Below are 55812 nucleotides of genomic sequence, written 5' to 3' on the forward strand. Positions count from 1 at the left end.
CAAGCCCTCCGTAACGCAACGGGTCCGTCCGGTTCTACGGCGCCTGTTCCTGCTTCGCGGCGTCGGGATTGGCCCTGGACTTGATGAACGCGATGATCGCTTCCAGTTCAGGGTCGCTCGGGGTGAAGGCCGGCATCACCGGCGGATACCCCTTGACCACGGCCACCGCGGGCTGGAGCACCGACGCCTTGAGGTAGGCCTCATCCACTTTTACCTGGCTACCATCGGCCAGGGTTTCGGTCTTGCCGTAGAGCCCTTGCCATCCGGGTCCCACGCCCTGGCTGCCATCGATGGTATGGCAGGCCAGGCAACCGAGGGACTCGGCCAGTTGCCGGCCCTGCTCTGTTGCATCGCTTGCTGCTCCCGGAGCGTTCTGCTGCTGTTGACCGGCGGCGCTCAGCGACTGGATGAACGCGATCAGGGCGGCCAGCTCATCCTGGTTGAAAGTATAGGGCACCATCACTGGCGGATAGCCTTGCACCAGGCGGGCCTTGGGATCGAGGATGGACTCCTTCAGGTAGGCGTCGTCCACCTTCGCGCTGCTGCCGTCCACCAGTTTTTCGTCGCGGCCGTACAGATCCTTCCAACCCGGTCCGAGACTGGCACTGCCGTCCTGGCTGTGGCAGGCGCGGCAACCGTGGGATTCCGCCAACTGGCGGCCCTTCTCGATCAGGCTGCCTGGGCTTGGCTTGCTGGCAGTGGCCAGGGTCTGGGCGAAGGTGGGCTGGGCGGCCAGCCACTGGTCGAAGGCCGCGACCGGCTCGACGAACATCATCCCGCGCATGTTGAAGTGCCCTACCCCACAGAACTCCGCGCAGAGGATCTCGTACTTGCCGGCCACCGTAGGGGTGAACCAGAAGTGCGACACCATGCCGGGGACCATGTCCATCTTTCCGCGTATCTGCGGGATATAGAAATTGTGCAGCACGTCCTTCGAGCGCAGCAGGACCTTCACCGGACGGTCCAGTGGCAGGCGCACCTCGTTGTTCTTGATCAGCACGTCGTCCTGGCCAAGCGGGTCCTGCGGGTCCAGCCCCAGCGGGTTGCCGGCATTGACCCATTTCACGTCAGCGCGGCCGAGCTGGCCATCCTGGCCGGGAAAACGGAAAGCCCACTGCCATTGCTGGGCGATCACCTCGAGCGGGTAGGCATCCTTGGGCACCTGGACGAAGTCGCTGTACACCACCAGCCCCGGCGCGAGCATGCCCATGATGCCGATGGACGTGACGATGGTGAGCCACCACTCCAGCTTGCGGCTCTCTGGCTCGTACTTCGCACGCCGGCCTTCGCGGTGACGGAAGCGGATGATCGCCACCGCCATGAAGCCGACGATGGCGACGAAGAACACGCCGGTGATGAGCAGCGTGATGAGCAGCGTGGTGTCGATGGAACCCCAGTTGGAGGCAGCCGGGGTCAGGTGCCAGGGCGCCAGGAGGTGGAACAGCACGGACGCGACAACGATGATGATCAGGATGATTGCTATCGCCATGTTCCCGTCGCCTCGTTCCTGATGCTCGTGCGCGGTCGTGCGTGCGACGGTCATCGGCTGTACAGCAGAATCACATTCTGGCTTCCGGCATGACCGGAAGCTCGGCCTCTGTTCCCCCAGTGGCAGATTTCGTGGCAAGTATAGTCGCTGGTTGCAGGCTGCCCTGCTCCCCACAAACGCCGATCCCGCGCGGCACGGAATTACACTTCGGCAGCGATGGATGAAGCCGAGAACTCATGGCTTTCATCCACCGGAAGACCGTTCATACCTTTTTCAGAAAAGAGGCTTGCTCATGGAGAACGATCGTTCTACCATCTTTCACATGGACAGCAAATCAACTACCGATGTCAGAGATAAACTTCTCGAAACCGCCGAAGACCTGATTTACAGAAACGGTATCAATGCCACTGGCATGGACCTTCTGGTCAAGACTTCCGGGGTTGCGCGCAAGAGTATCTACAAATACTTCGGAACCAAGGACGAATTGGTAGCAGAGGTATTGAGGCAGCGTGACGAGCGCTGGATGAACTGGTTCAGAAACGAGGTCGAAAAGGCCGAGACGCCCGAAGCGCAGCTGCTGCAGATATTCAGCGTGCTCAAGGGCTGGTTCGAGTCGGACGGCTTCAGGGGCTGCGCCTTCATCAATACCGCAGGTGAAACGGGTAACCCTCAAGACCCCGTTCGCCTGGTTGCCAAAGAGCACAAAGAAAAGTTGCTCGGTTTCGTACTCGGGATTTGCCAGCAATATGGAGCCGTCGACGCGGACGCCCTGGCCAGGCAGTTTCTAGTCCTGATCGACGGCGCCATTACCGTTGCCCATGTACTCGGTGATAACAACTCGGCAGACAACGCACGGCAAGTTGCGCAAACGCTTCTGGGTAAATAGGAAGTCATCGTTCGGGCAACTTCAAACTTTGAACCTCTATTTGAATTGGAGACTTTCCATGTCCTCTAACGCTGAAGTTCGTCCGCCGCTTCCCCCTTTCACCCGCGAGTCGGCCATTCTCAAAGTCCGCCTGGCCGAGGATGGCTGGAACAGCCGCGATCCGGAGAAGGTCTCGCTGGCGTACACCCTGGATACCAAGTGGCGCAACCGCGCCGAATTCGCCTTCAACCGCGCCGACGCCAAGGCCTTCCTCACTCGCAAATGGGCCAAGGAACACGAGTACCGCCTGATCAAGGAACTCTGGGCCCACTCCGACACCCGCATTGCCGTGCGCTATGCCTACGAGTGGCATGACGATTCCGGAAACTGGTTCCGTTCCTACGGCAACGAGAACTGGGAGTTCGACGAGAACGGGCTGATGTTCAACCGCTACGCCTGCATCAACGACCTGCCGATCAAGGAGTCCGAGCGTAAGTTCCGCTGGCCCCTGGGCCGTCGCCCTGACGATCACCCGGGACTGTCCGAACTGGGGCTGTGACCGCAATCCCGGACTGGGATTTCCCGTTCGCAAGCCTATGTCCCCAATGCGTGGCGCCGAAGGTGCGCCACGTTCTTTCATCGACCCTATCTATGCAGCCCCCACTCAAACAGCCACCCCACAGCAACATCGATAGACCGCACTGATTGATCGGTCATCATCAGCGATTGGACGTAAGGGCTGGCACCGCCTTAGCTTTCGCCACACGTACTTCACTGGTGCCCGGTACTCCGATGATCGTCCGCCCGAAACCCAACCTGCTCGACATCCTCACCACCCTCAAGGGCTCGATCGCGCGCCACATCGCGCTGCGCACAGTGATGATCACCCTGCTCGCCTGCCTCATCGTCGTAGTCGAAAACCTGCATCCCGACTGGTTCATCAAGGTCAACGCCATGCCCTTCACCCTGCTGGGGCTGTCGTTGTCGATCTTCATGAGCTTTCGCAACAACGCCTGTTATGACCGCTGGTGGGAGGCGCGCAAGGCATGGGGCCAGGTCATCATCGAAGTTCGCTCGTTCATCCGGCAGAGCGTGACCATTCCCGATGCAGCACTGCGCGAGACGCTGCTGCGCGAGCTTTGTGGTTTCGCCCATGCCCTCAACGCCCGGTTACGGGACGAGGACGAACGGCAGGCGGCACGTCCCTGGCTGAGCGGCCCCTCCGAAGCCTACGGCCTCAATCCAAGCGACGGCATCCTGCGGCATATCGGCAGCGAATGCGCCCGACTGGCCAGTCGCGGCGAGATCAACGAATGGCGCTACACCCTGCTTGAAGCCCGGCTGACTGGTCTTGGCACGGCGCAAGCCACCTGCGAACGGATCAAGGGCACGCCCCTGCCCTTCCCCTACACCCTCTTGCTGCACCGCACGAGCTACATCTTCTGCCTGCTGCTGCCCTTTGCCATGGCTGGGCCCCTGGGCTGGCTGGCACCCATCATCACCATCTTCGTTGCCTACACCTTCTTCGGCCTGGATGCCATCGGCGACCAGCTCGAAGACCCCTTCGGCCGTGACGAAAATGACCTGGCGACCGACGCCATGGTGCGCACCCTGGAGCGGGAGATTCTCGATGCCCTGGGCCAGCGTGAGCTGCCGCCGGCACCGACGCCGCAGGACTACGTCCTCACCTGACGACGGTCAGGGCGCCACATAGGGCTCGATGAACCGGCAACCGAGCAACTCATCCAGGCGCTTGCCATCGCTCAGGCGACGAAACAGCCCCGGCGTCATCCAGGGGGCATATCCATCCACATTGGGCGCACCGAGTCCGGCCTCCAGGTCCGGGATCAGCAGCGTGCGGGTCTCGAAGGAAATCCTCGTGAGTCCGCTGCTGTTGCCCACTCCGGCATGGGCATGGGCACCCGAGAAGGCAATCAGCTCCCCCGGCTCCAGCAAAACCGGCGCACCTTCTTCCGGCAGTTGTTCGAGCAGATGGGGAATCGCCTCATCCGCATCCACCGAATTGCGTCCGTTGCTATGGGAACGCTGAAGAATTGCCTGCATGTCGAACTCCGCACTGGTGTTGGGCAGCGACTGACGCCACAGACGCGGATAGATCGCAAAGGTTCGCTCGGCCGAAATCGGGTAGATCGGCGCCCACCAGTTGGTCTGGCCGTAGAGGTTCGAGCCCCAGGTGTCCCGGTGGAACGCGATCGTTGCCGTGGTGCGTGAGCGCGGAGCGACTTCACCGGGTTGCTGATGTGGCTGGAAGCGCAAATGCAGCCGATCGCAGGCAAGATGCTCGACCTCGAAGCCCAGCCCCTCCAGCAGATCGCGCCAGAGCGTTTGCACCTCCGTCGAACGGATGAACTCCTGCTGGCACTGCGCAAAGCATTGGGTTTGCCGAGCGTGGGAAAGATGCAGATGGATGTGCTCCGGGCGGTGGGGATACAGGCGCGCCTCCAGCAGGTCGCGAGAGAGGGCCACCAACTGCTCCATGGCGGCCTGCCCGCTGAAGCGGAGAATGTCTCCGGCGTAAATGCGCGACTGGAATCCGCGCGGCTCGAAAGGCGTCGCGAGCGAGCTGTACATGATCGAAGGATTTCCTGGGTGGCTGGAACCCGACTCTAGGAGTCAGCCGCGCCCGGCAACAGCGGCAGAAGGCTGCACAAAATACAGATCAGCCCGGCGCGGCTGATTAAACTCCTCACGGCACCTTCACACCTGTAGCGTTGTCGCGGATTTCTGGCGGTACCGATGCCGCCATTGCGTTTACTGAACCTATGACTTCGCTGAATCCACTTCGAGGAGAGATGACATGGACCTGGGAATCACAGGGCGCTGGGCAATCGTCTGCGCCGCCAGCAAGGGGCTCGGCAAGGGTTGCGCGGCAGCCCTGGCTCGCGAAGGCGTCAACCTGGTAATCAACGCCCGTGGCCAGGACGCGCTGGAGGCCGCAGCCAAAGAACTGCGGACTCAAAATCCGGGGATCGAAGTACGCAGCGTAGCTGGCGACGTCGCCCTGCCCGAGGTGCGCCAGGCTCTGCTCGATGCCTGTCCGCAGGTGGACATACTGGTGAACAACGCGGGTGGACCACCCCCTGGCGACTTCCGTGACTGGAGCCGCGAAGACTGGCTGAAGGCGCTTGACGCCAACATGCTCGCCCCCATCGAGTTGATCAAGGCAACCGTGGACGACATGGCGGCGCGCGGCTTCGGTCGCGTGGTCAACATCACGTCCGGGGCGGTGAAGGCCCCAATCGATGTACTCGGCCTGTCCAATGGCGCTCGCAGCGGGCTGACCGGCTTCATCGCCGGCCTGGCGCGCCAACAGAGGTTGGCCGGGTGCAATGTGACGCTGAACAACCTGCTGCCCGGCGCCTTCGATACCGAGCGCCTGCAGAAGACCCTGAAGGCCTCAGCCAATGGCGCCAACAGCCTGGAGGAAGTCGCGGAGAGACGTCGCCGCGCCATTCCAGCCGGACGCTTCGGAAGCCCGGAAGAATTCGGCGCCTTCTGCGCGTTCATTTGCAGCGTTCATGGCGGCTACCTCACCGGCCAGAACCTGCTGCTCGACGGCGGTGCCTATCCGGGCACCTTCTAAGCGTTCCCGACCGACAATCGCCGACGACAAGAAAAGGCACCCTGTAGAGGGTGCCTGATAGCAGAACCTGGAAAGTGATCAACCTTCTAGGGTTTGCTTCAACGCTGCGAGTCCCCCCTTGTAGATCTCTTCGAACATCGCTTCGGCTTCCGCCTCACTGATGCCATCGGGCGTGAAGGAACCGAACCACTCGACTTTGCTGCCATGGCCATTGGCGAGTACACGCAAGGTGGCCTGGTAATCGCGAACCGGAGCTGGGCCCTGGAGGATGGTGTAGGTGTAGCTGCGTTCACTTTCGCTGAAAGCCAGCAGGCGTTCGATGATGGTCTTGCCTTCGATGCTCTGCAGCGTGCGGATGCGACCACCTTCGCTCAGAGCGCTCTTGGGAATGTACGGCAGCCAGTCAGGCAGTGAATCGAAGCCACCAATCAGTTGCCAGACCTGATCGGCGCTGACGTGAAGGTCTATGGAGGCGTAGGCGTTGCTCATGGACTTATCTCCCGGGGCGCTGGCCCCTGAAATCGATCGAGAATTTTTGGAGCCAGGCCCGGCTGACCGCAGGGCCTGGCGAGGTGCTTAGTTGGCAGGTACCGGTGCCTGGGCCGCGATCAGGCCCTGCTCGCGCAGCGCTTGCCAGAAGGCCGCCGGAATCGAGGCCGACAGGGCGGCATGATCCTCATTGGCGTGCAGCACCCGGGTGGAACCAGGAATCACCGCCACCACAGCAGGGTTTGCCAAGGCAAATTGCAGGGCGGCTGCCTTGATGTCGACACCATGATGCTGCGCCACGTGGCGGATGCGTTCGAGCTTGGCCAGAACCGGAGCCTGCGCCTTCTGGTACTCGAAATGCTCACCACCGGCAGTCACGCCGGAGCTGTAAGGGCCACCGACCACGATCCCGACGCCTTGCGCAGCCGCCGCCGGCATCACCCGTTGCAGTGCACGCTCGTGATCCAGCAACGAATAGCGACCGGCAAGGAGGAAGCCATCGGGTTGCGGCTCTTCGAGGTCGAGAGTGAGTTCGATGGGTTCGACACGGTTAACACCCAGGCCCCAGGCTTTGATCACACCCTCTTCCCGCAATCGGGTCAGGACTCGGAAGGCACCTTTGCGCGCAGTCTCGAAGCGCTCGAGCCACTCATCGCCGTAGAAGTCCTGGGCGATGTCATGGATCCAGACGATATCCAGGCGGTCTGTCTGCAGGCGCTTGAGGCTTCCTTCGATGGCACGCAGGGTGCCATCGGCTGTGTAGTCGTTGACGATGCGGTTCTTGTTGCCGTGCTCGAACAGCCCGCTCTTTTCACCCAGTTCGCGGCTGGCCGGGTCCTCCAGTTCGTCGAGGATGATGCGGCCAACCTTGCTGCTCAGCACATATTGATCACGCGGGCGACCGGCCAGGGCGGCGCCCAGGCGGGATTCGGAGAGGCCGGCGCCGTAAAACGGTGCCGTGTCGAAGTAGCGCACACCGTTGTTCCAGGCAGCATCGACGGTGGCCTTGACCTCTTCCTCGGTCACTGCGCGGAACATGTTGCCCAGCGGAGCAGTACCGAAGCCAAGGGGATGAGTGATCAGAGACTTGAGGTTCATGGGGCTTCTCCTGATTCAGTGGTTGAAGGAGTCGGTTCGTTCTCCTGTGGGCTCATCCTATGGGCAGCCACATGAGACCGTCCAAGTCATAATTCGACACAGTTGAGACCTGCGAGGTCTTTCGCCTTCAGAACGCGACTGCGCGGCGCCGTTATCCGGACGGGCCGCGCAGCCAAGGCATGAAACGGAGTCAGGAACCCGGACGCGCGCCCCGTTCAGGTGCGCTCCCGGTAGTCGATCAAGCTGGAGAAGAGCGCCAGCAGCGCCGCCATCACCACGAAGAAGATCAGGGCGAGGAAGTAGGAGCCACTGAACTCCACGATAAGACCGATCAGGATGGGCACTACAACACCGGCCATGTTTCCACAGAAGTTCATGGTGCCGGCCAGCACGCCGGTTTTCGCCGGGCCGCCGATGATCGCGGGCAGGCACCAGTACATGCCGCACCACCGGATGAAGAACATCGCCACACAGAGCAGACCGATCACCAGCGGCGCGCTCGAAACGTAAGCCGCCCCCAGGATGCAGGCAGCTGCCACCAGGGCCGAGCCGCTGAACATGCTGCGCATCACCAGGTTCGGCGAGGCACCAGCGGACTTCCAGCGATCGCCGATCCAGCCGCCGATCAGCTCACCCACGAAGCCGCACATGAAGATCAGGAACGTCGCGCCACCCATCGCCGAGATGTCCAGGCCGTGGGCCTTGTGCAGGTAGCTCGGCATCCAGGTCAGCAGCCCGTAGAAGACGCTGAGAACACAGCTGTATCCCGCGAACATGGCGAGAATGGAGCGATCCTTGAGCAACACGCGCAGGGGTGGGTTGTGTTCACGACGCCCACGCTGGGCATTGGCGTTGGCCGAAGTGATGTGCTCCAGCTCGGCCTCGTTGACGCCAGCATGCTCGCTCGGATGATTGCGGATGTACTTCCACGCCAGGACCCCGGCGAGGACGGTGCCGACGCCTGCCACCACAAAGGCCATCCGCCAGGAGCCCAGCCAGGCGATCAGTCCGGAAATGATGATGGCGCCCAGGGCGCTTCCCAACGGCGCGCCGCCATCCACCAGGACTGCACCTCGACCGCGCTCGTTCGGGGTTAGCCAGGCGCCATTGAGCTTGGCGCCCGCCGGCATGATCGGTGATTCGGCAACGCCCAGGCCGATACGCGTGGCCAGTAGCACCAGCCAGTTATGCGACGCCGCGCCCAGGGCCTGGAACAGCCCCCAGGCAACGGTAGCGACGCCGATGATCCCGCGGGTCTGGTAGCGGTCCAGCAGCAGGCCGCCGGGAATCTGCATCAACGCATAGGACCAGAAGAATGCGCTTAGCAGCAGACCTTCCATGGCCGGCGAGAGATTGAACTCAGGAGCGATCAGCGGCAGGGCCACCGACAACGACGCCCGGTCGATGTAGTTGATGGCAGTGAGCAGCAGCATGATCAGGAAGATGCGCCAGCGCACGTTGGTGGGCCGGAGTGCATCCACCGCTTGCACGGAAATCGCTTCAGGGGACGGTGTTTTCATGGTTCGTCTCATTTTTGTGATTGTCGGGTCGAGAAAGGTCACACCAGCCCACTGGAACGGAGTGGCTAGTCAGCGCGAAAGAGGAATGGAGGAGTGGGCGGAACAACTTTTTAATTCACAAAGCCGTCCCTGCCTAATGAGACTTCATGATTGGGAGATAACCGATCCTGATCATCTTCCAGAACAATCTGAATCCCCCGTAAAGCAACGAAGACAACTCATGGCGGATAACTTTCGGTTATCTGCAGATCAGCTCTTTTCATTTGGAAGTGCGGGCACGGATTTGTAGCTTCCATCTCGAAGTTGCCCTTCCCCAACCCACAACACTCGACCAACAAAAAAGGGAAAAACCATGAGTGCAGAGCGCCTTTCACCCGCCCTTCATCTGCTGCCGGTTTCGCTGGCCTGATCCGAACCTTTCGTACCTGACGTCGCCGGCACGGCTCACCCCTGCCCTGGCGGATTGCTCACGAGGCTGCCATGAACCATTTCCAGTTCTACTTCCCCACTATCCTGAAATCCGGCAACGGCCTGGCCCACAAGGCTGGCCAACTGCTCAAGCCCTACCTGCGCGAAAAGCTGCTGGTCATTACCGATGAAGGCCTGATCAAGTCAGGTGTTCTCGAAGGTTTCTTCCAATCCCTGGTCGACGCACAGATCCCCTACGAGGTGTTTTCCGGCGTCGAGCCCAACCCTAGTACCGAGGTGCTCGACCAGGCCGTGGCCTTCCTCCGGGAGAACGGTTGCGACGCAGTGATAGGTGTCGGCGGAGGCAGCAGCATCGACACCGCCAAGGGTGTTGCAGCCATGGCCACCAACAGCGGCAACATCCTGGACTACGAGGGCTATGACCGTCTCCCGAACGTCCCCCTGCCGATCTTCGCTATCCCGACCACGTCCGGTACCGGCAGCGAATGCACGGCATCCACGGTATTTACCAACAAGCAGACGCTGTTCAAGACGGTCATCATCAGCCCGCTGCTGTTTCCCAAGCTGGCGATACTCGACGCTGAACTGACCTGGAAGCTGCCGCCGGCCATTACCGCCGCAACCGGCATGGATGCGCTGACCCACGCCATCGAATCCTACGTCTCCAAGCAGGCCAACCCGGTCAGCCAGGCCCTGGCGATCCAGGCAATCCGCATGATCAGCAGCAGCCTGCGCAAGGCCTACTTCGTTGGCAACGACAGCGAGGCCCGGGAAAGCATGCTGCTGGGCTCCTTCCTCGCTGGCGTCGCCTTCGCCCAGTCGAAGCTGGGCAATGTGCATGCGATTTCCCACACCTTCGGCGGCGTCTTCAACATTCCCCATGGCATTGCCAACGCCACGCTGCTGCCCTACGTGATCGGCTTCAACCTGCCGGCCTGTCCGGAGAAGTTCCGCGACATCGCCATCGCCATGGGCCAGGACACCAGCGGCCTCGACGACCTGGCTGCCGCGCGCAAGGTGGTGGATTTCGTGATGGAGATGAATGCCGCCCTGGGTATACCGGACAACATCAAGGACCTGGGCGTGAGCCTGGACTTCTTGCCGCAGATGATCAGCGACTCCATGCGCAGCGGCAACGTACTGGTCAACCCGCGCCTCACCACCGCCGCAGACATCGAATCCATCATCACCCGCGCCTACCACGGCACTCACTGAGTGCCGCGGACCGGCACAACCCGAGGACCCCTGATCATGTTTTATGAAATGCGTACCTACACCATCCAGATCGGCAAGATGAAGGAGTATCTGCAGCACTTCGAGGCCGAAGGCTTGCCGGTGATCTCCCGCTACACCCGGCTGGTGGGCTGGTGGTACACCGAGATCGGCGAGCTGAACCAGGTAGTGCACATCTGGGCCTACGAGAGCCTGGACGACCGCATCAAGAAGCGCGCCGCGCTATACGAAGACCAGGACTGGCTGACCCGATTCGTGCCCAAGGCCTTCCCGATGCTGATAAAGCAGGAGTCCAAGCTGCTGATGCCGGCGGCCTTCTCACCCATCCGCTAGTTTCTGGAGTGCGCCGGGCGCCGCGCGCTACGCGTGGCGCCCTCAGCGACAGGCCAGTAGCTCGTCCACCAGCAAACGCGCAGCCGGCGACAGCTCGGTTCCGGTGCGGCTGACCGCGCCGAAAGGCTCGACCAGTGCGCGCAGGCAAACCGGCAATTGCACGAGCATGCCGAAGCCTTTGGCAAACTCGGCCACCTCCCGCGGAATCACCGCTACGAGGTTCGGGTCTTCTTGCAGCAGCATCATGGTGGCGAAGGTCGACGAGGTTTCCAGCGGGTAACGCGGTACCTCGAGGCCCGCCTCACTGAGCTCACGTTCCAGGGCCTGGCGCATCGGCGTATTTACCGGGTAGACGATCCAGCGGTAGTTGCTGAGCTCCTTGATATCCAGTTGGCCAGCGCCCGCAAGTGGGTGATTGCGGGTGGCGACCACCGACAACGGTTCATCGCTGAGGGCCACGCTCTGGTAAGCACTGGCTCTTTGGCTGACGCCGGTGCGGCAGATGGCGATATCCAGGCGCCCCTCGTCGAGCAGCCCGAGCAGACTGGCACTGGTGTTTTCCACCACCTCCACCGACAGCGTCGGCTGCCTCTGTCGCAGTCGGCTCAGTGCCCGGCTCAGCAGGGGCACCGCCCCCATGATCACGCCCACGGAAAGCCGACCGCCCTCGCCTTGCATAATGCCCATCACCTCTTCCCGCAGATGTGACAGGTCGCTGTAGATCAGCCGCGCATAGCGCGTGATGCAACGCCCGACGTCGTTGGGCACCAGCCCCTTGGGTTGCCGCTCGAACAGCGGCATGCCGAGGATGGATTCGATCTCCCGCAGGACCTTGGTCGCCCCCGGCTGGGAAATCGCCATCTCTTCGGCCGCCTTGTGCAGCGAGCCATGGTTGTCCAGTTCAATTAGCAATCGCAGCTGTTTCAGGCGAAGCCGGGCGGCGATGTTTTCCAGGGACGGGAACATGGTGGATTTCTCGGGGGAAAGGCAAGAATTATAACTAACAGAGTCAGGCGATCTTTGCTTTCACTGAAATACATAATTGCCAAAAGATCACGAACCTGACAACTCGCAAGTCAACCTGGCTTGACCGATAACAAAGCATGATCAGGTAATCCAACTTTTTCATTAGGCGGCTGAAAAGCAACTCGCTAGAGTCGACACGCAACAACTCTTTTATGTACCGAAGATGAAGATGCTCCGCACCGAAGTTCCTTCAATGTCTTCTTCGTTTGAAAAGTGCCACCTGACAACTGACCGCTCCCTGATCGCCGATGAATTGGCGAGCCCAGGCCCGACGCACTAGGCTGATTCGGGATGAGGCCGCGCACGTCGGAATCAGGCGCGCGTACCTGCTAGCACCATTTCGCGGAAGTCGCCGACGATCGGCCGCAGATCGACTCGGTGCCAGGCAGCCCAGAGTTCGATGTCCTGGTTCAGCCAGGGCAGTTCACGCAGTACGACGTTCTCGTTGCCTTCACCTTTGATGCTCTGCTGTATCAGCGCCAGTCCCAGGCCCGCGGACACCAGCCCCAGGGCACTGAGTGGTTCGGCCGCTGCCAGCCTGATCTGCGGAGTGAAGCCGGCTTCTACGCAGCTGGCGAGGAAGCTCTCGCGTTTGTGCTGCAGCAGGTTGCTCTCGACCATGATCCAGTCCTGCCCGTGCAGGTCCGCGGGCTCAATGCTGGCCTTTCCCGCCAAGGGGTGCTGGGCCGGGAGTGCGAGATGCAGCGGGTCTCTGAACACCGACGCGGCGAGCAGTTCCGGGTCGTCGGCTGCTGGCGGCTCGCAAACCAGGGCGATATCCAGGCTACGTTGGCGCAGCCCTTCGAACTGCTCCTGCACAGAAAGGTTGTACAGCGCGATGTGGATGCCGGGACGCTGCTCACGCACCGTACGCAGCGCCTCAGGCAACACACCGCCGTGGATGGCATGGCTGACGTAACCAATGCACAGGCCGCCCTCCTCGCCTCGCCCCAGTCGTCGCCCGAGGGATTCCAGGCGCTCGGCGTGCTTGAGCAGCGCCTTGGTTTCATGGAGGAAAGTCCTGCCATCGCGGGTCAGGCGCAACCGCTGCTGGCTGCGTTCGAACAGTTGCAAGCCGAGGCGGTCCTCCAACTGCGCGATCTGGCGGCTCAAGGGGGACTGGGAAATATGCAGGTGTTCTGCCGCGCGGCCGACGTGTTCGACTTCGGCGACCGCGACGAAATAGCGAAGTTGTCTGAGATCCAGCACATGACCTCCGAGGACTTAAGTATGACGAATCAGGACGTGGACGGTCTTATACGCCGATTCTAGGATGCCGCCCAGACCCCATTGATCACCGGTAGCCAACAGCGCTGCCTACCCTTCAGAGGACCCGAAACATGAAAATCGACCTGAGCGGCAAGACTGCCATCATCAGCGGCTCCACCGGCGGCATCGGCCTGGGCATCGCCCGCAGCCTGGCAATGGCGAACGCCGACGTTGTAATCGTCGGCCGTACCGCGGCAGCGGTAGACGAGGCGGTTGCTGGCATCACGGCCAGCGGCGGCAAGGCACGCGGAGTGGTGGCCGACCTGGGAACCGCCGCAGGCGCCGAGGTGCTGTTCGCCGCCGAATCCAGCGCCGACATCCTGGTCAACAACCTGGGGATCTACAACGAAGTGGACTTCTTCGAGACCGATGACGAAGAGTGGACCCGCTTTTACGAGATCAACGTGCTCTCAGGGGTGCGCCTGGCGCGTCACTACATTCCCACGATGGTAGAGCGGAAATGGGGCCGGGTGATTTTCCTGTCGTCCGAGTCCGGAATCGCCATTCCCGCCAACATGATCAATTACGGCGTTACCAAGAGCGCCAACCTGGCCGTTTCCCACGGCCTGGCCAAGCGCCTTTCCGGCACCGGGGTCACGGTCAATGCGATCCTTCCCGGCCCTACCTTCACCGAGGGCGTGGCCACGATGGTCGCCGACGCCATGCGTGAATCCGGACGCAGCGCACGGGAAGAAGTGGACGCTTTCGTCCGCAGGGCGCGTCCCAGCTCCATCATCCAGCGCGCTGCCGAGGTAGAGGAAGTTGCCAACCTGGTGACATACGTGGCATCACCGCTGTCCTCGGCAACCACCGGCGCCGCCCTGCGTGTGGACGGCGGTGTAGTGGACAGCCTGGCAATCTGACGGCTGGAACAGGTGCCAGGGTGACCAGCGGCTAGGCTTTGCAGGTGCTGCACCCGCTGAGTCGATGGAGAAGGTCATGCCTGCCAAGCCCAATATCCTGCTGGTCCACGGCGCCTGGGGCGATGCCTCGCACTGGCGCTACCTCATTCCCCTGCTGCTGGATGCCGGGTACTCGGTCAGTGCGGTACAGAATCCCCTGACCGCCCTGGCTGACGACGTGGCGCGCACCCGCAAGCTCGCCGAGTCCCTTGGCGGGCCCACCTTGCTGGTCGGGCACTCCTACGGTGGAGCGGTCATCTCCGGCGCCGGCCATGCAGCCAATGTCGTGGGGCTGGTGTTCGTCGCCGCCTTCGCGCCGGATGAGGGCGACAGCCTGGGTGGCATCTTCGCCCGCGCCGAACCACCGCAAGGTGCCGGCGGCATCCGTCCGGATCAGGAAGGTTTTCTCTGGTTGGCGGGCGACAGCTTCCACGCCAATTTCTGCGCCGACCTTCCCGAGCGGGACGCCCAGGTCATGTCGGTCACGCAGAAACCCATTGCCGCGCGCTGCTTCGAAGACAAGGCCGGAGCGCCGGCCTGGCGTGGTAAACCCAGTTGGTATCAGGTGTCATCCGGCGATCAGATGATCCCGCCTGCCACCCAGGCCTGGATGGCCGAGCGCATCCAGGCCCGGAAGACCATCACCCTGGATGCCAGCCACGCATCGCTGGCATCGCGCCCCAGGGAGATATTCGGGTTGATCGAAGAAGCGGTGAAAGCGCTGTAGCCGCCCCTCACCCATTCATCGGCGCATCGGGATTGTTGATCGCATAGAGGTAACAGTCCGCCATGCTGTGGTCACCCGCGAAGCTGCTGTAGCTGGCGGTAAAGGTCACGGCCAGGCCGAGGTGCTGGTAGACCCAGGAGTCGGTCACGCCCGGCGGGACTTCCGGAACCAGATCGCTGTCGTTCACCACACGGTAGGTGGGGATGTTCAGGCCGTTGTAGTAGGCGGCGAAATTCGGGTCGACCACGCGCGGGCTGGCGAAGTTGTAGTGCTGCAGCGGCTGGTCCGGCCATTGGGTATGCAGGTCGAGCACCGCCAGGCTGGACAGCGCGCTTCCCAGGCTGTGGCCGCAAACCCAGAGGTCGCCACCCGGTTTCAGGCCGTCCAATGCTTGCAGGGCCTGATCGCGCAGGGAGGTGTATAGCTTGAGGAAGCCCGCATGCACCTGGCCTATGCCCGACTGCCAGGGGTATTCGCTCTGCGTGACGTCCAGGTCATCCACCCAGTCCTGGGCCGATTCGGTACCACGAAACACCAGGTACACCGCACCGCTGGGGTCACTGACGGCAAAGCCGAAGGGCTCGGACTCGTTGATGTACTTCAGTTCGCTGAGGATGCTCCAGACCGGCGCAGAAAAACTCCAGCCACTCATGCTCGGGGGCTGCCAATTGAAATCGGAAGGTTTGCGCGGCTTGTCCTGCTGCAGCCATTGCTCGTACTGGTCGTAGGCCGCTTCCACCAGGTTGGCGCATTGCAGCGCCTGGGTCAGGGAAAACGCAGCGGGAAAATACATGGGAAGACTGGGCATGGTGGCCTCCTTGCCAATGAGTTGTGGGGTTCCACTCTAGACCAAGGCTGCCTTGCGTACAGCGGTATCCGTCCGTATTTCGATTTCGCGTTGCGTTCACTTGTGGGCGGTTTTACTCCTGTGTGAATCCCAATAAGCTCGCTTGAGTTAATGAGCAGGACTCACCAATGAAACCCGTATCCGCCGCTGATCTGAACATCTTCCTGAGCATCGCCGCCCACCTCAGTTTCAGCCGCGCGGCCGTCGAACTCGGGCTCTCGCCTTCGGCCCTCAGCCATGCCCTGCGCGCCCTGGAAGAACGCCTCGGGGTGCGCCTGTTCAACCGCACTACTCGCAGCGTGGCGCTCACCGAAGCAGGCGAACGCCTGTACGCCCGCATCAAGCCGGCCTTTCGCGATATCGACGACGCCCTGGAAGACCTCAACCAGTTCCGCGACTCGCCTTCCGGCACCCTGCGCATCAATGCCGGCCGCGCCGCCGCACAGTTGGTGCTGCTGCCGCTGGCCAGCCGTTTTCTCGAGGCGTACCCGGATGTGAACCTGGAAATCTCCGCCGACGATGCGCTGGTGGATGTCGTATCCGCGGGGTACGACGCGGGCGTGCGCTTCGGCGAACGCCTGGAGGCCGATATGGTTTCCCTGCCCATCGGGCCCTATATGCGCTCGGTGGTGGTGGCGACACCCAGCTTCTTCGATCGTCATCCCGTGCCACAGAAACCCCAGGACCTCCACGGGCTACCCTGCATCCGCCATCGCTTTCCCAGCGGCAACTTCTACCGCTGGGAGTTCGAACGCGGGGGCATGCAACTGGAAATCGAAGTGGACGGTCCCCTCACCCTGGGTGACGTGGGCCTCATGGTCGGTCCGGCACTGCAGGGCGTCGGGCTGGCTTACGTATTCGAGGAAATGGTGGCCGACCATGTCGCCGAAGGGCAGCTGGTGCAGGTACTGGAAGACTGGTGCCCCTTCTACCCCGGCCTGCACCTCTACTACCCCAGCCGGCGCCAGGTGCCGGCGGTGCTCAAGGCCTTCATCGAGTTCGCGCGGGCGGCAAGGCAGGAACCTTGACCCCAGGGCCGGTGCGCGTGGCGCACACCGAAAAGCAAAGGCCGAACCCATTGGGCCCGGCCTTCACCTTTATCCAGTTCGCATCGCTTCCGAAGCAGGTGCGCGTGGCGTACGCTACGTCCAGCACCCAGCCTCTCCGGTAGGGTGCGCCGTGCGAACCACGAACGTACCCACCAGGCTCAGCCTTCTATTATCAGCGCAGCGGCTGCCCCTTCATCTCCGGCATGCGGATGTAGACCACCAGGCTCACCAGGCTCACCGCTACCAGGTAGATCCAGAACAGGTGGCCGTAACCGGCGCCCGAGATGGCGGTCATGATGTACGGCGAGGTGCCACCGAACAGGGTGACCGACAGTGCGTAGGGCAAGGCGATGCCAGTGACCCGCACCTCAGCCGGGAACTGCTCGGCCATGGTCACGGCGGAAGCCGCGCCGAAACCGGTCATGATCACCATGGAAATGGTCTGCAACAGGGCAACTTCCGCCAGGCTGATGCCCTGGTAGAGCAGGCCGAAGCTCGGCCAGGCCCAGAGGATCGACGCGGCGGCGAAGGCGATCAGCATCGGCCGGCGACCAATGCGGTCTGCCAGCATCCCGGCCAGCGGCAGCAACAGCAGCGACACGCCCACGGCGATCACGCCGGCCAGTAGCGTCTCGCGGATCGGCATGCCGGTCACCAGATGGACCTGCGAGGGGTAGCTCACCATCCACACGTAATTGAGCAGGTTGCCCGCCATGGCCACGCCGATCACCCGCAGCACGTCCTTGCGGTGTTTGGTGAAGATGTCGCGGATCGGACGCTTCTCGACGGCAGCCTTGGCCACGCGGGACTTGAACACTTCGGTTTCCTTCACCGACAACCGAATCCACAGGGTCAGCACACCCATCAGTGCGGCAATGACGAACGCCACGCGCCAGCCCCAGTCTTCCAGGGCCGTGTCGCTACCCACCGAGGCCAGCACGACACCGAGCAGGAAGGAAACCAGCGTGCCGGCGTTGATCGCGAACCACTGCCAGGAGCCCGCAAAGGCGCGCCGATTGGACGGCGCGGATTCGATGAGGAATGCCGAAGCGGAACCGAATTCACCTCCGGCAGAGAAGCCCTGGGTCAGGCGTGCCAGCACCAGGATGATCGGCGCGGCGATGCCGATGCTTTCGTAGTTCGGGCAGACGCCGATTACCAGCGAGGCCACCGACATCAGCAGGATCGACAGGGTCAGGCCCTTCTTGCGGCCGTAGCGGTCGGCGAACACGCCGAGCACCGCGCCGCCAATGGGTCGCATGAGGAAACCTACGGCGAACACCGCCAGCACCGAGAGCAGCGCGGTCAGGCTGTTGCCGGCCGGGAAGAATTGCTTGGCGAGGATGGATGAGAAGGTGGCGTAGATCACCCAGTCGGTGTACTCGACTATGGTGCCCAGGGTTGCCGCCACGATGGCTTTCTTCTCGGTCCGGGTCAGTTTTCGGCCCTCGGAGGCCGTGGCAGTGGCTGGGCCTGTTTCAGGCATGAGACCACCAATCGCACTATTGTCGTTATTCATTGCATCGCTCCCGTGAGCACACTTTTTGTTGTTGATCGCCCGAAGGCGTTCTCTTCTGGTTAGCGAGCAAGATGCAGCGACACGCGGGGCTGGTGAAGCGAGATTTCCGCCCTGTTCGCTTGAGTTTAATTCAACTTAAGGAGTAGGCATGACGGCCAGTGCAGGCCATTGGACGCTTGATATTTTTTCAAGCGACGGCAGCTGAAAATTCCTTTGAAGACACAGCGTCGAATGCCCAACCTGCCCCCAACGCCCGGGTCGACGAACAAGAACTGCACCCACTCATGATCCGGGCCTTGAACTGAGGAGACTCGAAGCATGTTCCTGAAAGTTGAGAGCTACATCGGCGGACGCTGCCTGGCGCCGGCCGGTGGTCGCTACGTCGACAAGTTCGACCCGCGCACCGGCGAGAAGCTGGGCGAGGTCGCCAACAGCGGTCCCGAGGAAGTGGAACTCGCTATCCAATCTGCCCAGGAAGCGCTGCCCGCCTGGCGCGACATGCGCCCCTCCGAGCGCGGTCGCATCCTGGTGGAGCTGGCGCGCATCGTTCGCCACAGCGAAGACCGCCTTGGCAAGCTGGAGAGCGCCGAAACCGGCAAGCCTGGCCGCGAGATGGCCACGCTGATGGACCTCACCGCCCAGTACTTCGAGTTCTATGCCGGCCTGGTCAATGTCATGGACGGCGAAGTGATCAACCAGGGCCCGAACTACCACGTCTATACCCGCCGCGATCCGTTCGGCGTGATCGGCGCCATCCTGCCCTGGAACGCCCCGCTGCATCAGGCCGCACGGGCCATCGCCCCGGCGCTGGCCACCGGCAACACCGTGGTCGCCAAACCCTCCGAGCACACCTCCGCGTCCCTGGTGGAACTGGCGCGCATCGCCGTGGAGGAAGCCGGCCTGCCTGCCGGCGTGTTCAACGTGATCGTCGGCAAGGGCAGCGTCATCGGCCCGGTGATGGCGCGCCATCCACTGATGCGCAAGATCTCCTTCACCGGCGGCATCACCGCAGGCCAGGAACTCGGCCGAATCGCCGCCGAACGCATCCTGCCGCTGACCCTGGAACTGGGTGGCAAGTCGGCCAATATCGTCTTTGATGACGCCGACCTCGACGCCGCCGCCAAGGGCGCCACCACAGCTTTCACCTGGAACAGTGGCCAGTGGTGCTGCGCTGGTACCCGCCTGCTGGTGCAGGAAGACGTCCACGACCGCTTCGTCGAGAAGCTGGTGGCCGAGGTCGCGGCACTGCGTGTCGGCCCGGACTTCGACTCCACCTCCGGCCCCATCACCACCAAGGCGCAGTTCGAGAAGATCCAGAGCTACTTCGAGGTCGCCGCGCGTGATGGCCTGAAGCCAGCCATCGGCGGCAAGGTGGCCAGCGGCGCGAACCTGGGCAATGGCTGGTACATCGAGCCCACCGTCTACACCGGCGTGACCAACGACATGACCCTGGCCAGGGAAGAAATCTTCGGCCCCATCCTCTGCGTCATTCCCTTCAAGGACGAGGCCGACGCCCTGCGCATCGCCAATGACAGCGAGTTCGGCCTGGGCGCCGGTATCTGGAGTCGCGACATCGGCCGCGTCCACCGCGTCGCCGCGGGTCTTGAGGCTGGCCGTATCGTGGTCAACGAATACAGCGGTGGTTTCGTCCAGACCCCCTGCGGTGGGTTCAAGCAAAGCGGCTATGGCCGCGAGCAAGGCATCGACGCCCTCTCCCACTACACCCAGTTGAAGTCGGTGATCATTCGGCTTTGAAGCCAACCCCACCGCAAAACAAAACCCCGCCTGGTGCGGGGTTTTGTTTGTGCTTGGGAACCGGGGTGCTTCGATGCTTCTCTAGGGGGTGGATAGCGCTCTTCTCATCCACCACCGATGCCCAGCTGAACCGCAAATGGTGGAAGTAAAGAGCGACTTCCACCCTTGCGATCTGTCCTCACCAGAGCGGCAAGGTGTAGGTCACGATCAAGCGGTTCTCATCGATATCCGGCCCGAAGTTGCTGCGTACCGTCGCATTGCGCCACTTGAGGCCGAGGTTCTTCAGCGGTCCGCCCTGCACTACATAGGCGATGTCGGTGTCCCGTTCCCATTCCTTGCCCTCGTCCACGCGGTTGGCAACGTCTACCCCATCGCCGGAAAGGTAGCGCGTCATGAAGGTCAGCCCAGGTACGCCCAGCGAGGTGAAGTCGAAGTCATAGCGGGCCTGCCAGGAGCGTTCGTCCTCGTTGCCGAAGTCGTTGACCTGCACCAGATTCACCAGGTAGCCGTCGGCACCGCTGACGTAGGCAAAGCCGGTGTCACCGGACATGCGCTGATAGCCGAGCCCAAGGGCATGGGGGCCACGCTTGTAGGTGAACATCGCCCCAAGCGCGCGGTTGTCGACGTTGCTGCCGCCGTCGTCCTGGCTCTGCGCCCAACGCAGGTCCGACTTGATGGAGCCGGCCCCGCCCAGGTCCAGCAGGTGGCCAAGGGTGAAGTAGTGCTGGCGGTAGACGCCGTCCAGTGCGCCGTAGTGATAGGAAGTGGTCAGGGCTGGCGTCCATTTGTAAGTGGCACCAGCGAAGTCCAGTGCATCGCTGGTCTTGTGGCGGCCCAGGACAATGTTCCGCGCCCCGCCGTTGAACACCTGCATCTCCTCGTTATCGGACGAATTACGCAGGTTCACCCGGTCGATACGGCCGAGGTCCAGGTTCAGATCCTGGACTTGCGCACTGCTCAACCACGCCCCCCGGAAGGTCTGTGGTAACAGACGGCTGTCATTGGAAAGGGCAATGGGCAGCTTGGGCTGCAGGGTGCCAACCTTCAGCAAGCTGCTGGAAACGCGCACCTTGGCGGTCAGCCCCAGTTCGCCGTACTCGTCCTGGGCACGATTAGGCTTTTCGCGATCGGATTGCAGCAGGCCGGTGCCAGTGCGGTCCGGGCTGGAATCGAGCTTCACTCCCAGCAAGCCGAGCGCATCGACGCCAACACCGACCGGGCCTTCAGTAAAGCCCGATTCATAACGCAGCAGGAATCCCTGGGCCCACTCCTCGGCCTTGCTTTGCGGGGCGCCGTCCTGGCGGAAATCACGGTTGAAGTAGAAGTTGCGCAATTCCAGGCTGGCCTTGGAATCCTTGATGAAATCGGCGCTGGCGGTGCCGTTGGCACCCAGGGTCAGGCCGAAGAGCGCGAACAGGGTCTGCGGACCAATGCGATTGGCCCGGTTGGGAGTGGTCATGGAGCGGCTCTCTTTTGTTGTTGTGGTACGTCCGGGGCCGATGCTAGGAACCTGCCGGAGGCCGCGACAAACGATTAAAACAGGCCTTTCGCTTGAGATTTACTCAATCAGAACTAGAGTAAGATTCCGCGCCTTTTCACCTGTCACACAAGAAGATCCGGAAGATGGACAGACTGCCGCCACTCAATGCCGTACGGGCCTTCGAGGCCGTCGCCCGGCACCTCAGCATTACCCTTGCCGCCGACGAACTGAACGTCACTCCCGGCGCCGTCTCACGGCAGATCCGCGCACTGGAGGAGTACATGGAGCAGCCGTTGTTCCTACGTGGGCATCGGCAGATCACCCTCACCCCGGCTGGCGAGCAGTACTTCAAGGCGGTAGCACGGATCATCGAAGAGCTGCGCAGCGCCACCCGCAAACTCAAGCGCCCGGCCAAGCGCCGGCAGATCAAGGTGCGCGCCTATACCACCTTCGCCATGCAATGGCTGATTCCAAGGCTCGCCAGCTTCCACCAGGAGAACCCCAAGATCGAGGTGCTGCTCACTGCCTCCCTGGACCCGGTGGACTTCCACAAGGAAGACCTGGATGCCGCCATCCGCCTCGGTAACGGCGACTGGCCCAACTGCAACTGCCATGTGCTCAGCGACAACATCCTCGCCCCGGTGTGCAGTCCCGCGCTGCTCGACATCGGCCCCGGCCTGGAGGAACCAGCCGACGTGGCCGAATACACCATGCTCCACTCCATCGCCCGCCCGGACGACTGGAGCCACTGGCTGCAAGCCACCGGCGTGGGCAGCGCGGTGGATGCGCGGGCCGGCATGACCTACCAGAGCTCATCGATGGCCTATGCAGCGGCCGCCGGCGGCCAGGGCATCGCCATCGCCCAGTTGTTCCTGGTGGAGAAGGAACTGCGCGAAGGCACCCTGGTGCGACCGTTCCCGCAGACCGTGGACATGGGCGCGTACACCTATTACCTGCTCACCCCCAGACACCGGCCGGAAAGCGAGGACATGACCACCTTCCGCCTCTGGTTGCTGGAGCAGGCACGCCAGACCCGCCAGGCCGCTTGAGTTTTCCTCAACGCTTCCAGGCTCAAAAGTGCTTTGTCCGCGTCGCTTGCGGCTTCCTAGGATGGTTCCCCTTCACCCGAGCACGGCTGAAGATCCGTCCGTTGAACTGGAGCGACAAAAATGAACGAGAGCATCGGTTTCATCGGCCTTGGCGCCATGGGCCAGAGAATGGCGCGACACCTGCTGGACCACGGCTTCGGCCTGGAACTCTGCGACAGCAACCCACAAGCCCTCGAGCCCCTGCTGCAACGCGGCGCACGTAGTCACGCCTCGCCTCGAGCCGTGGCCGATGCCGCGCAAGTGGTGCTGGTCTGCGTGCCGACGCCGGAGATAGTCGAGCAGGTGGTACTGGGTGAGAACGGTGTCATCCATGGCGAGACCGTACGCGTGCTGGTGGACCACTCAACCACCGGCCCGAGTGTCGCCCGCCGCCTCGACCAGGCGCTGAAGGCACGCGGCATAGCGACCCTGGACGCTCCTCTGGCCGGCGGCGTCGCCGGAGCCGAAGCCGGCACCCTGTCGGTGATGGTGGGAGGACCTGCGGAAGCCTACGGGCGTTGCCAACCGGTTTTCGCCGCGTTCGGCCGCAAGGTGGTTCACCTTGGCGACACGCCCGGCCTGGGCCAGAGCCTCAAGCTGGTGAACAACATGATCGTCGGCGCGACCCTGGTGGCTACCAGCGAGGCGCTGCTGTTCGGCATCAAGGCCGGCCTCGAGCCAGGACAGATGCTGGACATCCTCAATGCCAGCACGGCGCGCAGCTACACCAGCGAACAGATCCTCGCCGGTACCGTGCTCAAGCGCGAATTCGACTTCGGCTTCCGCCTCGACCTGATGCGCAAGGACATCCGCCTGTTCCTGGCCGAGGCCGAAGGCACCGGGACGCCGGCACTGACCTGCGCGGTGGTCAAGCAGCTCTTCGACCAGGCCATCAACAGCGGCGAGCCGACCCGTGACATGACCCACGTGGTGCGAGTGCTGGAAGACCTGGCCGGGGCAAGGATCGCATCCACGCCGCCCTTGTAGGAGCGAGCTTGCTCGCGAAGCTATTGAGCCAATCTTTCGCGAGCAAGCTCGCTCCTACACAAAGCCCGATAACGACGAATCCCGGCGCATTGGCTGAGATTCCTTCACTGCACAACGTGGGGCGGGCGTAGGAGCGAGCTCTGCTCGCGAAAAAGAAACCAGCACCGGAACCATCGCCTTGCGTACTCCATCGATCCACCAACGAGGGGTGGCTGGGGCGCCGGATGGTGGATGCGAAGAGCGGCATCCAGCCCACGCAAATGGAGCCCTGCCTTTCGCGAGTAAGCTCGCTCCTACACAAAGCCCGATTGCGACGAATCCCGGCGGGTTGGCCGGGATTCTTCTTTGCTCAGGCTTCGCCCTCTACCATTGCGACTGCATGAAGCTTTCCTACGCCGCGATCACTGCCCCGCTCGCAGTCACCTCCTCTACTTCCAGTTCGCTGAAGCCCATTTCCACCAGCAACTCGCGGGAATGCTCGCCCTTGTCTGGTGCCGGTCTGTATGGCTGCTGCGCCGCCTCGGCGCTGTTCACCGGGAAGCCTGGCACCCGCAGCTCGCCGTGCCTGGGGTGCTCGATGGTGGCGAGCATGCCGTTGCTGGCCAGTTGCGGGTGTTCCAGCAGATCGCTGTAGTCGGCCACCCTGGCGCAGAGGATGTCCGCCTCGCGCAGGCGCTCCAGCCAGTGGGCAGTGCTACGAGTACGGAAGACCCCATTGAGGGCCTCCTGCATCTCGGCCCGATGCACCACACGCTGGGCAGAGGTGACGAAGCGCGGATCACTCGACCATTGCGGGTTGCCGAGCACGGTGCACAGTCGCTCCCAGCGATTGCCGTTGTAGGCCGCCACCATCAGCCAGCCATCCTCGGTCTGGAATGCCTCGTTTGGCGCCGAATAGGGCGCGGCACTGCCAATGGGGGTCGGCAGTTCGCCGTCACGTAGGTAGCTGCTGATGGACGACTGCTGCAACGCCAGCGCCGAATTCATCAGGCTCACGTCCAGGTGGCCGCCCTGCCCGTCCCGATGCCGGGCCTGGAGTTTGGCGAGGATGGCCATGCACGCCATGTAACCAGTCACCACATCGACCACAGGTGCCTGCACCTTGCAGGGCGGCGCGCCGGGGGTGCCGATCAGGCTCATCAGGCCGGAGTCCGCCTGGAGGATGCCATCCACTCCGGCACGGTCCGCATAGGGGCCTTGCTGGCCATAGGCGGAAATGGAGCAGTAGACCAGGGCCGGATTGATCGCTTGCGCCGCTTCGAAACCCAGGCCAAGCCGGGCCATCACGCCGGGGCGCATGCTTTCGATCAGCACATCGGCTTCTTCCAGCAGGCGCTTGGCGACAGCCAAACCCTGTGGGTTCTTCAGGTCCAGGCAGAGCCCCTGCTTGCCCCGATTGAAGCCGTGGTACAGCGCGCTGGAATCACCAACCCAGGCAGGCCCGAGGGTGCGGCCAAGATCGCCTTCGGGCGGCTCGACCTTGATCACCCGTGCTCCCATGTCTGCCAGCAGCATGGTGCAGGTGGGACCGGCAGCGATCTGGGTGAAATCCAGCACCGTCAGCCCTTGCAAGGCATTACGCAACATGGCGGCGCTCTCCCTGCTTGAAGGTTCCCTGGGCGGTGGCCAGCAACTCGCCTTCCAGCGTCTCCAGCGACGCCTCGGCGAAGTAGAGGCTGCGGCCGCTGCGATTGACCTTGCCCCGCGCGATGACGGTTCCACTGCGGGCCGCCTTCAGGTAGGCGATGTTCAGCATCACCGTCACGCCGTGAATCTCTTCCTCGTCCTCGGCGGTGTGCAGCCCGGCGTAGCCGCAGGCGGCATCGAGCAAGGTGGCGACCAGCCCACCGTGCAGCATGCCCTGCCGGTTCAGGTGCCGCGCCTCGATAGGCATACGGAACTCGGCGGCGCCTGCGGCCCAATGGACCAGTTCGACGCCAAGACTCTGCAGGAACGGATTGCGCAATTGCATGGTGATCCTCCCCGGCGCCTAGCGCCCCTTGTACTGCGGCGGACGTTTCTCGGCGAACGCCGCGCGCCCTTCCAGGCGGTCTTCGGTGTCGCGCAAAACGCCCCAGTAGAGTTCGGTCAGGCGCTGGGCGTCGGCATCGGACAGGTGCGCGGTCTGCCGCGCCAGTGACTGCAGGGCCTGGATCGCCAGCGGCGCTGCCACGGCGATCCGCTCACCCAGTTCCAGGGCACGCTGCAACAGTGCCTCAGGTGTTTGAACCAGCTCCGAGACCAGCCCGATATCCAGTGCCTTGGCCGCATCGATGCGCTGGCCGGTCAGGGCCATCTGCATGGCATGGGCCTGGGGGACCGCCTTGAGCAGACGATGCAGGCCGGACACCGCCGGTATGGAGCCCACCACCGCTTCCGGCAGGCCAAAGCTGGCATTGCCCGAAGCGATGCGCAGGTCGCATTGCAGCGCCAGCTCGAGGCCGCCACCGAGGCAGTGGCCGTTGATGGCGGCGATCAGTGGCTTGCGCAGGTCGAGGTCAGACAGATCCATCAGGCGGATGTACAGCCCGTCGTCGGCCGCCAATTCCTTGTCGAGGAACAGGGCCTCGGCATAGGACGCGTGGGATACGCGGGTGCTCTTCAGGTCAGCGCCGACGCAGAAGGCACGATCCCCCGCGCCGGTGATGATCGCGGCGCGGATATCGCGGTTGTCGCGGACGTCCACCAGGTGGCCACGCAGGGCGCGCAGGGAGTCGATGTCCAGGGCGTTGAGGGCTCCCGGGCGATCGAGGCGGATGACCGCGACAGCACCCTGGATTTCCATGTGTACGGGCATGGCGACCTCCTCAGACACTGGCCGACGACAGGCTGCGCCCGCCGCAGACGTAGAGCGTCTGGCCGGTGACGTAGGAACTGGCTGGGTCGAGGAAGAATTCCACCGCATTGGCGATGTCATCCGGCGAACCGATACGCTTCACCGGCACGGTATCTTTCAGGCGCGCCTGCACCTCCGGCTCGAAGGCCTGGAACAGCGGCGTGTCGACGATTCCGGGCGCAATGGTGTTGACGGTGATGCCCTTGGCGGCGAACTCGATGGCCAGGCTGCGGGTCAGGCTCACCACACCGCCCTTGGCGGCGGAATAGTTGGCCTGGCCGAAGCCACCCAGCCATGCCCGCGAAGACAGGTTGACGATGCGCCCGAAGCCCGCGTCCAGCATCAGCGGCAACGCCGCCCGGCAGCAGAGGAACTGCGCCCGCAGGTTGGTATCCACCACCAGGTCCCAGTCGTCCTCGGTCATCTTCAGGAAGCGCTTGTCGCGCACCACGCCGGCGTTGTTCACCAGGAAATCCAGGCGCCCGGATACTTCCCGGATCTGTGCGAAGGCGCCCTCGACGTCCGCTCCCTGGGTGAGGTCCAGCGCGATGCCGTGGGCGTCGCACCCTTCGTCCTGCAGCAGCTTGACGGCGTCCAGCAGGACAGGTGCATCGCGATCCAGCAGGTAGACGGTGACGCCCTGGCGCGCGAGGCGGGTGGCGATGCCGAGGCCAATGCCGCGAGCAGCGCCGGTTACGGCTGCCACCTGCCCTTCATGGAAACGTTGTGCAGTCATCTCACACCCCCAGTACGTGAACGGAGGACGCGGCATGGTCCACGCCAGCGATGCCGCCACCGGTGCACTGGGCAACGCCAATGCGCGGGTTATCGGCCTGGCGGCTGGTGGCACGGCCCTGCAACTGCCACATCAGCTCGACCATCTGCGCCACGCCGGTGGCACCCAACGGGTGCCCCTTGGCGAGCAGGCCGCCACTGGGGTTCACCGGCACCCGGCCGCCGAGCGCGGTAGCACCGGAATGCAGCAGCGCGACCGCTTCGCCGTGGGGCGCGAGCCCCAAGGCTTCGTAGTAGAGGAGCTCGGCGATGGTGAAGGCGTCGTGCAGCTCAACCACGCCCACGTCGCGCGGATCGACGCCAGCCTGCTCGTAGGCCTGGCGAGCAGCGCGAGCAGTGATTTCTGCGTCGAGGATGTCGTCACGAGCACCTTCGCGCAGGCCGGATACGACGATGGAGCCGAGCACGCGCACGTCCCTGGCATGGGGGCCCGGCTTGTTGCCGAGCACCAGGGCGGCGGCGCCGTCCACCTGGGACGGGCAGCACTGCAACAGCGTCAGCGGGTCGGCGATCATGCGCGAGCCCAGCACCTCCTCCAGGGTTACTCCGGTGCGTTGCTGGGCGTACTCATTGAGGGAGCCGTGATGGCGATTCTTCACCGCCACACGGGCGAGGTCGGCTGGGCTGGCGCCGCGCTCGTGGATGAAGCGGGTGGCGCGCATGGCGTAGACCGCCGGCAGCACCATGCCGGCCTTGGCATAGAGGTCGGTCTTCTCGTCGTTGCGCTGCAGCGGAATGGTGCCGCCACCCAACTGGGTCAGCTGTTCGATGCCAAACACCAGCACGCGCTCGTACTGCCCGGCCAGCAGCGCATGACGTGCCAGGTGCACGGCGGTGGCACCGCTGGCGCAGGCGTTCTCGACGTTGTAGACGGGGATGCCGTCCAGGCCGAGATCGCGCAGGATCACCTGGCCGAGGATCATGCCTCCAAGGACGTTGGCGCAGTAGATCGCCTGGATGTCTTTCAGCGCGAGGCCCGAATCAGCCACGGCCTTGATGATCGCCTGCTGGGCCAGTTCTGGCGCCATCACGCCCTGGTGACGGCCGAAGCGGGTCATGGCACCGCCCATTACATGCATCTGGCTCATTGGCGGGCCTCCACGGATTCGAACACATAGCCATAGGTTTCATCGGGCAGGATGCGGTAGCTGGCACCGATCATCGGACGCTCGCAGCCGGTGACGCGGCCGAACAGGCGCACTGGCCCTTCGAGGTCCAGGTAGCCCAGGGCGAAGGGCTCCAGGCCGCTCTTGGGGCCCGGATGGATGATGGTGAAGCTGTACAGCTCACCTTCGCCGGCCAGCGTCTCGGTGCGGTACTGGTCGGCCAGCGGCGAATGGCCGGGCAGCGCCGGGAATACCAGCTCGCCAGTGGCGATGTGGCGGGAGCCAAGCAGGCGCGAGGGGCTGGCGTCTCCCCAGAGGGATGGCAGTGGGTTCATGTCGACCTCCTGTTGTTTTCAGCCGCGTGAACGGCTCTGGACTGAGGCTATGGTCGACATCGGGCGGGAGCCCGACAAACGATATAAAGACCGCGGGTGGTTGAGTTTTTTGCAATCCAGGAGACGGACTACCGGTAGGCAGAGGCTGAATGCAACGAAGCCCAACGACCCGAGATGGGGTTGTTGGGCTTCGTTACCTGCCAGATACCTTTACCTCTGCGGTGGGCTGACGCTTACCTGCCCCGTCAGGCCGGTTTCAACTGCGCCGGATCGACCGGCAGGGTGCGCAGGCGCTTACCGGTGGCGGCAAAGATGGCATTGACCACCGCCGGGGCGATGACCACGGTGGACACCTCACCCAGGCCACCCGGCGACTCGCCACTGTTGATGATGTGGGTCTCGATGGGCGGCACCTCGTTGAGGCGCAGCAGGCGGTAGCTGTCGAAGTTGCCTTGCTCCACCCGGCCGTCCTTGAAGGTGATGTTGCCGAACAGCACCGCCGTCAGGCCGAAGACCGTGCCGCCCTGGATCTGCGCGACCACGGTGTCCGGGTTGATGGGAATGCCGCAGTCCACCACGCAGATGACCTTATTCACGGTCACCATTCCGTTGGCATCCACGCTGACTTCCGCGACCTGCGCGGCATAGGTGCCGAAGCAGTAGGTCAGCGCGACGCCACGGCCTTTGCCGGCCGGTAGCGGCGAATCCCAGGCGGATTTCTCCCTCAGGGTTTCCAGCACCTTCACCGCGCGCGGATGTTTCTCCAGCAACGGGTAGCGGTAGGTGAACGGATCGATCTTGCTCATTACCGCCAGCTCGTCGAGGAAGCCTTCCACCATGAAGCAGTTCTGGGTGTGGCCAACACCGCGCCAGAAAGCCGGGGTAATGCCCTTGGGTGGTTCGTGGCGCACGTAGTGCACCGCAAGGTTAGGGAAGCCGTAGGGGCCACAGGCATCGCGCGCGGCATCGCCATCTATACCGTTCTTGAATAGGCCCGGCGCCCAGCGCGCGATGATGGACCCGCCGGTGACCTTGTGGCTCCAGGCAATGGGATGCCCCTGCTCATCGAGGCCAGCGGACAGGTGGTTGTAGTGGAAAGGCCGCAGGCTACTGTGGCGAATGTCTTCCTCGCGGGAGTAGATGACCTTCACCGGGTAGTCCACCTGCTTGGCGACTTCCACCGCATGGCCGACGAAGTCCGTTTCCAGTCGCCGACCGAAACCGCCGCCCAGCAGCTGGTTATGTACCTGCACAGACTCTTCGGGCAGGCCGGTAAGCTGCGCCGCCAGCGTCTTGGCCCGCGCCGGCACCTGAATGCCCAGCCAGAGGTCGCAACCATCCTTGCGCACGTGTGCCGTGCAGTTGACCGGCTCCATGCAGGCATGGGCGAGGAACGGTACCTGGTAAACCACCTCGACCTTCTTCGTCGCCTTGGCCATGGCAGCCGGCACGTCTCCTTCGGCGCGCACTTTCACGCCTTCGGCCTTTGAGGCTTCGGCGATGTTCTTAAGCATATCGGCGCTGGAAACCGTGCCATTCTCGCCTTCATTCCACTTGATCTGCAGCGCCGCCAAGCCCTTGCGTGCCGCACCCGTGTGGTCGGCGATCACTGCCACCGCATCCTTGGTACGCACCACTTTGTGCACGCCCTTGACCGCCATGGCAGGGGCGTCGTCCACCTCGGCCAGGGTGCCGCCGATGATCGGGCAGATGGTGATCGCGGCAACCTTCACCCCCTCGGGGCGGGCATCGATGCCGAACATGGCCCTGCCCGTGACTTTGGCGGGACCATCTGTGCGTTTGGCAGGGGTACCAATCAGCTTGAACTGCGCCGGGTCCTTGAGCGGTACCTCACCAGGAACCGGCAGCTTGGCGGCAGCGTCTGCCAATTCCCCGTAGCCGAGCTTGCGACCGCTGTCCGGGTGGACCACGACGCCGTTCTCGACCTTGCAACTCCCTGCCGGCACCGACCACTGCTGCGCGGCTGCTGTCACCAGCAGGGTGCGCGCAGTGGCGCCGGCCTGGCGCAGGGGTATCCAGTTGGCGGGTATCGAAGTCGAGCCGCCGGTAACCTGGAAACCCAGCATGGGGTTGGCGTAGCGCTTGTCGTCGGCCGGAGCGTGTTCGATCACGACCTGATCGAGCGACACCTCCAGCTCCTCGGCAATCAGCGCGGGCATCGAGGTGTAGGTGCCCTGCCCCATTTCCACCGGCTGGATGATGAACGTCACCTTGCCGCTGCGATCGATGCGAATGTAGGCGTTGGGGCTGAAGTCTCCATCGGCGGCCTCGGCAAACCCCATCAACCCCGGCAGCGTGAAACTGATCAGCAGGCCACCACCTGCAGCGGCGCTGGCCTTGAGAAATCCCCGGCGGCTGAGGCCAGGCAGGAAGAGATCGTTCATGCTGCGCCCTCCCCTTTGGCAGGTTGTGCCTGGGCCGCAACCTTGATGGCTTCGCGGATGCGCAGATAGGTTCCGCAGCGACAGATGTTCCCGGACATCGCGCCATCGATTTCCGCGTCGCCGGGATTGGGGTTGGTCGCCAGCAGCGCGCTCGCCGACATGATCTGTCCCGACTGGCAGTAGCCGCACTGCACCACTTCCTTGGCCAGCCATGCCTCCTGTATACGCTTGCCGGCGTCGGTTGCGCCGATGCCTTCGATGGTGGTGATTTCCGCACCGACCATACTGCTGACCGGCATCACGCAGGAGCGTACTGCCGCACCATTCATGTGTACGGTGCACGCCCCACACAGGGCCATTCCGCAGCCGAACTTGGTTCCAGTCATGCCCAGCACGTCGCGCAGTACCCAGAGCAGCGGCGTATCGGGATCGACATCGACGCTGTGCTCAGCGCCATTGATCTTCAGGGTGAGGGCCATATCGCCTCCCGTTGGTTTTCATCAGGACAGGTGCCCGTCTGCGCGGGCATGCGCGGTTCGCCAGGGCGATACCGCGGCCCCGGAAGTAAAGGCAGGGAAAAGGGATGGATCAGGGCGCGCCTGAATGGGCTTCGGGGGGCGTGCCTGGGAAGACGAATGTCATTCGGCCAACAAGCGGTACCTGAAGCATGGTTGCCTCCGTGGGCAGGCCGTTCCATCAGGGCTGGGCGGCTGGCGGCTCCGTGACGCCAGCGGGAATGATTCGAGGATGCTAGAAGTCCTGGCAGAAACTGCCAATTGGTTTAAACGCACTACTCGCCTGAGTTTTTTTCAAGCCGTTTCGGAGCCCGCCGTCACTCGCGGTATCCTGTTGCGCCCCCTCGTCCAGGCCCGTCAAACCGATGTCCGCAGTCTCCCTCCAGGCAAATCTCCCCATCGTCCTCGCCGGCCCCATGCTGCGCCGCATCGAAGCCCGTCGGCTGGTGTTCTGGCTGGTCGGTTCGCGCAGGCTCTCGCCGGTGCTGAGATTATCCGTGGACGGTGGCGTCGAGTATCCGCTGACCGAAGACAGCTGCCGGGTGATTCCTTTCGGCCGTCATGCTTTCCTGCACCTGATCGACCTGCGACTGGAGACCTCCCTGCCCCTCGACCAGCAGATCGACTACGACCTTCTGATCGACGGCGACGGCATCGGCCATTGGGCGCCGCACCTGGTCCATGAGCACGCAACACGGCCGAGCTTCGTCCTGCGATCGCGTATCGACCAGTTGCTTCACGGCTCTTGCCGCAAGCCGCACTTCCCGGCCAACGACGGCCTGCTCTGCGCCGACCGCCTGCTGGCAGCCGACCCGAAACCCGAGCAGCGCCCCGCCCTGCTGATGCTCAGCGGGGACCAGGTCTATACCGATGATGTGGCCGGTCCGATGCTGCGCGCCATCCATCAACTGATCGCGCGGCTTGGCCTGTTCGACGAGAGGCTGGAGGGGGCGATCGTCAGCGACAGCGCGGCGTTGTACGGCCATGCCGCCTGCTACTACCACCGGGCGGACCTGTTGCCCGCGCTGGAGAGCAACGAAACCCTGCGCGAACGTTTCTTCGGCGGCGCGCGCAAGCCCATCTTCACCAGCGCTAATGCGGAAAATCATCTGGTGACCCTGGCCGAAGTCATGGCCATGTACCTGCTGGTCTGGTCGCCGGTGCCCTGGGAACTTGTGGAACCGCAGATGCCCCCGCTGGACGCCGGGAAAATCGATCGCTATCGCCTGGAAGAAACCCGACTGGTCGATTTCCGCGCTGGGCTGCCGGGCGTCGCGAGGGTGTTTGCCCACCTGCCGACCCTGATGATCTTCGACGACCATGACATCACCGACGACTGGAACCTGTCTGCACAGTGGGAGCTGACCGCCTACGGCCACCCCTTCTCCAAGCGCATCATCGGCAATGCGCTGGTTGCCTACATGCTGTGTCAAGGCTGGGGCAACGACCCCAGGGCGTTCAGCGAGGTGCTGGACAAGGCCGAGGCACTGGCCGCCACCGCCGCCGACGACAATCATCTCGACAGCACGGCGTTGGACGGGCTGATCGACCGCCTGATCACCTTCAACCACTGGCAGTACGTGATGCCCACGACACCGGCGCTGGTGGTATTGGACACCCGGACCCGCCGCTGGCGCAGCGAGATCGACCTCCAGCGCCCATCCGGCCTGCTGGACTGGGAGGCCCTGTGCGAACTGCAACAGGAACTGCTGGATCATCCATCGGCGATCATCGTCTCCCCGGCGCCGGTCTTCGGGGTCAAGTTGATCGAGACGGTCCAGCGGGTCTTCAGCGCCTTTGGCCAACCACTGCTGGTGGATGCGGAAAACTGGATGGCCCACCGTGGCGCGGCCCAGGTGATCCTGAATATCTTCCGCCACTCGCGCACACCGGGGTCCTACGTGATCCTGTCCGGCGACGTGCATTACTCCTTCGTCTATGAAGTGCTGATCCGCCATCGCCAGCAAGGCCCGAAGATCTGGCAGATCACCAGCAGCGGCATCAAGAACGAGTTTCCAAGGCGCTTGCTGGATGTATTCGACCGCCTCAACCGCTGGCTCTACTCGCCGCGTTCTCCGTTGAACTGGTTCACCAAGCGGCGCCCGATGAAGGTGATGCCGCGCACGCCGGAACACAGCAAGGCCGGCGAACGGCTGTGGAACTCCGCAGGTCTCGGCCAGGTGTTCTTCGATACCGAGGGGCGGCCTTCGCGCATCTTCCAGCTCAACGCCAATGGCACCGAACCCACCGAGTTCCTCGAACAACGAGACGACCAACCGGACGGACTTCCCGTGGCGCGGCGGGTATGATGCCGACCCGGATTTCCTGACGGCTACCCACCATGAGCAACACTCCCCTCTTCGGCAACGGCGATGCTTCCTACCAGGCCGCTGGTGGCATCGACGGCCTGCGACGCCTGGTGGACGACTTCTACCGGCTGATGGACGAGCTGCCGGAAGCCGCCGACCTGCGTCGCCTGCACCCGGATAGTCTGGAGCAATCCCGCGACAAGCTGGCCTGTTTCCTCAGCGGCTGGCTGGGCGGCCCGAAGCTCTTCAGCGAGAAATACGGGTCCATTTCGATACCCTCCTTCCACGCCCAGTGGCCCATCGACGAATCCCTCAGCGGCGCCTGGCTGGGCTGCATGGAGCGGGCCATCGCCCAGCAGCCCTTCTCGCCCGAGTTCGCCGAGTACCTGCTTGCACAGCTGAAGGTGCCGGCCCACCGAGTGGTGCAGGCGAGCCGCGCAAGGCACGGCTGAATCCCGCCTCGAAATCTTCTTGAAAGCGAATTCATTCGCGATGCAGTCCGAAGGGCTGCCAGAGGGACCGGGTTGCTTCGCGTCCATTCGCGAATGAATTCGCTCACACAGTTCAATCGCAGCGCTCATCGCGATTTTGACGGCGCCTGGCTCGCACCCATATAGTAAGCACCGCTTATTATATGGACCCCACATCATGCCCCGCCTCGAAGAGAGCATCGGCTTCCTCCTGGCCGATGCTTCCCGCCTGATGCGCCGCTCCTTCGAGCAGCACATCACTGGCAGCAGCCTCACCCTTGCCCAAGCCCGCGCCCTGGCACATGTCGCGCGCAACGAAGGTTGTCGCCAGGTCGAGCTGGCCGACCAGTTGGAGGTCAAACCCATCACCCTTGCCCGCCTGCTGGATCAACTGGAGCAAGCCGAACTGGTGGAACGACGCCCCGACCCGGACGACCGCCGCGCCTATCGGTTGTATCTGCGCCCGCGGGCCGACAAGGCCCTGGACGACATCCGCACCGCGGGTGCGGCGATGCTCGCCGTGGCGCTGGATGGCTTCAGCGAAGCCGAAACGGCCGCGCTCTCCAGCGCCCTGCGCAAGATGCGCAGCAACCTTTCTTCCCGTTGATTTCCAAAGGAAGCGCAACGCCATGAACACCCACACGGTCATCGTTCCCGAACAGGACGCAGCGGCCGCCACCAACTCCCGCGGCAAACGCCTGTTGCTGATGGGCGTCGCCCCTGTTCTTGCCGTAGGCCTGGGACTGGCCGCCTATCTCCACGGTGGACGCTTTGTCGAAACCGACAACGCCTATGCCAAGGCTGACAAGGTGCCGATCAGCGCCGATGTATCCGGCACCATCACCGAGGTGCTGACCCGCGAGAACGATAGGGTGAGTGCCGGGCAGCTGCTATTCCGTATCGACCCGGCAAGCTTCCGCATCGCCGTTGCCCGGGCCGAGGCGCGCCTGGCACAGGTACGTACCGACCTCGCCGCGCTGAAAGCCAGCTACCAGGAAAAATCCTCCGAACTGGCCCTGGCCCGTACCCGTCACGCCTACGCCGAGAAAGACCTGCAGCGCCAGGCGAACCTCGCGCAGAAAGGCTATCTCTCCCCGGCAAGGCTCGACGAATCGCGCCAGGCCACCCAGATCGCCGCGCAAGAAATCGACGCCCGCGAGCACGATCTAAAGCGCATCGCCGAGAACCTCGGCGGCAGCCCGGCACTGCCGGTGGAGCAACACCCGAGCTACCTCAGCGCCCAGGCCGAGCTGGAACAGGCGCGCCTGGACCTGCAACGCTCCGAAGTGCGCGCGTCGCTCGCCGGGAGCATCAGCAAGGTGCCGCAACCTGGCCAGTACATCAGTGCCGGCAATACCGCCATGACCCTGGTGGTGGATGACAATCTCTGGGTGGAAGCCAACTTCCCCGAGAAGGACCTGACCTACGTGCGCCCCGGCCAACCGGTCGATGTGCGCTTCGACATCTACCCGGACGCCACCTGGCACGGCGAAGTGGAAAGCCTGAGTCCGGCCACCGGTTCGGAGTTCTCGGTACTGCCAGCGCAGAACGCCACCGGCAACTGGGTGAAGGTGGCGCAGCGGGTACCCGTGCGCATCCACCTGCGACCCGACGCCCAGCAGCCACCGCTACGCGCCGGCCTCAGTGCGGTGGTGGAGATCGATACCGGCCACCACCGCAGCCTCGCCAGCCTGCTGCCCTGATCACCATGAAGGCGACCCACTCCCGCGACGCCGGTTCGCACCGCTGGCTGATCACTCTCTCAGTGATGCTGGCCACCATCATGCAGGCGCTGGACACCACCATCGCCAACGTCGCCCTGCCGCATATGCAGGGCAGCATGGGCACGACCCAGGACCAGATCAGCTGGGTGCTGACGTCTTACATCGTTGCTGCTGCCATCTGCATGCCGCTGACCGGTTTCATCGCCGCGCGCTTCGGCCGCAAGCGGCTGTTCATGTGGTCCATCGTCGGTTTCACCATTGCGTCGATGCTCTGTGGCGCGGCCCAGAGCCTGGAGCAGATCGTCCTGTTCCGTCTGCTCCAGGGCGTGTTCGGCGCCAGCCTGGTGCCGCTGTCCCAGGCCGTCCTGCTCGACACCTACCCGACCGAGCAACACGGTTCGGCCATGGCCATCTGGGGCGTGGGGGTGATGGTCGGTCCCATCCTCGGACCCAGCCTCGGCGGCTGGCTCACCGAGTACTACAACTGGCGCTGGGTGTTCTACATCAACCTGCCCTTCGGCCTGCTGGCCTGGTTCGGCCTGACCGCCTTTCTCAAGGAGACCCCGATCGAGCGGGAGCGCCGTTTCGACCTGCTCGGATTCGCGCTGCTCGCCCTGGCCATCGGCGCCCTGCAACTGATGCTGGACCGGGGGGAATCCCAGGACTGGTTCCACAGCCCTGAAATCCTCATCGAGGCGGTGCTGGCGGGACTTGGGCTCTATCTATTCGTCGTCCATGTACTGACCCACCGCGAACCATTCATCGACCCGGCGATGTTCCGCGATCGCAACCTCAGCATCGGCCTGATGTTCATCTTCATGGTGGGCATCATGCTGTTCGCCACCATGACCCTACTGCCGCCATTCATGCAGAATCTCATGGGCTATCCGGTGCTGGATGTCGGCAACCTGATCGCGCCGCGTGGCCTGGGTACCATGGCCGCGATGATGCTGGTGGGTCGGTTGATCAGCCGTTTCGACCCACGTGGAATGATCGGACTGGGCCTGTTGCTCACCGCCCTGTCACTGTGGGAAATGACCCAGTTCACCGCTGAAGTCAGCAGTTTCGCCATCGTCCGAAGCGGCCTGGTCCAGGGCTTCGGGTTGGGCCTGATCTTCGTGCCGCTGTCGACCCTGACCTTCTCCACCCTGGCGCCGCGCTACCGCAACGAGGGCACCGCGCTGTTCAGTCTGATGCGCAATGTCGGCAGCGGTATCGGCATCTCCCTGGTGATCAGCTATCTCGCCCAGCGCACGCAGATCAACCACGCCGCCTTCAGCGACTTCATGACGCCTTTCAACCAGGCCCTGACCCAGGCGACCGAAAGTGGCGCCATCGACCTGTCCAGCCCAGCCGGGTTGGTGGCGCTGAATATGGAAGTGACTCGCCAGGCATCCATCCTCGCGTACCTGCAGGACTTCCGCCTGATGATGTTCATCACCCTCGCCTCCTTGCCCTTGCTCCTGCTTCTGCGCAAGCCGCCGATAACATCCGGCCCGCCGGACACTCACGCGGTCATGGAGTGATCTCCTAACCCGTCGCCACGCCCCTGGCCCGGTTTCGCCGCCAGGCGGCCGGCGGCGCACCGAATTCCCGGCGAAAGGCACGGCTGAAGGCTGTGTCGGTCTGGTAGCCGACATCCTCGGCGATACGCGCCAGCGGGGCGTTGCTGCGGCTGAGGAGATTGGCGGCCAGGAGCATGCGCCACTGGGTCAGGTACTGCATGGGTGAGCTGCCCACCAATAGCTGGAAGCGTTCGGCAAGCACTGAGCGCGACGTGCCGGCGGTACGTGCCAGTTCCTCCAGGGTCCAGGCCTGGGCCGGGCATTGGTGCAAGGCCGTCAGTGCCGATCCGACTATCCGGTCCCCCAGTCCCGCCAGCCAGCCGGTACGTCCAGCGGCCTGCTCGTTCATGTACAGGCGCAGGACTTCGATGAACAGCACTTCGGCCAGCTTGGCCAGCACACCCTCGCCGCCTGGACGGGGCGATTTGGCTTCCGTCAGCGCGTAGCGTACCGACGCTTCCAGCCAGGGCCCGGCGCTGGAGTCACGCACGTTGACTCGCACCAACGAGGGCAGCCCGGCCAGCAGGATGTCCGCCAGCCTTGCATCGCAGGCCAGGTAGCCGCAGACCAGTCGCGTGATCGCCCCACCGCCGCCATAAGCCAATTGCCGAGGGCGACGCGCCAGCACTTCGTCCAGCCTTCCCCCCTTGGCCGGCGGCAAGCCGGGTTGGGAGGTCATGCGATGGGCATCGCCCTTGGGAAACAGCACCACGTCACCTGCCGAGAGACGGACAGGCTGTTCCTGGCCGATTTCGACAAAGCACTCACCTTCGGTGATCAGGTGGAAGATCACCACGCGTTCGGCGCCCGGTTCCAAAAGCGGAGCAACCGTATCGGCACGGGGTGACTGGTAGCACCAGGGCGCGCTGAACCGTGCATTGATGAAGATGGCGCCGACCAGATGGACGACGCGCAGCGTTTCCGACAGAGCGTCCATCAGCCCTCACCTCCAGCCGCAGTTCTGAAATTCTGGTCGGTCGCGGGAACACGCAGCGTTTCGTCGGATAAATGGCTCTGTGCGGACGATCAAGCAGACCTTGCCGACGCTCGGACAGGACTGTGTCCCATTTGAGGCGGATAGTTTTGCCAGCACGTCCTTGCTGCCCGTTGTACCCAAGGCGTGTCTGCAACACCCAAAAAACCAAGAAAACAGAGGTCCCCATGCCCAAGTTCCTCATAGAAAGAGAGATACCGGAAGCTGGAAAACTCACGGAACGAGACCTCAAAGCCATATCGCAGAAGTCCTGCCGGGTACTCAAAGAAATCGGACCAGAGGTGCAGTGGGTCCAGAGCTACGTCACAGACGACAAGCTGTACTGCGTCTACATCGCCAACGACGAGGGACTGATCCGCGAACACGCCCAGCGTGGCGGATTCCCCGTCAGCCGCATCTCCCGCATCAGCTCGACCATCGATCCGACCACAGCCGAATGAGCCCCGAAATGACTTCTGCAATTGATCTGAATGCACTGAAGAGCAAGCAAATGGCCTCATGGGCCAGCGGCGACTACGCCGTCATCGGAACCACCCTGCAGCTGGTCGGCGAACTGCTCGCCGAAGCCTGCGACCTGCGCCACGGCGAGACCGTACTGGACGTTGCGGCCGGCAATGGCAATGCCACTCTGGCAGCCGCGCGCCGAGGCGGCCGGGTGACCTCCACCGACTATGTGGCGGCCCTTCTGGAACGCGGCGAGGAGCGTGCCCGCGCCGAGCGGCTGGAGGTGAACTTCCAGGCCGCCGATGCCGAGAACCTGCCCTTTCCTGACGCCAGCTTCGACGTGGTGCTGTCCACCTTCGGGGTGATGTTCACCCCCGACCAGACCAAGGCGGCTTCCGAGTTGGCAAGGGTCTGTCGTCCCGGTGGGCGCATCGGTCTGGCCAACTGGACGCCGGACGGTTTCATCGGCCAGGTGTTCAAGACACTGGGGCGCCACCTGCCGCCTCCACCCGGTGTGCAGCCACCCTCGCTCTGGGGCGTGGAGAGCCACCTGCGTGAGCTGTTCGACCACAGCGCCCGCGAGATTTCGGTAGCGCGGCGGTTGTTCAACTTCCGCTACCAGTCGGCAGCCCATTTCCTGGAAGTCTTCCGGACCTGGTACGGCCCGGTGCACAAGACCTTCGCCGCCCTCTCCGCCGATGGCGCCGAAGCTCTGGAGCGTGACCTGACCGAGCTGCTCGAGCGCTACAACCGCGCCGGGCCGGATTCGCTGATCGTGCCCAGCGAATACGTGGAGGTGGTGATCACTCGCCGTTGACGTGTAAGCCACTTGTAGCCCGGGTGAAATCCGGGCTACAAGCGTCGGCTTCCAGCTACGCCGCAACCTCAGTCTGAAGTCCGAGCTGACCCAGCTCGACATCCAAAGCCGGCTGTTTTCCACTCTGCCCCCCGGCCCGCTGCGCAAGTTGGACGATGGGTTGGACCGGCAAGCGCTGTTCCAGTCTCGACTGGAGGCCAGCCGGCGGCTCCTGGCCATCAACGCAGCCCCGTCGTACCCGGGGCGCTGCCCAGGAAATCCAGGACATGCTGGAGCGGCGCCAAGGCTAGGGATGCTGCGCATCCTTTCGCAATTGAAATCGCGCCTACAGGAGGGCGTGCTTCTTGTGGGAGATTAATTCGCGAAGTACGCGTTCAACCGCCGAGCGCCTCGACAGCCAGCCGCGCCACACGCATGTCGGACTCTGCAGATTCGGCATCGCCGTCCTCCAGAAACCAGGCTGCTGAGAGCCCCGCATAGGCCAGCACCCAGCGCAACAGCCGCTGCCGGCCCAGGCTTGACGCCTCGGCGATTACCTCGATCTGGCGAGCGAAGCGTGCAGGCTGTACGACGGTGGCCAGCTCGGGGTTGCAGATCAGGTTCGCGTAGTCGTAGCCGCGATCACCGATGACCCGCTTCGGATCGATGGCCAGCCAACCACGCTCACCGAAATCGAGCACGTTCTCGTGATGGATATCGCCGTGCAGTACCACTACTTCACGCTGTGAACCCAGCAGTTCACGGGCAACGCCGGCCGCTTCGCCGAACAGCCCGCCCTGTCGCCGCGCTGCCGGCCACAGTGAGCGGAACCACTCTTCCAAAGTGACCAGCTCCGGTGCGGGAGCGGGTCTTGGCGCATGCAGTCGCGCGATGGTCGCGCAAGCAATGCGACTGGCCCCGTCGTCACAACCGCCCAGGGCCATGCGCATCAACGATCCGGGGCCGGTGGCCCGCTCCATCAACAGGGCATCGCTCTCGAGCCGATATACCCGCGCCGCGCCGTCGCCATCCCACCAGCGCATCACCTGTGCGCCGACTTTTTCTTCGCTGTCCCGCGCGACTTTCAGCATCGCCGGCAATCCATCAAAGCGCACGGGTAACAGGTCGCTGCCGGGCGTATGGATGGGTTCGCCGTCGGGAGTCAGGTTCCATTCAGTCAGGTATGGCTCGAACACGGCCTTGTGCTCCTTGCAGGTGGTCGTAAGTTCCAGCGCTTCAGGCTGGGACAAAGAGAGTAGCCGTATTCCCGTCCGATAACCGCACGAAACACGCTACGGAAAATTGACGGAATTAACTGGTTAGTACATTTTCATTTGCATCTTTCCCCGGCTCGCTGCCGGGCCAGAAAAACAATGGAGATACCGCTGTAATGACCCGCACTGTCCTGGTTCTCAACGGCCCGAACCTCAACATGCTCGGTACCCGTGAGCCCGCCACCTACGGCCATGAAACCCTCGCCGACATCGCCGCCCAGTGCAGCCGCACGGCAGCCGGGCTGGGTTTCGAGGTGGACTTCCGCCAGACCAACCACGAAGGCGAACTGATCGACTGGATCCACCAGTCTCGGGGCCGTTGCGCCGGCATCGTCATCAATCCCGCTGCCTGGACCCACACCTCGGTCGCCCTGCGCGATGCCCTGGTGGCCAGCGAACTGCCGGTGATCGAGGTACACCTCTCCAACGTGCACAAGCGCGAGGAGTTCCGTCACCACTCCTTCGTTTCCGCCATCGCCGTCGGTGTGATCTGCGGTCTCGGCAGCCAGGGATACTCCCTGGCACTCCAGCACTTCGGCCAACTGTTCTCCAAGGGTTGAGCATCATGTCCCAGCACAATCAATCGGTACTCGCCGGCCTCATCGGCGCAGGTATCCAGGCCTCCCGCACCCCCGCCATGCACGAGCAAGAAGGCGACGCCCAGGGCATCCGCTACCTGTATCGCCTGATCGACCTGGATCAGCTGAAACTGGACATCAGCGCCCTCCCCGACCTGCTCGATGCCGCCCAGCGCATGGGCTACACCGGCCTGAACATTACCTTCCCCTGCAAACAGGCGATCATCCCCCTGCTGGATGAGCTCTCTCCCGAGGCCGCGGGTATCGGCGCGGTGAACACCGTGGTCCTGAAGGATGGCAAGCGTGTCGGCCACAACACCGACTGCCTGGGATTCGGCGAAGGTTTCCGCCGTGGCCTGCCGGATGTGGCGCGCCGCCAAGTGGTGCAGATGGGCGCGGGTGGTGCGGGTTCCGCGGTGGCTCATGCCCTGCTTGCCGAAGGTGTCGAACGCCTGACCCTGTTCGAGGTGGACGTCGTCCGTGGCCAGGCCCTGGTCGACAGCCTCAACCAGCATTTCGGCGCCGGCCGCGCGGCCCTCGGCACGGACCTGGCCAATGCCATGGCCGAGGCAGACGGCCTGGTCAACACCACCCCCATCGGCATGGCCAAGCTGCCGGGCACCCCGGTTCCGGCAGAACTGCTGCGCCCCGAGCTGTGGGTAGCGGAGATCATCTATTTCCCGCTGGAAACCGAATTGCTGCGCGATGCCCGCGCCATCGGTTGCCGCACCCTGGATGGCGGCACCATGGCGGTATTCCAGGCCGTAAAAGCCTTCGAGCTTATTAGCGGCCGTGGCGCGGATGCCGACCGGATGATGGCGCACTTCGCCAGCATGAACGCCTGATCCATCCTCCTGTAGGGTGCGCACGGTGCACCCTACGAACTCAACCCTCCACCGCCCTGGTGGTGGGCGTGAACAGCGATATCCATGTCGTCTGTTCTCTGTGGGAGCGAATTCACTCGCGAATGAACTCGCCCCCACAACGCCCGTAATCTTCAATCCAGCACTGGCTTCAGCAGTGCCTGCGCCTCGTACAGAGGTGTCAGATATCGCTGGCGCATCTCGTCGCCACTCATGCGTGACGCGTGGGTGGTAATGGTGAGGCTGGCCTTCAGCTCACCCTTGCGATTGGTCAGCGGCACCCCCAGCACGCACATACCCGCCTCGTACTCCTGGTCCACCACGGCGTAGCCCTGGGCAGCGACTTTGCTCAGCTCCGCCTTGAGCTCGTCCATACCGGTACGGGTGAAGGGCGTCAGTTGGCGCAGCGCGACTCGTGCGAAGTACGCCTCCAGTTCCCCTGCAGAAAACGATGCCAGCCAGATACGCCCGCTTGCCGTGCAGTACATGGGCATGCGCGATCCGGGACGAATCGACAGGGAGGCGATGTGGCTGTACCGGCTCCGGACGATATGCACGATATCGTCGCCATCGCGCAGCCCCACGGAAACGTGCTCCTGAGTAGTCCGTGCCACCTGTTCGACGATAGGCCGCAGCATGCGCGGCAGCTGCGCTGAATCCACATAGGCCTGGCCTATGCGCAGGGCCTTGGCGGTCAACCAATAATGGCGACCATCGGTTTCGGCGAAGCCGTCATGCACCAGAGTCAGCAGGAAACGCCGCGCGGCGCTGGAAGTCAGCCCGGACATTGCCGCCGCTTCCGGCACACTGAGACGCGGATGATCGGCACTGAACAGCTGCATCAGCGCCAGGCCCTTCTGCAGCCCGGCGATCAGGTCCCGCTGGTGTATGACCGGCACCTTCATGCCCACTCTCCTGTCCGCTTGATATGCCTTTGCGCAGGGTGCGCCGTGCGCACCGTAACCCCGCTTGGAAGCTGCAGTGCGCGCAGCGCACCCTGCCAGGAAACCAGTCAGCTGATTTCGCCTGTCGGCGCGATTATCGCAGCGTCACTGCGATAAACAACCGAAACGCCCTTCTGTTTCATTGGCCGCTCCCTGGGCGCTGGCAATACTGCCGGCACAACAACAAGCCCAGGAGATCAGCATGATTCGTGGTTCGACCGAACTGGTGGCCATCATCGGCAGCCCCATCGCTCAAGTGAAATCGCCGGAAAACTTCAACGCCTGGTTCACCGAGAACGACCAGGACCTGGCGATGATCGCCGTGGACATGGCCGAGCAGAATCTCGCCACCTTCATCCAGTCCCTGCGTGGCTGGAAGAACCTGCGAGGTTGCGTCGTCACCGTGCCTTACAAACAGGTCCTGGCCAGTCAACTCGACCAGCTCAGCCCTCGTGCAGCGGCCCTGGGCTCGGTGAACGTGATACGTCGCGAAGCAGACGGGCGCCTGCTGGGCGACAACGTCGATGGCGAAGGCTTTCTCAAGGCCGCTCGCGCCCACGGTTTCCAGCCAGCCGGGCAACGCGTTCTGGTAGTGGGCTCCGGTGGTGTCGGCGCCGCCATCGCCTACTCGTTGTGCGAAGGAAGCGTGCGCCAACTGGTGATCGCCGACCTCGACCAACCCCGCGCTGAGGCGCTGGCAAAGCACTTGCGCGATGCGTTTCCGCAAATCGTGATCGGCAACCGCTACGACAACCTTGAAGCCTTCGACCTGGTGGCCAATGCCACGCCCGTGGGCATGGGCGGCACCGGCGAAATGCCCCTGCCCGGCATGTTGCTGGAAACCCTATCCCCTACCGCCCTGGTGGCGGATGTGGTGACCAGCCCGGTGGTTACACCGCTGCTGGAGCTGGCCCGCAGGCTCGGCTGCCGAATCCAGACCGGCCCGGAAATGGCGCGCGCGCAAATGGGCAACCTGGGCGCGCACATGGGCGTGATGCCCCAGGACGCCTGAGGAGGCCGCCATGAACACTGCCGTGAAAACTCCTCCCGCCGAGAATCTGGCGGGCACCTGGGACCTGGTGGTGCTGGGCAGCGGCGCAGCTGCCTTTGCAGCGGCAACGACTGCAGCCTGCAAGGGACTCAGCGTGCTGATGCTGGAAAAGACGCCCCAGTTCGGCGGCACCTCGGCCATTTCCGGTGGCGCCGTATGGATCTTCGACAGCGACCAGGCCCGCGCTGCGGGAGTGCAAGACAGCGCCGCGGCCATTCGGACCTACCTGAAGCAGACCATCGGAAGCGGCTATCGGCCGGAACTGGTGGACGCCTTCATCAGCCACGGCCGCGAAGCACTGCGTTTTCTTGAGCACAACACCGAACTGGCCTACGCCCTGCGCCCCTTCTCGCCGGACTACTACCCGCTGGAAGACGGCGCTACGGACCGTGGACGCGCCCTGGAAATGGTGGAGTACGACGGCCGCCGCCTGGGAGCGCACTTCAAGGACCTGCGTCGCCCGCCGGAAGGCATGTTGCTGTTCGGTGGCATGATGGTGAACCGCATCGATATCCAGCACTTCCTCAGTTTCCGCCGTTCGCCCCGATCCCTCTGGCATTGCCTGAAGTTGCTGGCCCGCTACGGCCTGGACAGACTCGGTCATGACCGTGGCACCCGCTTGACCGTAGGCAACGCGATGATCGCGCGGCTGGCCACCACGGCCTTCGAAAAGGGCGTGGAGCTCTGGCTGCGAAGCAGCGCCGAGTCGCTGGTGATCGAATCAGGCCGGGTGGTTGGCGTTCGTCTGCTCAAGGATGGCCGTCCGGTCGAAGTACGCTCCCGAGGCGGCGTGGTCTGCGCCATGGGAGGCTTCGCAGCCGGTGAACTGGCCGCCCGCTTTCGCCCGGCAACCGGCACCGAGCACCTGAGCATGTCCCCAGCCGGCAACGACGGCGCGGCGCTTCGTCTGGGAGAACAGGTGAATGCCGCTACCGGCGCGGACATGGCCTCCAGCTTCTTCTGGGCACCGGTATCGCGGTTGCGCCGGCCGAACGGTGAGCTGGAGCGGTTCCCACACCTGGTCACCGACCGCGCCAAGCCCGGGATCATCGCGGTGAACGACAAGGGGCAGCGCTTCACCAACGAAGCGGACTCCTACCACAGCTTCGTCCAGGCCATGCACCAGGAAGGCCTGGCGACCTGCTGGCTGATCTGCGATTCACAGGCCATGAGCCGCTACGGCATGGGCCTGGCCCGACCGAGTCCGGTGAACAACGGCGCCCTGGAGAAAGCCGGCTACCTGTTCCGGGCCGACTCGCCTGAAGCCCTTGCCCGCTCAATCGGCGTCGACCCGCAGGGCTTGGCTGCGACACTCGCGCGGTACAACGAGGACGCCCGCACCGGCCAGGATCGTCAGTTCGGCAAGGGTGCCAGCAGCTACAACCAGTCCCTCGGCGACCCGCACCACGCGCCCAACCCCTGCCTGGCGCCGCTGACCCGCGCGCCCTGGTACGCCGTGCGCGTGCATACCGGCGACCTCGGTTCGGCGCGCGGTCTGGTCACCGACGCCAACGCCAATGTGCTGAACCATCAGGGCAACCCCATCGCGGGCCTCTACGCCGCCGGTAACGACATGAACTCGATCATGGACGGCACCTACCCGGGCCCCGGCATCACCCTCGGCCCGGGCCTGACCTTCGGCTACCTCGCCGCCCGCCATATCGCCGAACACCTGAAATCCACAGTCTGAGGACAACGCCATGTACTACGAACTGCGTACCTACACCATCAAACCCACCAAGCTGGCCGACTGGCTGGCGCTCTACCGCAGCCATTGCCTGGAACTGCAGACCGAGCATCTGGGCAAATTGGTCGGCTTCTTCACCACCGAGTTCGGCGAAGCCAACCAGGTGGTGCACATCTGGGCCTACGAGAGCCTGGACGAGCGTATCGAGCGCCGGGCGAAGATAGCCGCCGACCCGCGCTGGGCCGAGTTCGGCAGACTGAACAAGGAGCTGGATGCCGTGGTGCATCTGGACTCGCGCCTGATGCGCCCCACCGGTTTTTCGCCGCTGCAATGAACGCCATGACCGAACGCCACTGCGATGTGCTGGTGATCGGCTCCGGCGCCTCGGGACTCGCGGCGGCGGTTACCGCCGCCCATCATGGACTGGACGTGCTGGTGGCAGAGAAGACCCACCAGTTTGGGGGCACCAGCGCCTGGTCCGGGGGCTGGTTGTGGATTCCATGCAACCCATTGGCCAAGGCAGAAGGCGCGGACGACAGCGCGCAGGCCGTCGAAAGCTACCTGCGTGCGGAACTGGGCAGCGAAGAACTGGACGAACGCCAGCTGGCATTTCTCCAGCACGGCCCGGAGATGGTCGAGTTCTTCCAACGCAGTACCCAGGTCCAGTTCTATTCCGGCAGCCGCATGCCGGACATGCACGATTCCCCCGGCGCGGTGCGCGGTGGCCGCTCCCTCTGCGCCCTGCCCTATGACGGTCGCCTACTGGGCCCGTGGCTGGATGCACTGCGTCCACCACTGGACCTGATCAGCCCGGGCGGCATGGGCATCGCGGGCGGCGCGGACCTTGCGCACTTCCTCAACGCCGGCCGCTCTCCGCGTTCCGCCCTCTATGTCGCCGGTCGGCTATTCCGGCATTGGCGCGATTGCCTGCTGCACGGCCGGGGGCTGCATCTGGTCAATGGCAACGCCCTGGTGGCGCGCCTGCTACGCAGCGCCCTCGACCTGGGCGTCCACCTGGAAACAGGGGCTGCCGCCATGCGCCTGCTGTGGGCTGGGCAACGGGTCGCTGGAGCGGAGCTGGAACTGGAGGGGCGCCGGGTGAACGTGATGGCGCGTCGAGGCGTGGTACTGGCGTGCGGTGGTTTTCCTCACGACCGCCAGCGTATCGGCCGGCTGTTTGGCCACGAGCACCTGTCCGCCGCACCGGCAACCAATACCGGCGATGGCCTGCGTCTGGGTGAAAGCATGGGTGCCCGGGCCACAGACCAACTGGCCAGCCCGGCTGCCTGGACGCCAGTGTCGCGTGTACCACGCAAGGACGGCAGCATCAGTGGCTTCCCGCACCTGATGGAGCGGGCCAAACCGGGCTTCATCGCCGTTCGCAATGATGGCCGGCGCTTCACCAACGAAGCCGACTCCTACCACGACTTCATGAACGCTTTGTTCCGCGCAACGCCAGCCGGAGAAGAACCTGCGGCATGGTTGATTTGCGACCAGCGCGCGCAGCGCCGTTACGGTATCGGCTGCGCTCGGCCTTTCCCCTTCCCCATCGGCCACCATGTGCGCAGCGGCTACCTGAAGAAGGCCGCCAGCCTCATCGAACTGGCGAAGCTCTGCGGCATCGACGGGGAACAACTGCAAGCGACGGTGGCAGCATTCAATGCCAACGCCGCTCACGGGGTGGACCCGGAATTCCAACGCGGCGCCTCCGCCTACAACCAGGCCCAGGGTGAACCGCTGCATGGGCCCAACCCATCATTGGGCGCGCTGGAGAAAGGTCCGTTCCATGCCGTGAAGCTGGTGCCCGGTAGTCTCGGCACCTTCGCCGGCCTGCTCACCGATGCCTCGGCGCGGGCGCTGGACGACCAGGGATCGATCATCCCCGGTCTCTATGCGGTGGGTAACGACATGGCAAGCGTGATGGGCGGGCATTATCCCAGCGGTGGAATCACCCTGGGGCCGGGAATGACCTTCGGCTACCTGGCGGGACTTTCCCTCGCGGGAGAGCCGGTCACGCCTGCAGGTAGCGCAGAACCGACTCGCAGATCATCTCCTTGTGCCGCGCCTTGACCTCGTCGTCCGCCAGCTCGATCTGGAAGATCTGGCCGAAGGTGTTGCGGTTGGAGACCCGGTAGAAGCAGAAGGAACTGATCAGCAGATGCAGGTCCAGGGGCTGGATGCCAGGACGGAACAGCCCTTCGGCCTGGCCGCGCTGAAGGATTTCACCCATGGCGTCGAGGATGTTGGTGCTCATGGAGCGAATGGCGTTGGACTGTTTGACGTACTCGCCGTAGTGGATGTTCTCGATGGAAACGATGCGGACGAAATCGACATTGCGGTCGTGGTGGTCGAAGGTGAACTCCACCAGCCGGCGGATAGCCTCGCGCGGTTCGAGCTCGGCCAGGTGAAGCTTGCCTTCAGTGCGACGGATGTCGCCGTAGAGCTTCTCCAGTACCTCGACATAGAGCTGCTCCTTGCTGCCGAAGTAGTAGTAGATCATCCGTTTGGAGGTGTGCATGCGCTCGGCAATGGCGTCGACCCGAGCGCCGGAAAGGCCCTGTTGGACGAACTCGGCGATGGCCGCCTGGAGGATGTTCTCGCGGGTTTTCTCCGGGTTGTTCTTGCGCCCTTTGCGAGGGGCCTCTACGGGCAGTTCTGGGAGTTCGGCAGTTGTTGTCATCTTGGGCTCACGGCCAGCGGAAACTGGGTGGATTATGGGCTTGGCAGCTGCCGTAAGGAAGCCTGGTGCCTAGCTCGCACCAGGCTTGCGTGCGGTCTACAGCTTGGCCTTGGCGATGGCACCGCTGCGCGCCTTGGCCATCGCTGCCAGACGCACCGCAACGTTGGCCGCGCCGTAGCCGGCGTAGCCGTTCTTGCGCTGCAGGATCTCGAAGAAGAAACGCCCCTCGAACGGCTCGGTATAGACGTGGAACAACTCGCCACCCTGGGCATCACGGTCGTAGAGCACGTTGTAGTAGGCCAGTTCGCTGAGGAACTCGTCGTCGAAATCGAAACGCGCCGCCAGGTCGTCGTAGTAGTTCAGCGGGATGTCCAGCAGCGGCACCCCGGCATCCTTGGCACGGCTCACCTCGGCGAAGATGTCCTCGCAAGAGAAGGCGATGTGGTGGGCGCCCGAGCCGCCGTAGCTGGACAACGCGTGGGAGATCGCGGTGTTGCGGTTTTCCGAAATGTTCAGCGGCAGGCGCACACTGCTGCAGCGACTGCGGATGGCGCGGCTTTTCACCAGACCGTAGGGGTCCGGAAGCACCACTTCGTCGTCGGCTTCGAAGTCCAGCACGCTCTTGTAGAACAGTACCCAGCTGTCCAGGCCGTCGGCCGGCAGCGCCAGGGCCATATGGTCGATACGGTCGAGTTGGCCGGTCTGGCTGGCGCCCGCGTCGAGGACGAAGTCGCTGTCATAGATGGTCTGGCCGGCCTGGGCCTGTTCCACCAGGTAGATCAGGCTGCCGTCCGGCGCGCGCACGGCCGGAATCTCGCGCTCGTTCGGCCCTACCAGGCCACGGAATGGCTGCCCCTTGAACTCGCGGGCGCGTTCCAGCGCACTGCCGCTGTCCTTCACTCGCAGGGCAGTGGCGCACAACGATGGGCCGTGGGCCTCGAAGTAGCCGTGGGCAAAGGAATAGGGTTCGGCATTGAGCACGATGTTGATGTCGCCCTGGCGCAACAGGCTCACGGCCTTGGAGCGATGCTTGCCAGCGCGGGCAAAGCCCAGGCGCTCCAGCCAGTTGGCAAGCTTGGCGCCCTGGGACTCGTCAACGGCGAATTCGAGAAACTCCACGCCGTCGTAGCGGCTGGCCGGCGGCGGCGAGAAGAGGACATCCAGATTGGCGGCTGGAGTCGGATCCTTGGCCAGCAGCTTGCGGGTCTTCTCTTCGAGGTAAAGCAGGGAGCGCAGGCCATCGGCGGCATTGGCGCGCGGCGGCGCGGCGCGGAAGCCGTCGTTGAAGATTTCCAGCGACAGCGGGCCGGTGTAGCCGCTGCGAATGATGGGGGCGAGGAATCCCGCCAGGTCGAACTCGCCCTGGCCGGGGAAGCAGCGGAAGTGTCGGCTCCACTCCAGCACGTCCATGGCCAGCTGCGGTGCGTCAGCCATCTGCACGAAGAAGATCTTGTCGCCTGGAATTTCGGCGATACCACTCGGGTCGCCCTTGATCGACAGGGTGTGGAAGCTGTCCAGCAGCACGCCGAGGGCCGGATGATCAGCCTGGCGCACCAGGCTCCAGACTTGCTGCCAGCTGTTCACATGGCGGCCCCAGGCCAGTGCCTCGTAGCCGATACGCAGATTGCGTGCGCCGGCACGTTCAGCCAGCAGGCGCAGATCGTCGACGAGGATTTCCTCATCGGGCAGGGAGTCGGCCTGGACGTTGCTGCACACAAGCACCAGGTCAGTACCCAGCTCCTGCATCAGGTCGAACTTGCGTTCGGCACGGTCGAGGTTTTTCTGCAGACGGTCGCGGCGACAACCTTCGAAATCACGGAACGGCTGGAACAGGGTGATGGCGATGCCGAGATCAGCGCACATCTGGCGGATTTCGCGCGGGCTGCCGGCGTAGTACAGGAGGTCGTTTTCGAAGATCTCGACGCCGTCGAAACCGGCGGCGGCAATGGCCTCGAGTTTTTCCGGCAGGGTACCGCTCAGGGAGACGGTGGCAATGGAACGCTGCATGCTTCAGCTCCTTGTGGGTGGGCGCCGCAGTTAGCTGTACGAGCCAATTCATTCGCCAAGCAGGCCGGAGACCTGCCGCCGGTACCTGGGGTCGATTCGCGACCCTTTGGTGAATGAATTCGCCCCTACAAGGAAATGCAAAAACCCTTGTTTTCGTAGCTGGATTGATTATTCGCGCGTAAAGTCAGCCCAGCAATTCAATATGTACGAACCAGTTAGTTTTGTGTTCGATCATCGAACAAAAGGCCGGTTATCGAATTGACGCTTTTTCGATCACTGCGCAACATGAACCCCATGTTGCAGGCAACCCACCGGGTGGCATCACTGCCAGCCCAGCCACCCGGAAGACCCTGCGATTGCAACCAGGCACTACGACATAACAATTTCAAGAAACGGGTAACAGCTCATGCTTACTACCAGCTACCTGATCGAAATCCCCTCCTCCAGCCGGCTTGCCACGGCATCCAGATCGAGTGCGACATCCACGTCGCCACTCTGAACTGACTCCCTGACAGAACTCGGACGGCGATAACCGGCCCGCTCCCGACGAGCACCGAAACGCCTGCGTGCACGCGTTCCAGCCTGGCCCCGAGCCATAGGAACGTGAGTCCGGCTACCTAACAAAAACAACGGAGACATCGATGGCTACCACCTCCAGCTCCCAAGCCAAGAAAGCAACCGCCAGCGGATGGATAGGCTCCGCCCTGGAGTATTACGACTTCTTCATCTATGCCCAGGCGGCGGCACTGATCTTCCCCCAGATATTCTTCCCCAACACCGATCCGAAAATGGCCATCATCGCCTCGCTGGCCACCTACGGCGTCGGCTACCTGGCCCGTCCGGTAGGCGCCTTCGTGCTGGGGCACTGGGGTGACACCCGCGGCCGAAAGAACGTACTGCTGCTGTGCATGTTCCTGATGGGTATTTCCACCATGGCCGTCGGCCTGCTACCGACCTACCACGACATCGGCATGCTCGCGCCGGTGCTGCTGGTGGTGCTGCGCCTGATCCAGGGCTTCGCGGTGGCCGGTGAGATTTCCGGCGCCAGTTCGATGATCCTCGAACATGCGCCATTCGGACGACGCGGCTATTTCGCCAGCTTCACCCTGCAGGGCGTCCAGGCCGGCCAGGTGATGGCTGCCGCCGTATTCCTCCCGCTGGCCTACTTCATGCCGAGCGAAGCCTTCAACGAGTGGGGCTGGCGGATTCCGTTCCTGCTGAGCGCTTTCGTCCTGGTGGCCGGCTTCATCATCCGTCGCGAAGTCCACGAGACCCCGGCCTTCGTCAATGAAGAGAACCAGCAGAAAGTCGCCAAGTCGCCGGTTACCGAAGCCTTCCGCCACAGCTGGAAGTGCATGGTGCTGGTGATGTTCATGGCCCTGATGAACGTGATCCCGGTCGTGGCCACCATCTTCGGTGCGGCCTATGCGGTGCAGCCGGCCTATGGCATCGGCTTCGACAAGAGCGTCTACCTGTGGATTCCGGTGGTGGGCAACATCGTCGCCGTGCTGGTGATTCCCTTCGTTGGCAACCTCTCCGACAAGATCGGCCGTCGCCCGACCATGATCGCCGGCTGCCTGGGCTCGGGTGCGCTTGCCTTCGTCTACCTCTACGCCATCAGCATCCAGAGCGTGCCCCTGGCCTTCGCCACCTCGATCCTGATGTGGGGCATGGTCTACCAGGGCTACAACGCCGTGTTCCCGAGTTTCTTCCCTGAGCTGTTCCAGACCCGCTACCGCGTGTCGGCCATGGCCATCGCCCAGAACATCGGCACCATGCTCACCGCCATGCTCCCGGCCCTGTTCGCCGCCGTCGCCCCGCCCGGCTCGGACAACATTCCGGTAGTGGTTGGCACCCTCGCCTTCCTCATCACCTGCGTGTGCGCCCTGGCCGCCTACGTGGCACCGGAAACCCATCGCCTGGCCATGGAAGACCTCGGCAACCCGGATGCCAAGCCGATGGACAAGCGGCAATACGAGTCCAGCCGCGAAAGCAGCATGCGTGCCGTCAGCCACTGATAGCGCCAATCGCCAACACAATGAAGGCCCCTTTCGGGGCCTTCGTTCTTTCTACCGGCCCGATTCCGAAGGCTCATGACAATGGAGATGAGCATGGCATTCCTTCGCCTCAGCATCGCCCGCCGCGCACTGCTCAGCTTCGGTCTGATCGCCTTGCTGGTGCTTCTGCAGGGCCTGTTCGCCCTGCAGAAGGTCGCGCAGGTTCGCGCCACCGGCCAGCACACCGAGAATGTTTCGCTGCCACAGTGGCCGAGTACCGACAGGTACTGGATCAATACGAGCAACTCTCCGCCGCCAACCGCACCGACGATATAGGGTTGCTGCTCAACGGCCGGATACAGGCACTCACCACCCGTACAGGTGATCAATTCGCAGAACTAGCGCATTGCCGAGGGAGACCTCAGTCGCGCGGTGCCGATCCGTAACCAGGACGAAACCCGTCGCCTGTTGGCCGCCCTGGCGGGCATGCAGCAGGGGCTGCGCGACACGCTCGAGCTGATCGCCGGTTAATCGCGCCAGTTGGCCAGCGCCGCAGAGCGGATGAGCCACGGCACCGAGAAAAACACAGGCCGCCAGTTGCAGCAGCACGACGAAATCCAGCTGGCCGCCACCACCGTTACCGAAATGACGACCGCCGTCGAGGAAGTAGCGCGCAACGCGGTATCCACTTCCGACGCCACCCGCGAATCGGCCTCCGATCTCGCGCTACCGGCCCAGCCTGCGCAGCTACCCGAAGCAGTTGCCGGATATCGACTACGACCGGCGACCGAGTGCTCAAGGTTGGACGCGTCGGCCAGGTCTGCTTGCAGGGCCGCAGCCTGTTTGTCGGGGGTGGATTGGCGGGCGAGCGGGTGGCCCTCCGCCCGACGGCGACGGCGACGGCGACGGTGACGGATGGCGTGTTCAAGGTGGTACTCATCCACAAGATCGTGCGCAAGATTGATCTCAGGCAGCGTATGCCATGACCATACAGCCGTTACCCATGTCTCCCGGCTGAACACACGGCACATCCTGCGGCTTGCGCCCCTCTCCCTTTGGGAGAGGGGCTGGGAACTTGCAGTGGACTCAACCCTTGCGCTGCATCCACGCCGCACCCAATCCGCTCAGACAGATGATGGCGATGCCCACCAGGCTGGTCGTATCGGGTGTATGGGAGAAGATCAGGAAGCCCAGCATGCCGGCGAAGACGATCTGGCAGTAACCGAACGGTGCCAGCAAGGCCGGTGCCGCTACGCGGAAAGCCTGGGTCAGCAACAGGTGCGCGATCATCCCCGCGCCACCCAGCGCGAGCATCAGCAAGCCATGCCCCAGGCTCGGCACCTGCCAGAAGAACGGCACCAGCGCGCTCATTACCAGGGTGTTGCACAGGCCGGCGAAGAAGTTGCTGGTGGTCGGGCTATCGTGGGCGGCCACCTTGCGTGTGAGGACCTGGTAGAAGCAGAACCCCAGCGCCGAACAGAATGGAAACAGGATGGCCGGCGTGAACAGCTCGCCACCGGGATGCACCACCACCAGCACGCCGACGAATCCCATTACCACCGCCCCCCATTGGCCAACGGTAACCTTCTCCTTTAGCAGCGGCACCGACAGCGCGGTGACCAGCACCGGTGCAAGGAAGTTGACCGCCGTCGCCTCGGCCAGGGGTATGTATTGCAGCCCGGCAGTGAACAGCAGGCTGGTGCTGAGCAGGCTCAACGCGCGCAATACCTGCAACACCGGGCGCCTGGTCCGCAGCACGCGCAGGCCAGCCTGGGGCAGGAAGATTCCGGCCATCAGCAGCGTGTGCACCAGGTAGCGAGCCCAGACAACCATGACGACCGGATAAAGGCCACCGAGGAACTTGGACAGGGCGTCGTGCCCGGCAAAGAGGAAAGTGGCCAGCACCACCAGCAGGATGCCCCGCAGCGGTTGGTTGGCTCCGGATAGAGGGGCAATCGTGCTCATGGGTTGCTCAAGAAAAGAACGCGACCCAGCCCGGCCGCGCGAAGGGTTAAATCTCAAAGGTGTTCGTGTAGCGCCCGCGCCTTGTCCAACGCCATCTGTGCACGCGCCTGGGCGCTGACGCCCTGCTCCATCAGCTGGCGCGTGGGGATTTCCAGGCTGAGGGGAATATCCGCCGGCAAGGTCCGCAGCAAGCCGATCAGGTCACTGTCTCCATCGCCAGGGAAACGACGCTCGTTGCGCGCCTGGCGGAGGATCTCGTCCATGTCGTCCGGACGCGGACCCGCTACGTCGCAGAGCTGGGCATAGCGCAAACGTGCGGGCGCCACCCTGGCCAAGTCTTCAAGGCGTGAGGCCGAGCGGTTGAAGTGGAAGGCATCCACCAGCACCGCACCGTTGTCCCGGCCAGCCGCCTCGACGATACGCAGGGCCTGGGCGAGGTCGCGTGCGTCGGTCCAGGGCATGAACTCCAGGCTCGGATGAATCCCAAAGCGCGCAGCCAGGTCACAGAAGGCGGCGAAGTTGTCGGTCAGGCGCGCCTCGTCACCATCGTTCCCGGCAACCAGGACTTCTGTAGCGCCGAACTCAGCCCCCGCGGCGAGTACCGGTTCAAAGTCGGCCACGCGGGTTTCCGCCTTGAGCCGAAGGATCTCGATGTCCATCACTTGCACGCCTGTATCACGCAGGCGATCTCGGGTCTGACGGCGCAACCCCGCATCGGCCATTAGCGGGAAGTGGTACTCCTCGGGTGTGGCCGGCACCAGCC

52 protein-coding genes and 1 pseudogene (1 of these 53 running past the window's edge) are annotated in these 55812 nt (G+C 63.6%); 28 read left to right on the top strand and 25 right to left on the bottom strand.

The window, feature by feature from the left end:
- Positions 1–34 precede the first annotated feature (34 nt).
- A complete protein-coding gene (locus tag E8E75_RS04710; protein ID WP_280358180.1) occupies positions 35–1489 on the bottom strand; it encodes a c-type cytochrome in 1455 nt (484 codons plus the stop codon).
- A 292-nt stretch (positions 1490–1781) separates the two neighbouring features.
- Here E8E75_RS04710 and E8E75_RS04715 point away from each other — a divergent pair, with 292 nt between their 5' ends.
- The 3 genes from E8E75_RS04715 (at position 1782) to E8E75_RS04725 (ending at position 4046) form a co-directional block, all read left to right on the top strand.
- Positions 1782–2375 carry a TetR/AcrR family transcriptional regulator gene (locus tag E8E75_RS04715; protein ID WP_280358183.1) on the top strand — a complete coding sequence of 198 codons (594 nt, stop codon included), beginning with the start codon at positions 1782–1784 and terminating at the stop codon, positions 2373–2375.
- A gap of 58 nt (positions 2376–2433) precedes the next feature.
- Positions 2434–2913 carry a nuclear transport factor 2 family protein gene (locus tag E8E75_RS04720; RefSeq protein ID WP_120651191.1) on the top strand — a complete coding sequence of 160 codons (480 nt, stop codon included), beginning with the start codon at positions 2434–2436 and terminating at the stop codon, positions 2911–2913.
- Between the two features lie 233 nt (positions 2914–3146).
- Positions 3147–4046 carry a bestrophin family protein gene (locus tag E8E75_RS04725; RefSeq protein WP_120651192.1) on the top strand — a complete coding sequence of 300 codons (900 nt, stop codon included), beginning with the start codon at positions 3147–3149 and terminating at the stop codon, positions 4044–4046.
- A gap of 6 nt (positions 4047–4052) precedes the next feature.
- On the opposite strand, the gene E8E75_RS04730 is transcribed toward E8E75_RS04725, so the two are convergent.
- A complete protein-coding gene (locus E8E75_RS04730; RefSeq protein WP_120651193.1) occupies positions 4053–4946 on the bottom strand; it encodes a hypothetical protein in 894 nt (297 codons plus the stop codon).
- Positions 4947–5172: 226 nt separating this feature from the next.
- Here E8E75_RS04730 and E8E75_RS04735 point away from each other — a divergent pair, with 226 nt between their 5' ends.
- Complete coding sequence (locus E8E75_RS04735) at positions 5173–5958, top strand: SDR family oxidoreductase (protein WP_120651194.1); 786 nt, start codon at positions 5173–5175, stop codon at positions 5956–5958.
- 78 nt (positions 5959–6036) lie between these two features.
- Here the strand turns inward: E8E75_RS04735 and E8E75_RS04740 are convergent, their stop codons facing one another.
- The 3 genes from E8E75_RS04740 to E8E75_RS04750 form a co-directional block, all read right to left on the bottom strand.
- Positions 6037–6447 (bottom strand): SRPBCC family protein, encoded by a 411-nt coding sequence (locus tag E8E75_RS04740; RefSeq protein ID WP_120651195.1) that lies wholly within the window; start codon positions 6445–6447, stop codon positions 6037–6039.
- Between the two features lie 87 nt (positions 6448–6534).
- Complete coding sequence (locus tag E8E75_RS04745) at positions 6535–7545, bottom strand: aldo/keto reductase (RefSeq protein WP_153919735.1); 1011 nt, start codon at positions 7543–7545, stop codon at positions 6535–6537.
- 215 nt (positions 7546–7760) lie between these two features.
- Positions 7761–9065, bottom strand: a complete 1305-nt coding sequence (locus E8E75_RS04750) for an MFS transporter (RefSeq protein WP_120651197.1) — start codon at positions 9063–9065, stop codon at positions 7761–7763.
- Between the two features lie 480 nt (positions 9066–9545).
- Between E8E75_RS04750 and E8E75_RS04755 the strand changes: the two genes are divergently transcribed.
- Together E8E75_RS04755 and E8E75_RS04760 are read left to right on the top strand one after the other, a co-directional pair.
- On the top strand, positions 9546–10709 hold the full coding sequence (locus E8E75_RS04755; RefSeq protein ID WP_280358185.1) for an iron-containing alcohol dehydrogenase: 1164 nt from the start codon (positions 9546–9548) through the stop codon (positions 10707–10709).
- Between the two features lie 36 nt (positions 10710–10745).
- Positions 10746–11060: an NIPSNAP family protein gene (locus E8E75_RS04760; protein WP_120651199.1), complete on the top strand. Its 315-nt coding sequence runs from the start codon at positions 10746–10748 to the stop codon at positions 11058–11060.
- A gap of 42 nt (positions 11061–11102) precedes the next feature.
- Here E8E75_RS04760 and E8E75_RS04765 read toward each other — a convergent pair whose 3' ends face one another.
- Both E8E75_RS04765 and E8E75_RS04770 read right to left on the bottom strand, forming a co-directional pair.
- Positions 11103–12026: a LysR family transcriptional regulator gene (locus E8E75_RS04765; RefSeq protein WP_120651200.1), complete on the bottom strand. Its 924-nt coding sequence runs from the start codon at positions 12024–12026 to the stop codon at positions 11103–11105.
- A 372-nt stretch (positions 12027–12398) separates the two neighbouring features.
- Complete coding sequence (locus tag E8E75_RS04770; RefSeq protein ID WP_120651201.1) at positions 12399–13295, bottom strand: LysR substrate-binding domain-containing protein; 897 nt, start codon at positions 13293–13295, stop codon at positions 12399–12401.
- A gap of 131 nt (positions 13296–13426) precedes the next feature.
- Between E8E75_RS04770 and E8E75_RS04775 the strand changes: the two genes are divergently transcribed.
- The gene (locus E8E75_RS04775; RefSeq protein WP_280358188.1) at positions 13427–14218 is read left to right on the top strand and encodes an SDR family oxidoreductase; all 792 of its coding nucleotides are present in this window, start codon (positions 13427–13429) and stop codon (positions 14216–14218) included.
- 76 nt (positions 14219–14294) lie between these two features.
- The gene (locus E8E75_RS04780; protein ID WP_120651203.1) at positions 14295–14984 is read left to right on the top strand and encodes an alpha/beta hydrolase; all 690 of its coding nucleotides are present in this window, start codon (positions 14295–14297) and stop codon (positions 14982–14984) included.
- 7 nt (positions 14985–14991) lie between these two features.
- Here the strand turns inward: E8E75_RS04780 and E8E75_RS04785 are convergent, their stop codons facing one another.
- The gene (locus tag E8E75_RS04785; RefSeq protein ID WP_153919727.1) at positions 14992–15792 is read right to left on the bottom strand and encodes a lipase family protein; all 801 of its coding nucleotides are present in this window, start codon (positions 15790–15792) and stop codon (positions 14992–14994) included.
- 167 nt (positions 15793–15959) lie between these two features.
- Here E8E75_RS04785 and E8E75_RS04790 point away from each other — a divergent pair, with 167 nt between their 5' ends.
- Entirely contained in the window at positions 15960–16859 is a 900-nt protein-coding gene (locus E8E75_RS04790) for a LysR family transcriptional regulator (RefSeq protein WP_280358191.1), read from the top strand.
- Positions 16860–17052: 193 nt separating this feature from the next.
- Here E8E75_RS04790 and E8E75_RS04795 read toward each other — a convergent pair whose 3' ends face one another.
- The gene (locus E8E75_RS04795) at positions 17053–18399 is read right to left on the bottom strand and encodes an MFS transporter (RefSeq protein ID WP_120651206.1); all 1347 of its coding nucleotides are present in this window, start codon (positions 18397–18399) and stop codon (positions 17053–17055) included.
- A gap of 318 nt (positions 18400–18717) precedes the next feature.
- On the opposite strand from E8E75_RS04795, the gene E8E75_RS04800 reads away from it, so the two are divergent.
- Entirely contained in the window at positions 18718–20154 is a 1437-nt protein-coding gene (locus tag E8E75_RS04800) for an aldehyde dehydrogenase family protein (protein ID WP_153919724.1), read from the top strand.
- Positions 20155–20332: 178 nt separating this feature from the next.
- Here the strand turns inward: E8E75_RS04800 and E8E75_RS04805 are convergent, their stop codons facing one another.
- The gene (locus E8E75_RS04805) at positions 20333–21613 is read right to left on the bottom strand and encodes an OprD family porin (RefSeq protein WP_153919721.1); all 1281 of its coding nucleotides are present in this window, start codon (positions 21611–21613) and stop codon (positions 20333–20335) included.
- A 164-nt stretch (positions 21614–21777) separates the two neighbouring features.
- Here E8E75_RS04805 and gcvA point away from each other — a divergent pair, with 164 nt between their 5' ends.
- Complete coding sequence (gene gcvA / locus E8E75_RS04810) at positions 21778–22683, top strand: transcriptional regulator GcvA (RefSeq protein ID WP_120651209.1); 906 nt, start codon at positions 21778–21780, stop codon at positions 22681–22683.
- Between the two features lie 120 nt (positions 22684–22803).
- The gene (locus E8E75_RS04815) at positions 22804–23709 is read left to right on the top strand and encodes an NAD(P)-dependent oxidoreductase (protein ID WP_280358193.1); all 906 of its coding nucleotides are present in this window, start codon (positions 22804–22806) and stop codon (positions 23707–23709) included.
- Positions 23710–24099: 390 nt separating this feature from the next.
- Here E8E75_RS04815 and E8E75_RS04820 read toward each other — a convergent pair whose 3' ends face one another.
- The 8 genes from E8E75_RS04820 to E8E75_RS04855 form a co-directional block, all read right to left on the bottom strand.
- Positions 24100–25296, bottom strand: coding sequence for a CoA transferase (locus E8E75_RS04820; protein ID WP_120651211.1), 1197 nt, complete (start codon positions 25294–25296; stop codon positions 24100–24102).
- Complete coding sequence (locus E8E75_RS04825) at positions 25286–25681, bottom strand: PaaI family thioesterase (protein ID WP_120651212.1); 396 nt, start codon at positions 25679–25681, stop codon at positions 25286–25288. Before E8E75_RS04825 ends, E8E75_RS04820 begins: the two co-directional genes overlap by 11 nt.
- 18 nt (positions 25682–25699) lie before the next feature.
- A complete protein-coding gene (locus tag E8E75_RS04830) occupies positions 25700–26506 on the bottom strand; it encodes an enoyl-CoA hydratase/isomerase family protein (protein ID WP_120651213.1) in 807 nt (268 codons plus the stop codon).
- A 10-nt stretch (positions 26507–26516) separates the two neighbouring features.
- On the bottom strand, positions 26517–27281 hold the full coding sequence (locus E8E75_RS04835; RefSeq protein ID WP_120651214.1) for an SDR family NAD(P)-dependent oxidoreductase: 765 nt from the start codon (positions 27279–27281) through the stop codon (positions 26517–26519).
- Position 27282: 1 nt separating this feature from the next.
- On the bottom strand, positions 27283–28428 hold the full coding sequence (locus E8E75_RS04840; RefSeq protein WP_280358197.1) for a thiolase family protein: 1146 nt from the start codon (positions 28426–28428) through the stop codon (positions 27283–27285).
- On the bottom strand, positions 28425–28781 hold the full coding sequence (locus E8E75_RS04845) for an OB-fold domain-containing protein (protein ID WP_280358199.1): 357 nt from the start codon (positions 28779–28781) through the stop codon (positions 28425–28427). Before E8E75_RS04845 ends, E8E75_RS04840 begins: the two co-directional genes overlap by 4 nt.
- A gap of 245 nt (positions 28782–29026) precedes the next feature.
- Positions 29027–31186, bottom strand: coding sequence for a xanthine dehydrogenase family protein molybdopterin-binding subunit (locus E8E75_RS04850; RefSeq protein ID WP_280358201.1), 2160 nt, complete (start codon positions 31184–31186; stop codon positions 29027–29029).
- Complete coding sequence (locus E8E75_RS04855; protein WP_120651218.1) at positions 31183–31665, bottom strand: (2Fe-2S)-binding protein; 483 nt, start codon at positions 31663–31665, stop codon at positions 31183–31185. The genes E8E75_RS04850 and E8E75_RS04855 overlap by 4 nt, the downstream gene beginning before the upstream one ends.
- 401 nt (positions 31666–32066) lie before the next feature.
- Here E8E75_RS04855 and E8E75_RS04860 point away from each other — a divergent pair, with 401 nt between their 5' ends.
- The 5 genes from E8E75_RS04860 to E8E75_RS04880 all read left to right on the top strand — a co-directional run bounded on the left by E8E75_RS04860 (position 32067) and on the right by E8E75_RS04880 (position 37730).
- Positions 32067–34010, top strand: coding sequence for an alkaline phosphatase D family protein (locus E8E75_RS04860; RefSeq protein WP_280358203.1), 1944 nt, complete (start codon positions 32067–32069; stop codon positions 34008–34010).
- A gap of 32 nt (positions 34011–34042) precedes the next feature.
- On the top strand, positions 34043–34462 hold the full coding sequence (locus E8E75_RS04865) for a group II truncated hemoglobin (RefSeq protein WP_120651220.1): 420 nt from the start codon (positions 34043–34045) through the stop codon (positions 34460–34462).
- Between the two features lie 196 nt (positions 34463–34658).
- Positions 34659–35087, top strand: a complete 429-nt coding sequence (locus tag E8E75_RS04870) for a MarR family transcriptional regulator (RefSeq protein ID WP_120651221.1) — start codon at positions 34659–34661, stop codon at positions 35085–35087.
- Between the two features lie 22 nt (positions 35088–35109).
- Positions 35110–36183 carry an HlyD family secretion protein gene (locus tag E8E75_RS04875; RefSeq protein WP_120651222.1) on the top strand — a complete coding sequence of 358 codons (1074 nt, stop codon included), beginning with the start codon at positions 35110–35112 and terminating at the stop codon, positions 36181–36183.
- Between the two features lie 5 nt (positions 36184–36188).
- Positions 36189–37730: a DHA2 family efflux MFS transporter permease subunit gene (locus tag E8E75_RS04880; protein WP_120651223.1), complete on the top strand. Its 1542-nt coding sequence runs from the start codon at positions 36189–36191 to the stop codon at positions 37728–37730.
- A 4-nt stretch (positions 37731–37734) separates the two neighbouring features.
- Here the strand turns inward: E8E75_RS04880 and E8E75_RS04885 are convergent, their stop codons facing one another.
- Positions 37735–38706, bottom strand: coding sequence for an AraC family transcriptional regulator (locus E8E75_RS04885; RefSeq protein ID WP_120651224.1), 972 nt, complete (start codon positions 38704–38706; stop codon positions 37735–37737).
- 224 nt (positions 38707–38930) lie between these two features.
- On the opposite strand from E8E75_RS04885, the gene E8E75_RS04890 reads away from it, so the two are divergent.
- On the top strand, positions 38931–39203 hold the full coding sequence (locus tag E8E75_RS04890) for a DUF4242 domain-containing protein (protein ID WP_120651225.1): 273 nt from the start codon (positions 38931–38933) through the stop codon (positions 39201–39203).
- Positions 39204–39211: 8 nt separating this feature from the next.
- Entirely contained in the window at positions 39212–40024 is an 813-nt protein-coding gene (locus E8E75_RS04895) for a class I SAM-dependent methyltransferase (protein ID WP_280358212.1), read from the top strand.
- 374 nt (positions 40025–40398) lie between these two features.
- Here E8E75_RS04895 and E8E75_RS04900 read toward each other — a convergent pair whose 3' ends face one another.
- Entirely contained in the window at positions 40399–41199 is an 801-nt protein-coding gene (locus E8E75_RS04900; RefSeq protein ID WP_280358214.1) for an aminoglycoside phosphotransferase family protein, read from the bottom strand.
- Positions 41200–41393: 194 nt separating this feature from the next.
- Here E8E75_RS04900 and aroQ point away from each other — a divergent pair, with 194 nt between their 5' ends.
- Positions 41394–41837: a type II 3-dehydroquinate dehydratase gene (gene aroQ, locus E8E75_RS04905; protein WP_120651228.1), complete on the top strand. Its 444-nt coding sequence runs from the start codon at positions 41394–41396 to the stop codon at positions 41835–41837.
- A gap of 5 nt (positions 41838–41842) precedes the next feature.
- Positions 41843–42700, top strand: a complete 858-nt coding sequence (locus tag E8E75_RS04910) for a shikimate dehydrogenase (protein WP_280358216.1) — start codon at positions 41843–41845, stop codon at positions 42698–42700.
- A gap of 152 nt (positions 42701–42852) precedes the next feature.
- Here E8E75_RS04910 and E8E75_RS04915 read toward each other — a convergent pair whose 3' ends face one another.
- Positions 42853–43623 (bottom strand): IclR family transcriptional regulator C-terminal domain-containing protein, encoded by a 771-nt coding sequence (locus E8E75_RS04915; RefSeq protein ID WP_280358218.1) that lies wholly within the window; start codon positions 43621–43623, stop codon positions 42853–42855.
- 241 nt (positions 43624–43864) lie between these two features.
- Here E8E75_RS04915 and E8E75_RS04920 point away from each other — a divergent pair, with 241 nt between their 5' ends.
- Genes E8E75_RS04920 through E8E75_RS04935 form a run of 4 tightly spaced genes read left to right on the top strand, consistent with a single transcriptional unit; the run spans position 43865 to position 48470 of the window.
- Positions 43865–44674, top strand: coding sequence for a shikimate dehydrogenase (locus E8E75_RS04920; protein ID WP_153922460.1), 810 nt, complete (start codon positions 43865–43867; stop codon positions 44672–44674).
- Positions 44675–44684: 10 nt separating this feature from the next.
- Positions 44685–46403 carry an FAD-binding protein gene (locus E8E75_RS04925; RefSeq protein WP_120651232.1) on the top strand — a complete coding sequence of 573 codons (1719 nt, stop codon included), beginning with the start codon at positions 44685–44687 and terminating at the stop codon, positions 46401–46403.
- Between the two features lie 10 nt (positions 46404–46413).
- Positions 46414–46734, top strand: coding sequence for an NIPSNAP family protein (locus E8E75_RS04930; protein ID WP_153922462.1), 321 nt, complete (start codon positions 46414–46416; stop codon positions 46732–46734).
- Positions 46731–48470: an FAD-dependent oxidoreductase gene (locus E8E75_RS04935; RefSeq protein WP_153922464.1), complete on the top strand. Its 1740-nt coding sequence runs from the start codon at positions 46731–46733 to the stop codon at positions 48468–48470. The genes E8E75_RS04930 and E8E75_RS04935 overlap by 4 nt, the downstream gene beginning before the upstream one ends.
- On the opposite strand, the gene E8E75_RS04940 is transcribed toward E8E75_RS04935, so the two are convergent.
- Together E8E75_RS04940 and quiC are read right to left on the bottom strand one after the other, a co-directional pair.
- Entirely contained in the window at positions 48412–49080 is a 669-nt protein-coding gene (locus E8E75_RS04940; RefSeq protein ID WP_120651235.1) for a TetR/AcrR family transcriptional regulator, read from the bottom strand. The two genes, E8E75_RS04935 and E8E75_RS04940, sit on opposite strands and share 59 nt — an antisense overlap.
- A gap of 96 nt (positions 49081–49176) precedes the next feature.
- Complete coding sequence (quiC, locus tag E8E75_RS04945; RefSeq protein WP_120651236.1) at positions 49177–51087, bottom strand: 3-dehydroshikimate dehydratase QuiC; 1911 nt, start codon at positions 51085–51087, stop codon at positions 49177–49179.
- Positions 51088–51728: 641 nt separating this feature from the next.
- On the opposite strand from quiC, the gene E8E75_RS04950 reads away from it, so the two are divergent.
- The 3 genes and pseudogenes from E8E75_RS04950 to E8E75_RS04960 all read left to right on the top strand — a co-directional run bounded on the left by E8E75_RS04950 (position 51729) and on the right by E8E75_RS04960 (position 54070).
- Positions 51729–53105 carry an MFS transporter gene (locus E8E75_RS04950; RefSeq protein ID WP_120651237.1) on the top strand — a complete coding sequence of 459 codons (1377 nt, stop codon included), beginning with the start codon at positions 51729–51731 and terminating at the stop codon, positions 53103–53105.
- Positions 53106–53198: 93 nt separating this feature from the next.
- A pseudogene (locus E8E75_RS04955) lies at positions 53199–53795 on the top strand (methyl-accepting chemotaxis protein); the annotation flags it as partial.
- 80 nt (positions 53796–53875) lie between these two features.
- On the top strand, positions 53876–54070 hold the full coding sequence (locus E8E75_RS04960; RefSeq protein WP_178123602.1) for a hypothetical protein: 195 nt from the start codon (positions 53876–53878) through the stop codon (positions 54068–54070).
- A gap of 100 nt (positions 54071–54170) precedes the next feature.
- Here E8E75_RS04960 and E8E75_RS04965 read toward each other — a convergent pair whose 3' ends face one another.
- Both E8E75_RS04965 and E8E75_RS04970 read right to left on the bottom strand, forming a co-directional pair.
- On the bottom strand, positions 54171–55049 hold the full coding sequence (locus tag E8E75_RS04965) for a DMT family transporter (RefSeq protein ID WP_153922468.1): 879 nt from the start codon (positions 55047–55049) through the stop codon (positions 54171–54173).
- A gap of 53 nt (positions 55050–55102) precedes the next feature.
- Positions 55103–55812, bottom strand: the 3' portion of a protein-coding gene (locus E8E75_RS04970; RefSeq protein WP_153922470.1) for a sugar phosphate isomerase/epimerase. It continues 106 nt past the right edge of the window; only the last 710 of its 816 coding nucleotides appear in the window; the start codon falls outside the window, past its right edge — the gene reads right to left on this strand; the stop codon is at positions 55103–55105.

Origin of the sequence: Pseudomonas sp. BN606 (assembly GCF_029873115.1) — a bacterium.
Lineage (GTDB): Bacteria > Pseudomonadota > Gammaproteobacteria > Pseudomonadales > Pseudomonadaceae > Metapseudomonas.

Bases quoted from the DNA above. Each gene is read 5' to 3' on its own strand.
- E8E75_RS04710 (WP_280358180.1), bottom strand. From the start codon at position 1,489: ATGGCGATAGCAATCATCCTGATCATCATCGTTGTCGCGTCCGTGCTG.
- E8E75_RS04715 (WP_280358183.1), top strand. From the start codon at position 1,782: ATGGAGAACGATCGTTCTACCATCTTTCACATGGACAGCAAATCAACT.
- E8E75_RS04720 (WP_120651191.1), top strand. From the start codon at position 2,434: ATGTCCTCTAACGCTGAAGTTCGTCCGCCGCTTCCCCCTTTCACCCGC.
- E8E75_RS04725 (WP_120651192.1), top strand. From the start codon at position 3,147: ATGATCGTCCGCCCGAAACCCAACCTGCTCGACATCCTCACCACCCTC.
- E8E75_RS04730 (WP_120651193.1), bottom strand. From the start codon at position 4,946: ATGTACAGCTCGCTCGCGACGCCTTTCGAGCCGCGCGGATTCCAGTCG.
- E8E75_RS04735 (WP_120651194.1), top strand. From the start codon at position 5,173: ATGGACCTGGGAATCACAGGGCGCTGGGCAATCGTCTGCGCCGCCAGC.
- E8E75_RS04740 (WP_120651195.1), bottom strand. From the start codon at position 6,447: ATGAGCAACGCCTACGCCTCCATAGACCTTCACGTCAGCGCCGATCAG.
- E8E75_RS04745 (WP_153919735.1), bottom strand. From the start codon at position 7,545: ATGAACCTCAAGTCTCTGATCACTCATCCCCTTGGCTTCGGTACTGCT.
- E8E75_RS04750 (WP_120651197.1), bottom strand. From the start codon at position 9,065: ATGAAAACACCGTCCCCTGAAGCGATTTCCGTGCAAGCGGTGGATGCA.
- E8E75_RS04755 (WP_280358185.1), top strand. From the start codon at position 9,546: ATGAACCATTTCCAGTTCTACTTCCCCACTATCCTGAAATCCGGCAAC.
- E8E75_RS04760 (WP_120651199.1), top strand. From the start codon at position 10,746: ATGTTTTATGAAATGCGTACCTACACCATCCAGATCGGCAAGATGAAG.
- E8E75_RS04765 (WP_120651200.1), bottom strand. From the start codon at position 12,026: ATGTTCCCGTCCCTGGAAAACATCGCCGCCCGGCTTCGCCTGAAACAG.
- E8E75_RS04775 (WP_280358188.1), top strand. From the start codon at position 13,427: ATGAAAATCGACCTGAGCGGCAAGACTGCCATCATCAGCGGCTCCACC.
- E8E75_RS04780 (WP_120651203.1), top strand. From the start codon at position 14,295: ATGCCTGCCAAGCCCAATATCCTGCTGGTCCACGGCGCCTGGGGCGAT.
- E8E75_RS04785 (WP_153919727.1), bottom strand. From the start codon at position 15,792: ATGCCCAGTCTTCCCATGTATTTTCCCGCTGCGTTTTCCCTGACCCAG.
- E8E75_RS04790 (WP_280358191.1), top strand. From the start codon at position 15,960: ATGAAACCCGTATCCGCCGCTGATCTGAACATCTTCCTGAGCATCGCC.
- E8E75_RS04795 (WP_120651206.1), bottom strand. From the start codon at position 18,399: ATGAATAACGACAATAGTGCGATTGGTGGTCTCATGCCTGAAACAGGC.
- E8E75_RS04800 (WP_153919724.1), top strand. From the start codon at position 18,718: ATGTTCCTGAAAGTTGAGAGCTACATCGGCGGACGCTGCCTGGCGCCG.
- E8E75_RS04805 (WP_153919721.1), bottom strand. From the start codon at position 21,613: ATGACCACTCCCAACCGGGCCAATCGCATTGGTCCGCAGACCCTGTTC.
- gcvA (WP_120651209.1), top strand. From the start codon at position 21,778: ATGGACAGACTGCCGCCACTCAATGCCGTACGGGCCTTCGAGGCCGTC.
- E8E75_RS04815 (WP_280358193.1), top strand. From the start codon at position 22,804: ATGAACGAGAGCATCGGTTTCATCGGCCTTGGCGCCATGGGCCAGAGA.
- E8E75_RS04820 (WP_120651211.1), bottom strand. From the start codon at position 25,296: ATGTTGCGTAATGCCTTGCAAGGGCTGACGGTGCTGGATTTCACCCAG.
- E8E75_RS04825 (WP_120651212.1), bottom strand. From the start codon at position 25,681: ATGCAATTGCGCAATCCGTTCCTGCAGAGTCTTGGCGTCGAACTGGTC.
- E8E75_RS04830 (WP_120651213.1), bottom strand. From the start codon at position 26,506: ATGCCCGTACACATGGAAATCCAGGGTGCTGTCGCGGTCATCCGCCTC.
- E8E75_RS04835 (WP_120651214.1), bottom strand. From the start codon at position 27,281: ATGACTGCACAACGTTTCCATGAAGGGCAGGTGGCAGCCGTAACCGGC.
- E8E75_RS04840 (WP_280358197.1), bottom strand. From the start codon at position 28,428: ATGAGCCAGATGCATGTAATGGGCGGTGCCATGACCCGCTTCGGCCGT.
- E8E75_RS04845 (WP_280358199.1), bottom strand. From the start codon at position 28,781: ATGAACCCACTGCCATCCCTCTGGGGAGACGCCAGCCCCTCGCGCCTG.
- E8E75_RS04850 (WP_280358201.1), bottom strand. From the start codon at position 31,186: ATGAACGATCTCTTCCTGCCTGGCCTCAGCCGCCGGGGATTTCTCAAG.
- E8E75_RS04855 (WP_120651218.1), bottom strand. From the start codon at position 31,665: ATGGCCCTCACCCTGAAGATCAATGGCGCTGAGCACAGCGTCGATGTC.
- E8E75_RS04860 (WP_280358203.1), top strand. From the start codon at position 32,067: ATGTCCGCAGTCTCCCTCCAGGCAAATCTCCCCATCGTCCTCGCCGGC.
- E8E75_RS04865 (WP_120651220.1), top strand. From the start codon at position 34,043: ATGAGCAACACTCCCCTCTTCGGCAACGGCGATGCTTCCTACCAGGCC.
- E8E75_RS04870 (WP_120651221.1), top strand. From the start codon at position 34,659: ATGCCCCGCCTCGAAGAGAGCATCGGCTTCCTCCTGGCCGATGCTTCC.
- E8E75_RS04875 (WP_120651222.1), top strand. From the start codon at position 35,110: ATGAACACCCACACGGTCATCGTTCCCGAACAGGACGCAGCGGCCGCC.
- E8E75_RS04880 (WP_120651223.1), top strand. From the start codon at position 36,189: ATGAAGGCGACCCACTCCCGCGACGCCGGTTCGCACCGCTGGCTGATC.
- E8E75_RS04885 (WP_120651224.1), bottom strand. From the start codon at position 38,706: ATGGACGCTCTGTCGGAAACGCTGCGCGTCGTCCATCTGGTCGGCGCC.
- E8E75_RS04890 (WP_120651225.1), top strand. From the start codon at position 38,931: ATGCCCAAGTTCCTCATAGAAAGAGAGATACCGGAAGCTGGAAAACTC.
- E8E75_RS04895 (WP_280358212.1), top strand. From the start codon at position 39,212: ATGACTTCTGCAATTGATCTGAATGCACTGAAGAGCAAGCAAATGGCC.
- aroQ (WP_120651228.1), top strand. From the start codon at position 41,394: ATGACCCGCACTGTCCTGGTTCTCAACGGCCCGAACCTCAACATGCTC.
- E8E75_RS04910 (WP_280358216.1), top strand. From the start codon at position 41,843: ATGTCCCAGCACAATCAATCGGTACTCGCCGGCCTCATCGGCGCAGGT.
- E8E75_RS04915 (WP_280358218.1), bottom strand. From the start codon at position 43,623: ATGAAGGTGCCGGTCATACACCAGCGGGACCTGATCGCCGGGCTGCAG.
- E8E75_RS04920 (WP_153922460.1), top strand. From the start codon at position 43,865: ATGATTCGTGGTTCGACCGAACTGGTGGCCATCATCGGCAGCCCCATC.
- E8E75_RS04925 (WP_120651232.1), top strand. From the start codon at position 44,685: ATGAACACTGCCGTGAAAACTCCTCCCGCCGAGAATCTGGCGGGCACC.
- E8E75_RS04930 (WP_153922462.1), top strand. From the start codon at position 46,414: ATGTACTACGAACTGCGTACCTACACCATCAAACCCACCAAGCTGGCC.
- E8E75_RS04935 (WP_153922464.1), top strand. From the start codon at position 46,731: ATGAACGCCATGACCGAACGCCACTGCGATGTGCTGGTGATCGGCTCC.
- E8E75_RS04940 (WP_120651235.1), bottom strand. From the start codon at position 49,080: ATGACAACAACTGCCGAACTCCCAGAACTGCCCGTAGAGGCCCCTCGC.
- quiC (WP_120651236.1), bottom strand. From the start codon at position 51,087: ATGCAGCGTTCCATTGCCACCGTCTCCCTGAGCGGTACCCTGCCGGAA.
- E8E75_RS04950 (WP_120651237.1), top strand. From the start codon at position 51,729: ATGGCTACCACCTCCAGCTCCCAAGCCAAGAAAGCAACCGCCAGCGGA.
- E8E75_RS04965 (WP_153922468.1), bottom strand. From the start codon at position 55,049: ATGAGCACGATTGCCCCTCTATCCGGAGCCAACCAACCGCTGCGGGGC.